We start from the raw sequence: 57,671 nt of genomic DNA, 5'->3' as shown, positions 1-57,671 counted from the left end.
GGACCGTCTCAAGACCTCGGCCGCCGAGCTCAGCCACGGCCAGAAGCAGTGGCTCGAGATCGGCATGCTGCTGATCCAGAACCCGGACCTGCTGATGCTCGACGAGCCCGTGGCCGGCATGAGCGTCAGCGAGCGCGCCAAGACCGCCGAGTTGCTCAACCGCATCATCAAGGATCGGTCGGTGCTCGTCATCGAGCACGACATGAAGTTCGTCGAGGACATCGCGCACAAGGTCACCGTGCTGCACCAGGGTCAGATCCTCTCTGAAGGCACGATGGAGCGGGTCAAGAACGATCCCAAGGTCGTCGAAGTCTATCTGGGGCATTGAGCGATGATCGCGATCCTGTTCGCTCCGAATGACGCCGCGTTCCCCTCCCCCTTGTGGGGAGGGGTTAGGGGAGGGGGCCCACGGCGGCAGTCTCGCTTGGGGCCACCCCCCTCCCCAACCCTCCCCCACAAGGGGGGAGGGAGCGCTCTGCCGATGTTGCTGCAGCCTCATTCAAGTTCATCACTTTGCAGGAGCCATTGATGCTCGCAATCTCCGATCTCCATGTCGCCTACGGTCAGAGCGAGGTGCTGCATGGCCTGAACGTCAAGGTCGCGCCCAACGAGATCGTTGCGATCATGGGCCGCAACGGCATGGGCAAGACCACCTTAATGAAGTCGCTGATGGGCATTCTGCCATCCAAGAGCGGCTCCATCGACATGAACGGCACTGAGCTGTCTGGCATGAAGAGCTACGAACGCGTCGCCAAGGGCCTCGCTTATGTGCCGCAGGGCCGCATGATCTTCTCGACCATGACGGTGAAGGAGAACATCGAGACCGGCCTCGTCGTCTCCGGCGAGTCCGAGGTGCCCGCCGACATCTACGAGCTGTTTCCGGTGCTGCTGGAGATGAAGGGCCGCCGCGGCGGCAATCTCTCCGGCGGCCAGCAGCAGCAGCTCGCGATTGCCCGTGCGCTCGCGACCAAGCCGAAGGTGCTGCTGCTCGACGAGCCGACCGAGGGCATCCAGCCGTCGATCATCAAGGACATGGCGCGCACCCTGAAGCGCATCCGCGACGAGAAGGGGCTGTCGATCGTCGTCTCCGAGCAGGTGCTGAGCTTCGCGCTCGACATCGCCGACCGCGTGCTGGTGATCGAGAACGGCGAGATCGTCCGCGACGATCCGCGCGATCAGGTCGATGCCGCACAGGTCTCGAAATATCTGTCCGTCTAACCACTCCGTCCAAGCAAGGAAAATGGGGAGCTTCTGATGCCAGACACATTGATCAAGGTCGATCTGACCAAGTCGGCCTACGAGAACGACAAGGTCCATAACCGCTGGCACCCGGATATTCCGATGGTGGAGTGGGTCAATCCCGGCGACGATTTCATCATCGAGACCTACGACTGGACCGGCGGCTTCATCAAGAACAACGACTCCGCCGACGACGTGCGCGACATCGATCTGTCGATCGTGCACTTCCTGTCGGGGCCGATCGGCGTCAAGGGCGCCGAGCCGGGCGACCTCCTGGTCGTCGACCTGCTCGACGTCGGTCCGTTGAAGGAGAGCCTGTGGGGCTTCAACGGCTTCTTCTCCAAGCAGAACGGTGGCGGCTTCCTGACCGATCACTTCCCGCTGGCGCAGAAGTCGATCTGGGACATCAAGGGCCTCTACACCTCGTCGCGTCACGTGCCGGGCGTGAACTTCGCCGGCCTGATCCATCCCGGCCTGATCGGCTGTCTGCCCGATCCGAAGCTGCTCGCGACCTGGAACGAGCGCGAGACCGCGCTGATCGCCACCAACCCGACCCGCGTGCCCGGTCTCGCCAACCCGCCGTTCGCGCCGACCGCGCATGCCGGACAGGCCAAGGGCGACGCCAAGGCCAAGATCGGTGCCGAGGGCGCCCGCACCGTGCCGCCGCGCGAGCATGGCGGCAATTGCGACATCAAGGACCTGTCGCGCGGCTCGAAGATCTACTTCCCGGTCTACGTGCCCGGCGGCGGCCTCTCGATGGGCGATCTGCATTTCAGCCAGGGCGACGGCGAGATCACCTTCTGCGGCGCCATCGAGATGGCCGGCTGGCTGCACATCAAGGTCGACATCATCAAGGACGGCGTGGCGAAATACGGCATCAAGAATCCCATCTTCAAGCCGTCGCCGATCACGCCGAACTATCGCGATTACCTCATCTTCGAGGGCATCTCGGTCGACGAGGCCGGCAAGCAGCACTATCTCGACGTCCACATCGCCTATCGCCAGGCCTGCCTCAACGCCATCGAGTATCTGAAGAAGTTCGGCTACTCCGGCGCCCAGGCCTATTCGATCCTCGGCACCGCGCCGGTGCAGGGCCACATCTCCGGCGTGGTCGACGTGCCCAACGCCTGCGCCACTCTGTGGCTGCCGACCGAGATCTTCGACTTCGACGTGATGCCGTCGTCGGCGGGGCCGATCAAGCACATCACGGGCGATATCCAGATGCCGATCTCGCCGGACAAATAGCGGTCTCCCTGCGCGATGGGTGTGGGACGGCAGCGTATCGGCCGCCCCGCATCCGCCGCGTGAGATGGAGATGATTGTTGCGCAGGAGACGAAACGATGCCGGTCTATGAATATCTCTGTGATGCATGCGGTCCGTTCACCGACATGCGCCCGATGGCTGAATGTGATGAGCCGCAGGTCTGTCCGCAATGCCAGGACATGGCGCCGCGCGTGATCCTCACCGCACCCGCCTTCGCCTGCATGCCCGCGGAGCGGCGAACGGCGCATGCCACCAATGAGCGCAGCCGCCACGCGCCGCAGACGGTCGCGGAATACAAGGCGAAGCACGGGCCGGGCTGCGGCTGCTGCTCGCCGAAGAAGTCGCCGCGGTTGATGACCAAGACCAGGAGCGGCGCCAAGGGCTTTCCGACGGCGCGGCCGTGGATGATCAGCCACTGAACGCGAGGGGCGGCGCGATCCGCCGTCCCTCAGCGTGACGCCGGCACGCGGCGCGGACCCGGACCCGTCGGCTGGCCGCCGAACTTGACAGTCATCGCATTGGCGCCGTCGCTGATGTCGAGCAGCGTCTTGCGGCTCTCGTCGATCACCTTGGCCGATTTGCGCTTGAAGCTGTCGACGAGCTCGCGCATCGACTTGATCTGATCGAACAGCTGTCCGGGATTGCCGTCCGCGAAGCCGGGAATGGCGCCGTCGATCCTGGTCACGAGTGTGTCGAAGCCCTTGAACACGTCCTCGGCCTTGTCGATCGCGGCGTCGATCGCTGCGGTCTTCTCCTGCAGCGACGCCGTCTCGGACTCGAAGGTCTGCAGCGCCTCCTTGATGGCCGGTGCATTGCTGACGATGAATTTGTCGACGTTGTGCACCGTCTCGACCATCGTCTCCTGGTCCTTGAGGTCGGCCGTCAGCACCGGCACCCCGTCGCGATCGAACGGCACCGGCGGCGCCGTCGGCGCGCCACCGACCAGCGAGATCGCGGCGATGCCGGTCAGGCCCTGAAATTCGATGCCGGCCGTGGTGTCCTTGCGGATCGGCGCCGAATTGTCGAGCGTGATCATGGCAACGATCTTGCGCGGGCTTTCGAGGTTGATCGAGAGGATCTGCCCGGCCTGCACGCCGTCGAAATTCACCGGGCCGCCCTTGCGCAGGCCCGCCGCCGAGCCGCCGTCGAACACGACGCGCATGACGCTGCGCTGCTGGGCGATCCGCGCCTTCTGCTTGATCAGGACGCCGCTGATCCCGGCCGCAACGGCCGCGATCGTCAGGGTTCCGACGATGAGATTGATCGCGCGCATTCCGTGTCCGTCGCTGCCTCTGCTCGATTTTAGCCGTTAAGTCTCCCGGTTGGAAGCTCAGCGCGCGAGCCCGGGCCGGGACGGGGCGGCGAGGCCCGCGAGCAGCACCGCGAGAATCCCGGTCAGGAAGATACCATCGAAGGTTCCGGCGCCGCCGATCGAGGCCACGGGCGCGCCGAGGCTGCCGATCTTGTCGAGGTTCATCAGGTCGGCGCCGACCAGCGTCCCCATCGAGCCGCCGATATAGGCCAGCGGCGCGGCATATTCGCGCGACAGCAGGAACGCCAGGATCGCGGTCACGACGACCGGCGCGAACACTGGCACGGCGATGCCGACGCCCTGCACCGGCGTTGCCATCGCGTGGATGATCACGGCGATCACCAGCACCGCGATCGCCGCGCGCAGCCAGAGCTGGTAGCGCAGCACGAGATAGGTCGACATGATCGTCGGGATCACGGCGCCGCCGACATTTACGGCGAGGAGGGTGCCGGGCCATTGATGCACCAGCGGCACGACATACTGCATGCCGAAAAAGTCGATGATCTCGCCGGAGCGCGCGACCTGCCCGGGCAGCATGGTGATCGGAATGTTGAAATAGCTGCCGATCAGCGATCCGAACAGCAGCAGCATCGCGGTGCCCGAGCTGACGCCGAGCTTCATGTAGGCGTAGCGCAGGATGCCGAGCTGGATCAGGACGATCAGGACGCCGAACGCCAGCACCAGGATGGCGAAGAAGGCCGGCGTGATCGGCAGATATTGGACCTGGGAATGCATGTCGAAAGCGTTTGAGATGTGGGCCTTGCCGTCCCCGTAGGATCATTCCACGGGGACGGCAGGGTGACAAATGGGCATTCGTCGCCTGGTTCCCAAGAGCGGCCATGCTCCCGTTCATTTGCCCGCAGCGATCATCGTGGCGTGCAGAACATAGCGCTCCGCCCCCTGTGTCAGGGCATCGAATGGCCAGCAGGTCGACAGCACCAGTTCGGCGCTGTCGGTCCCTGGATCGATGCCCGAGGCATCGAAGCGGACGACATGGGCGGCGTCGGCGCGGTAGCGGAAGGTGTTGCCGTCGCGCCTGACGATGTCGATCTCGTCGCCGATCCTGATGTCGCGCAGGAAGCGGAAATGCGTGTCGCGGTGCGCGGAGTACACCGCGATGCCCGGCTGGCCCGGCTCGGCGCTGCCTTCGACATGGCCGGCGCCGAAGGCGAGCGCCTGGCCGCTGGAGCCGGTCAGCGCGATGGTGGAGACGCCGAGGCGCTTCACCTCGATCCGCGCCACCGGGACCGTGTCGGCCCAGGACCACGGCTTGACCGGATGGCCGGTGGCGACGGTCTCAGTGAAGGCGCGGTCGAGCAGCACCTGCGCGACGACGGCCTTGGCGTGGATGAGGGCGCCGTGGCCGAACAGGGCGAGGCCGACCAGGGCAATCGCGAGCGGGATGAGGAAGCGGGGCATCATGTCTCCTCCCGTCATTGCGAGGAGCGAAGCGACGAAGCAATCCAGAGTCGCGAACCTGGCCCTGGATTGCTTCGCTTCGCTCGCAATGACGGCGCGTATCAGTTGGTCGCCCGCCGCCGGATGGCGACGAGCCAGATCAGCTCGAGCAGCAGCACGCCCAGTCCCAGCAGCATGCTGAGCTCGGCATCGGTCGCCGTCTTCGGTAGTGTGATCGTCGCAGGCGCCGCCGGAACGACCGGTCGCTTCAGCGCAGCGAGCTGGACGTCGCCGTCAGCTTCAGCGCGGCGCTCGTTCTGCATCGTCGGCATCCGGCTGCGCTCGCCGAACACCTTTTCGAAGTCCCATCCAGCGGGCAGGTTGATCGGCAGCTCGGAAAGCCTCAGCGGCTCGCCATCGGTCCGCCGCGGCGTCTTGTCGACGGCGACGAGGCTGGTCAGGCGCGTCACCAGCTGATGCTCCAGCGCGAGCTTCAGAATCGCGCCGTCGGCTTCCTCTGATGTCATCTGCCGCATCGTCTGTGCCACCTCGGCATCGCCGATCTTGCGCCGGGCCCACAGCTTGGAGAGGCCCTTGCCTTCGGCGGCGCCTGACAGCGGCAGCGTGATGGTCCAGGGCTGGTCGCCGATGCGGCCCTTGAGCTGCAGCGATCCAGCGAGACGGTCGATCTTCGCGGCGAGCACCAGCGGCTCGTCGCGATAGACGTCCGGCAGCACCGCGGGCGTGAGATCCGCTGAGGCTTCCGAAAACGTCGCGGTCAGAGCGGTCACGGCCGGGTTCTCGAGTTTGGCGAACAGGCCGCGCATGCGCTCCTCGACCTGCTCGACCGAGCCGATATGCGTGAAGGCGCCGCGGCCGAGCTCGGCGGCGCGCGTCATCAGATAGGTGTTCGGTGCCGAGCCGATACCGACCATGAAGATGCGCGAGCGGCCGCGCATTGCGGTGATGGTCTCGAATAGCTGCTGCTCGTTGCCGATGGCGCCGTCGGTGAGGAATACCACCTGCCGCACGCGCGCGCTGTCGCTGCCGTCGTCGGTCAGCGCCGCGCGCATCGCAGGGACCATCTCGGTGCCGCCGCGCGCATCCAGCGAACTAACGAAGCTGGTGGCGCTGCCGACATGCTCGGCATCGGCCGGCACCGAGGACGGAAACAGCACGGTCATCGTGTCGTCGAAGCGGATCACGTTGAACCGGTCGCCCGGCTGTAGCCGGCCCAGCGCATAGAGCAGGCTGGCCTTGGCCTGGCGGATCGAGGTGCCGCCCATCGAGCCGGAATTGTCGATCACGAAGATGACGTCGCGCGGCTGCGGCCGCTGCGCCGGCGCTGCCACGGCAGGCGGCGTGACGAAGGCGAGCAGATAATCGGCGTCGCCGACCTGCTCGTGAAACAGCCCGACCGACGGCATCGCCGCAGCGGCCGGCTTCCAGGTCAGCTCGAAGTCGCGGTCGGCCGGCACCACGCCCTCGGCCAGGGTGACGACTCGCGTCTTCGCATCGGGGCTGTCGATCGTCACCTGGTGATGGTGGCTCTTGACCTCGCCGAGCGCAAAGCCGGCCTGCAGCCGCACCGCGATCCTGGTTGGATTGACCGGGTCATTCTTGGCCGGATCGAGCACCTCCGGGGAGATGCGGTTGCGGTCCGGTACCGGATCGTTCGCAGCGGCGCCCCAGCCGTTGCCGCCCGGGCGCAAATCGACGCTCTGCACGATCGGCGCCGGATTGTAGCGCGGCGCCACGACCAGCGGCACCCGCAGCGAGAATTCGCCGGCCGCCTGCGCCACCGGCTGCTGATATTCGATCTGCACCAGCACGGTTTCGCCGGGGCCGATATTGGCGAGCGAGTTGGTGAAGATGTTCGGCCGCTCCTGCTCGGTCAGCGCCGCGGTCTTGCCGTCGCGCTTGGCCTGCTCGTAGATCACCTTGGCCTGTTCGCGCGGCTTGATGTCGCCGACCACGACGCGGTCGCCGACGATCATCTTCAGCGTGTCCACCGCGCTGTCGGGCGGCAGCGGATAGACATAGACCGCCTCCATCCATTGCGAGCTCGTGTTCTTGAACAGCTGCGTCACGCGCGCCCGCGCCGTCGGGCCTGAAACGACGATGTCGACGTCGATGCCGAGCCGCGGCGCCTCGGCATAGCTGCCGTCGGATTTGAACAGCAGCGCGCCGGAGCGGGCATCGCCCGGCCTGGTCAGCGGCGCCAGCGACCCTTCGGCGGACCAGCCAGGGGTGACGCTGAGAAACAGCGCCGTGAAGCCGACCAGCAGCACGGCGGCGGCCTGCAGCAGCAGGAATAGCAGCATGGTCACGATCCACGACCGGACCGGATGGGTGCTGCTTCTGATATCGTGGTCGATCGTCTCGCTCATCATTGGCTCCGCAACGAACAATTTCGGCATGCCGACACTGAGCGCAGCGCGCCGGCGCCGCGAGCGGAATGGTCGGTCTTGTTTGGCCGCGGCCCGCCCGCGTCTGTCCGGTGGTGGTCGAGAGCGCGGCTGATCTGTCCGGGTTTGTGCTGATTTGTCCGTCTGCTAGAAGAGGTGGGCGTCACGCGGCAGGGGACAGGATGTCGATACCGGACAACAGCGAGCTTTCCGACGAGCAGAGCCGGCAGGTCGCGGAGACCATCCGCGAGGAGATCGCGCGGCGCCGGATGTCGCGGCAGGCGCTGGCGGAGCAGGCCAGGCTGAGCCTGTCGACCCTGGAGAAGGCGCTCGGCGGCCGCCGCCCGTTCACGCTGGCCACCATCGTCCGGCTGGAGCAGGCGCTCGGGATGTCCCTGCGCAAGGCGCCGAGCGCGCCTCTCGCGGCGCCTGCCACGAGCGGCGGCATCGCGCCGGACAGTCTCGGCTCCTATTCGCGGCGGGCTGTGGAGTGGATCGAGGGCACCTACGTCACCTTGCGGCCGTCATTCGGCGACAAGGACGCGATCTACGCCTACCGCACCGACATCGTCTGGGACGATGCGGCGTCGTCGCTGGTGTTTCGCGAGGGCGCGCGGCTCGATGCGGCGTTCACGCAGTTCGGCGAGGTCGCCGTGCCCAACCAGTCCGGCTTCGTCTACCTCGTCACCAACCGCCACGGCCAGCACCGCCTGATCACCGTGTCGCGTCCCACCATTACCGGCGAGATGTACGGCATCATCACGACGCTGTTGGCGGGCCGCGGCTCGCTGCTGACGCCGATCGCGGCGCCAATCGCGCTGCTTCCGCTGCGCAATGTGGTGGAGCCGAGCTTCGGCCGACTCGGGACTGACGATCCGCACTATGCCTTCTATCGCGAGCATCTGCGCAAGACGATCGAGGAGCCGTTCGCGCTGTTCGTGCAAGGCGTGGCGTGAGTTGTTAGGTGTAGGGTGGGCAAAGGCGCGCCCCGGTGCGTGTTGCATGCTGCGCTCCACCGCACGCCGTGCCCACCATTCGCTCCGAATGCGCCGACGGACGGTGGGCACGCAACCGCCCTGCGGGCGTCCGCTTTGCCCACCCTACGGCAGCTGACTCCGTCGCCGCGTTCGCTAGGACGGTGCGTGTGGGAGACGCGGTGCTCCTACAAATACGCTGTCGTCCCGGCGAACGCCGGGACCCATACCCCCAGGGAGGGGTTTGAGGCTGGCTGGTCATTGGCATTTTGCCCAACACAACCGCCGCGGAGTATGGGTCCCGGCGTTCGCCGGGACGACAGCGGTGGGTGGGCGGATTCACGGCTCAAACAGCAGAAGGCCTAAACAGCAGAACGGATCGAACAGCAGACGACGGACATGTCGACGCATTCCCGCGGCACATCATGCCCGAGGTCTGCGATCAGTTCGTCCCTCCTCAAATGCAGAGGGCGCAGGGAATGCCGGGTGAAGGCCTCACCCATGGCCCGCCTGCTCAAAAAATGCAGGCGGCAGGTACCACAGGCAAAGCCGATTCAACCGGCATTCCCTGCGCGACGGTCTTCACGCTTATACGCAGTCTCCCTGGTGCGCCGGGCTTGTTGGCCACCATTCGCGACAATGCTTGCGCATTGCGCGGGACACCAGCATCGGGGTGTCAGGACGCTGCGACTTCACGTCCGCAAGCGATCGTTCGTCCGCATCCTCGTTGAGGAGAATGCTGTGATCTCTCGCGGCCATCGCATCCCCACCTCGCGTGTCGTGACGATCGCGCGCAACGCCCCTCTGCGGTGAGGCGGGATGCAGGGATACAATCATGAATTCCGAAAAATCGCAAGTAAATTATTTTTATCAGAATCCGGAGGCAAGCCGAACATCGGTTTTCTTCGTGAAGAGCAGGCTCTTGCCGCGATGTCGGTCAGCTCCCCTCCCCCTTGCGGGGAGGGGGTGGGGGTCCAACGAGTCGTGCTCGATGTGATGAGGGAGGATCTCTGAGAGACGCGAGCACAGCTTCGCGGCAGGGGCGAGGGGGGGCTGAGGTCCAGAGCAGCTGATATCGAGCGACGACGTCGATAGGCGCGGGGGCCTTCATGCGGGTCGGTGCGCGGGGACCCCCACCCCCAACCCCTCCCCGCAAGGGGGAGGGGAGCACACTGCCGTCGTTGCGAGAGCGAGGCCAATGCCAAGCCCGTGTGCTCAGACCAGCGAAACGGGTTGGCTGAAGCACACGGGACGATCTTGTCCGCCTATCCCCCCACGTCCGCGCTGATGATGTCGCCGAACAGGTCCCATTTGCCGCCCTTGAACTGCATCATCTTGAGCTGCTCGATCGGGGCGAAATCATTGGGGCCGGTATTGACCTTGATGCCGGGGATCAGGGTGTCGGGCGCAAAATCCTTCAGGCTGGCGGCCTGCTTCATGACGTTGTCGCGGGTGAGAGTGTCGCCGCACTGCTTCAGGGTCTGCACCATGGTCTGGGCCGCGGCATAGCCATAGGCGAGGTTGGCGTCGGAGATGTTGGCGCCCGGCATGTACTTGTCGATGAAGGCCATGAACTTCTTCATGCCCTCGTCGTCCTTCCACTGGGGGTCCGACGGATCCTTGAGATAGCCGGCGGACAGCACGCCTTCGGACGCGTCGAGGCCGGCGGGCTTCATCACCGCGCCGATCGAGATCGAGACGTCGGTCATGACATGCATCGGCTTCCATTCCAGCTCGGCGATCTTCTTGATCGCCTGGGCTGCGAATTTCGGCGTGGAGATGTTGACGAACACGTCAGCGCCGGTTCCCTTCAGCTTGACGATATGGGAATCGATCGAGGGCTCGGTGGTCTCGTAGCTCTCCTCGGCGACGATCATGGTCTTGGCCTTATCGCCGAGCACCTCCTTGATGCCGAGGACGTAGTCCTTGCCGAAATCGTCATTGGCATAAAAGATCGCGATCTTCGCGTTCGGCTTCTCCTTGAGGATGTACTTGGCGAAGATCCGCGCCTCGACGCGGTAGCTCGGCTGGAAGCCCATGGTCCAGGGGAATTCCTTCGGGTCGTTCCATTTGCTGGCGCCGGTGGCCAGGAACAGCTGCGGCACCTTCTTGGCATTGTGATATTTCTGCACGGCGGTCTGGGTCGGCGTGCCCAGCGCATTGAACACCAGGAACACCTCGTCGCTCTCGATCAGCTTGCGCACCTGCTCGACCGTCTTCGGCGGGCTGTAGCCGTCGTCATAGGAGATGAAGTTGATCCGGCGGCCGTTGATGCCGCCCTGATCGTTGATCATCTTGAAATAGGCTTCCTCGGTCTTGCCGATGATGCCGTAGGCCGAGGCCGGGCCGCTATACGCCTCGACGTTGCCGATCCTGATTTCGGTGTCGGTGGCGCCGGTGTCGTATTTCTTCTGCGCAAGCGCGCTCTGGCTCGCCAGTACGGAAAAGGCGGCCGCGGCCGCGAATGAGAGCAGAGTCCTGGTCGTCATCGGCAACATCCCTGGGCTTCTTCGATTGAATTTCCGTGATTGTCGTTTTTGCTCTTGGCCTGCGGCGATGGTGGCCATGGGAGGCCGCTCACCGCAATCGAGTGGGCAGATGTGTGCAATGCACTGTCTTGCGTCCAGGCGCTGGCCTTGGGAACCTGGCGGGGGCCGATCGGGCGCGCCGCAGTTGATTTTGCCGGCCAGCCACTCCACGCAAGTTGATACGGGCGTTTCCGGCGCATCTTCTCCCGCGCACGAAGCAGGATCCTCCCGGCGCCGCCATGACCAAGAGCCCGTTCTACACGGCCGAGCACGAGGCCTTCCGCGACGTCATCAGGCGCTTCGTCGACAAGGAGATCGCGCCGTTCGCGAGCACGTGGGACGAGGCCGGCGAATTTCCGCGCGCGCTGTATCTGAAGGCGGCGGAGATCGGCCTGCTTGGGCTCGGCTTCCCGGAGGAATTCGGCGGCGTGCCGGCCGACCAGTTCATGAAGATCGTGTCGTCGCAGGAATTGGCGCGTGCGGGTGCCGGCGGCATCAGCGCCAGCCTGATGAGCCATACGATCGGCGCGCCGCCGATCGCGCGCGCCGCGCAGCCGCAGGTGAGGGCGCGCGTGCTGCCGGAGATTCTTGCGGGGCGCAAGATCTCGGCGCTGGCGATCACCGAGCCAAGCGGCGGCTCCGACGTTGCCAATCTCAGGACCAAGGCGGTCCGCGACGGCGATCACTACGTCGTCAGCGGCGAAAAGACGTTCATCACCTCCGGGATGCGCGCTGATTACATCACTGTCGCCGTGCGCACCGGCGGACCTGGGCCGGCGGGCGTCAGCCTGCTGCTGGTTCCCGGCGACACACCGGGCCTGACGCGCACCAAGCTCGACAAGATGGGCTGGTGGGCGTCGGACACCGCGACCCTGCATTTCGACGGCTGCCGCGTGCCCGTCGAGAACCTGATCGGCGAGGAGGGGCAGGGCTTCAAGCTGATCATGCACAATTTCAACAGCGAGCGGATGGGCATGGCGGCGAGCTGCACGGCCTACGCCCGTGTCTGCCTCGACGATGCGATTGCCTACGCCAAGGAGCGCCAGACCTTTGGCAAGCCGCTCGCGCAGCACCAGGTCATCCGCCACAAGCTGGTCGACATGGCGCAGCGCGTGGCGGCATCGCAGGCGATGCTGGAAATGCTGGCGTGGCGGCTCGAACAGGGCGACAATCCGGTCGCCGAGATCTGCATGATGAAGAACCAGGCGACGCAGACGATGGCCTACTGCGCTTCCGAAGCGGTGCAGATCTTCGGCGGCGCCGGCTTCATGCGCGGCATCCGGGTCGAGCGGATCTATCGCGAGGTGAAGGTCAACGCGATCGGCGGCGGCACCGAGGAGATCATGAAGGATCTGGCCAGCCGGCAGATGGGATTGTGACGCGCACTCTGTCCGCTCGTCATGGCCGGGCTTGACCCGGGCATCCACGCTGTACGCCATATAAGAACAACGACGTGGATGGCCGGGACAAGCCCGGCCATGACGTCAAGAAAAGAGACGACAGGAGCTCGACGAAGAATGCTCTTCACCGCCGACCACGACGAACCGCGCCGCATCCTGCAGAAATTCATCGCTGCCGAGATCAATCCCCATGTCGACGAATGGGAGGAGGCCGGCATCTTTCCGGCGCATGAGCTGTTCAAGAAGCTCGGTGACCTCGGCTTTCTCGGCCTCAACAAGCCGGTCGAGTTCGGCGGCCAGGGGCTGGACTATTCCTACGCGCTGATGATGGCGGAAGAGCTCGGCGCCATCAATTGTGGCGCCATCCCGATGGCGATCGGCGTGCAGACCGACATGGCGACGCCAGCGCTGGCGCGGTTCGGCTCCGACGAGGTGCGCAAGGAGTTTCTGGCGCCCGCGATCTCAGGCGACTATGTCGCCTGCATCGGCGTCTCCGAGCCCGGCGCGGGCTCCGACGTTGCCTCGATCAAGACCCAGGCGCGCGGCGATGGCGACGACTACGTCATCAATGGCGGCAAGATGTGGATCACCAACGGCACCCAGGCCGATTTCATCTGCCTGCTCGCCAACACCAGCGACGGACCTGTCCATCGCAACAAGTCGCTGATCTGCGTGCCGATGAAGAGCAAGGGCGTGCAGGTCGCGCGCAAGCTCGACAAGATGGGCATGCGCTCGTCGGACACGGCGCAGATCTTCTTCGACAACGTTCGCGTCCCCAAGCGCAACCGCATCGGCGAGGAGGGGCAGGGTTTTACCTATCAGATGATGCAGTTCCAGGAGGAGCGGCTGTGGGCCGGCGCCGCCTGCCTGAAGGCGCATGAAGCGATCATCAATGCGACCATCGAGTACACGCGCAACCGCAAGGCGTTCGGCCGCTCGATCCTCGACAACCAGGTCGTCCACTTCAAGCTCGCGGAAATGCAGACCGAGGTCGAGCTGCTGCGCGCGCTGACCTATCAGGCCGCAGAGGCGCTGATCGCCGGCGAGGACGTGACGCGGCTCGCGACCATGGTGAAGCTCAAGACCGGCCGGTTGGGGCGCGAACTCACCGACGCCTGCCTGCAATATTGGGGCGGCATGGGCTTCATGAACGAGACACCGGTCAGCCGCGCCTACCGCGATTCGCGCCTGAGCTCGATCGGCGGCGGCGCCGACGAGGTGATGCTGACCATCCTGTGCAAGATGATGGGGACCTTGCCAGGCAGCGGCAAAGCGGGGAACGCCTGATGATCACGCTGTATCATTGCGACGGCGCCCGCTCGTTTCGCCCGTTGTGGATGCTGGAAGAGCTTCGATTTAACTACGAGTTGAAGATGCTGCCGTTCCCGCCGCGGGTGCTGGCGAAGGAGTATCTGGCGATCAATCCGCTCGGCACGATCCCGTTTCTGATCGACGGCGAGACGAAGATGACGGAGTCCTCGGGCATCTGCCATTACCTCGGCGTCAAGCACGGACCCACGCCGCTGATGGTCGGGCCTGAGGAAAAGGACTACGGCGCGTTCCTGAACTGGATGTATTTCTCCGACGCCACGCTGACGTTCCCGCAGACGCTGGTATTGCGATACACTCAGCTCGAGCCGGAGGAGCGGCGCTCGCCGCAGGTCGCCACCGATTATGCCAAGTGGTTCCTGGGACGGCTGCGCGCCGTGGAGGCAGCGACGGCGAATGCCGAGTTCTTGTGCGCGGGTCGTTTCACCGCGGCCGACATCGTGATCGGCTATGCATTGCGTCTCGCAGACACGCTTGGGCTCGCCAAGGATTTTGGGCCGAATGTGGCTGCTTACTGGGCGCGCCTGCAGCAGCGTGAAGGCTACAGCCGCGCGCGTGCGGCCGAGCAGCGCGCCGGGATCGAGCAGGGCATCAAGCCGCGGGTCAGGCCGTAGCTTTGGGCACGTCATTCCGGGTTCGCGCTCGCGCGCGCCCCGGAACGACGATCATCTCGAATCGGTGAGTTAACCGCGACAAAAATCGGCAATCGTCGCCGATGACAGGGGCGCGAATTGCGCTATGGTTCTTCTCCAAAGAAGCGGCCGCCAGAGCCGCGCCTCAGGAGGAAGACCATGGATGTGACCCGCCGGGACTCCGGCCATCTCATGCTGATCACGCCCGAGCGCGTCTTCTACGCCGGGCTGCTCGGTCGTCCGCGCCAGCGCTGCTCGGGCGCGTGCCATATCTACGTCGCGCTCACCGGCAGCCTGCGGCTGCTGGCCGAAGGAGCCGAAGAGCGCAGCGGCGAGCTGCTGGTCGTGCCGCCGAACCGGCCGCACACCATCGAGAGCGATTATCGCACCGTCATCGTCGTCACCATCGAGCCGGAGAGCGTGCCGATCGGCACGCTGGACCGCTTCGCCAGCCGCGTCGCCCGCGAGGCCGAGGCGTTCGCCTGCCGCATTCGCGCCGCCTATGAGGAGCTGGTGCAGCGGCCGCTGAGCGGCGACGTCACCAGCGCGATCTTCGACCGCCTCTGCTTCGGCGAGGTGCTGCCGCAGCGGACGCTCGACCCGCGCGTTGTCAAGGCGATCGGCCTGATCAACCGCTTCTCCGGCGAGCCGGCGACCGCCGAGAGCTGCGCCGCCGCGGTGGGGCTGTCGACGTCGCGCTTCCTGCATCTGTTCAAGGAGGAGACCGACATCTCCTTCCGTTCGTTCCGGGCCTGGAAGCGCGCGCGGCATCTGCTCAACTACGCCAACCAGGACCTCAACCTCGCGCATCTCGCGCAGGACATCGGCTATCCGGATTCCACGCATTTCAGCCATTCGATCCGTCGCTTCTACGGGCTGAAGCCGCGCGCGATCTTCTCCGGCTCGCGCGATCTCGCGATCTACCGCGCCGGCGAGGTCGCCTTGACCTGATCTTTCCTGGCTGCGTGCCGCGCGAGCGCGGCGCGCAGCGGGAACTTCGACAGTTCGAGCATGATCAGCGTGGTCAGCGCGGCTGCCGCGGTCAGCGCGAGATCGTCGACATGCAGCGGTCCGAACCGGAACAGCGCCGCGGCGGCGGGCAGCGTCAGGCTGGTCGCGAGCACGGCGACGACGAAGCCGATCACCAGCAGCAGCATGCGGTTCGGCCGCAGCAGCGCCTCGCGCAGCGAGCTCGAGAACGAGCGGTTGACGAAGATCAGGCTGACGATCACCGACACCAGGGTGAAGAACACCAGCGCGCGGAGCTCGTCGTCCGGCATGCCATTGCGGTGTGCCAGCAGCAGGACGCCGCCCGTGGTGAGCATCGCCAGGATGCCCTGCAGCGCCCCCCACAGCACCAGCGGCCGCGGCAGCAATGGCTCCTGCGGATCGCGCGGCGGCCGCCGCATGATGTCGCTCTCCTCGGTCTCGGCCTCGAACACCAGCGAACAGACGGGATCGATGATCATCTCGAGAAAAGCGATGTGCACGGGCCCGAGCAGCAGCGGCAGACCGGTGACGAGCGGCAGCAGCGCCAGCCCGGCGATCGGAAAGTGCACGGCAAGGATGAAGCTCATCGCCTTGCGCAGATTGTCGTAGATGCGCCGGCCGAGCCGGATCGCCTTGACGATCGAGCCGAAATCATCGTCGAGCAGCACGATCGCCGAGGCCTCGCGCGCGACGTCGGTGCCGCGGCCGCCCATCGCGATGCCGATATGCGCCGCCTTGAGCGACGGCGCATCGTTGACGCCGTCGCCGGTCATCGCGACGATCTCGCCGTCGGCCTTGAGCGCGGTGACGATGCGCAGCTTCTGCTCCGGCATGATGCGCGCGAACGCCGTCGGCGCGCGCGCCGCAAGCGCCAGGGCGTCGTCGTCGAGATCGGCAAGCTCGGGGCCCGCGATGACGCGCTCGGGATCGATCCCGGCCTGCCGCGCAATGGCGGTGGCCGTCGCGGGATAGTCGCCGGTGATCATGATGACGCGGACGCCGGCGGAGCGGCACTCGGCGACGGCATCCTTCACCTCCGGACGCAGCGGGTCGGCGAAGCCGACGAGACCGCGGAACGAGAACGCGAAGTCCTGCTGTATGTCGGGGAGCGCCTCGCCGCTCCAGCTCGCCTGGGCGACGCCGAGCACGCGCAGGCCCTCGGCGGCGAGCGTCTCGACGCGCGCCTGCAGCGCCGCCAGCTCGCCGCCGTCGACGCCGCAGAGCGATGCGATCGCTTCCGGCGCGCCCTTGGCCGCCACGACGCCGGCGCCGTCGCGCGACCAGACGTTGGTCATCGCCAGCAGGTCGGGGCGCAAGCCGTAGCGTCGCTGCAACGTGGCGCCTGCGGTGGCGTCGGCGCCGAGCGCGTGCAGCGCCTTCTCCATCGGATCATGCGACTGCGGGTCGCAGGCAAGCACGGCGGTGGCGACGAGATCGCGGAAGGGCGGCGTGATGGCATCCGGCGTCGCCGTCGCAGGCTGCAGCGCGCCGCCGTCCGGCAGCACCAGCCGGGCCACCATCATGCGGTTCTGCGTCAGGGTGCCGGTCTTGTCGGTGCACAGCACGGTGGCGGCGCCGAGCGATTCGATCGCCGAAGCGCGCCGCGTCAGCACGCGCGCCTGCGAGATGCGCCAGGCGCCCATCGCCAGGAACACCGTCAGCACCACCGGGAATTCCTCGGGGAGCATCGACATGCCCAGCGCGATGCCGGCGAGGATTCCCTCCAGCCAGCCGCCGCGGTACACCGCATAGAGCACGACCGTGATCGCAACCACGATGCCGCCGCCGATGGCGAACGCCAGCACCAGGCGCCGGGTCTGCTGCCGCAACCGCGGCGTCTCGGTCTCCAGGGCGGTCACCGACTGGCCGATCCTGCCGATCGCCGTGTGCGGCCCGGTCGCCGTCACCTCGGCAATGCCGCCGCCGCGAACGACGAGACTGCTGGAGAACACGAATGGCTGGTCGTCGCCGCCGGCCGCCGCGGCGGGCGTGTCGATCGGCTCGGCCGGGGCGGGGCGCTTGCGCACCGGCACGGATTCGCCTGTCAGCAGCGATTCATCCGTCAGCAGATCGTCGCACTCCCGCAGCACCGCATCGGCCGCGACGCGATCGCCCTCGGCGAGCACGATGAGATCGCCGCGCACCACCTCGCGGCCGGCGATGCGGATGCGCTCGCCGTCGCGGATCACCAGGGCGCGCGGGCTGGAGAGGTCGCGCAGCGATTCCAGCACGCGCTCGGTCCGCGCCTCCTGCACGATGGTGATGAAGACGGAGGCCGAGGCGAACACGCCGAGCAGCATCGCTTCCGCCGCGTCGCCCAGCGCGAGATAGATGCCCCCGCCGGCGAGCAGCAGAAGCAGCATCGGCTCCTTCAGCACGTCGGCGACGAGGCGCAGGATCGAGCGTTTGCCGGTCTGCGGCAGCTCGTTGAATCCCTCCGCCGTCAGACGCCGTGCCGCCTCGGCTGCGCTCAGGCCGTTCGGAATTGTCGGCGCCGGTTGTGTGTCGATCGGCATTGCACGCCCCGTGACGAGAAACATGGGAACCAGTTAGCGCCGATCCCGTCCGGGCGCTTGATGCAGAGCAATAGCGGGTTGCGCGGCCTCCAACCAGCGAGTCAACGCAAGCAGATCAGGCGGAGACACCGTCATATACGGGCCGGATCAGCACAGCGCCGCTTGCGCGAAGCCATCGAACGAGTGCCATGAGCGACAAAGCCGTCATCACCTGCGCGCTGAACGGCGTGCTCACCGATCCCAGGCAGCATCATGTGCCGGTCACGCCCGAGGAGATGGCGCGCGAGGCGCGGCGCGCCTATGACGCCGGTGCTGCGATCATGCACATCCATCTGCGCCAGCAGGCGCCGGGCAAGGGGCATCTGCCGTCCTGGGACGTCGACGTCTCCCGCGAGATCCAGCAGGCGATCCGCGAGGCCTGTCCCGGCGTGATCATCAATCACACCTCGGGCGTGTCGGGACCGAACTATCAAGGTGCGCTCGACTGCATCCGGCAGACCCGGCCGGAGATCGCGGCCTGCAATGCCGGCTCGCTGAACTATCTCAAGGTCAAGGCCGACAACAACTGGGCCTGGCCGCCGATGATGTTCGACAACTCGGTCGAGAAGATCCAGGACTATCTCGCCGCGATGAAGGACGCCCACACGATCCCGGAATTCGAATGCTTCGACGTCGGCATCGTGCGCTGTGTCGCGATGTATCGCCAGACCGGCATGTATGGCGGTCCGCTGGAGTACAATTTCGTGATGGGCGTTGCCTCCGGCATGCCGGCTGATCCCGAGCTGCTGCCGATCCTGCTCAAGCTGAAGCTGCCGGAAGCGCACTGGCAGGTCACGGCAATCGGCCGCGCCGAGATCTGGCCGCTGCACCAGCGCTGCGCCGAACTCGGCGGCCATCTCCGCACCGGGCTGGAGGACACGTTCTATCTCGGCGACGGCACCAAGGTGACCTCGAACGGCCAACTGATCGAGGCCATCGCGGCGTGCGCGCGGCGCGCGGGCCGCGAGATCGCAAGTCCCGCCGAGGCCCGGCAGATGTTTGGCACGGTGAATTGACGCGGCATACGCCGTCATTGCGAGCGCAGCGACGCAATCCAGAGTTCTGCACGACGCCCTGGATCGCTTCGTCGCCTTCGGCTCCTCGCAATGACGTGGATGGGGAGGGAACAGACCAATGACCAATCTCGATGCCACCGGCGGCGTGTCCGGTCCCGGCCGCATCGGCCGGGTCGCGATCGGAGATCTCCTGAAGCGCGCGGCGCGCCGCTTTCCCGAGCGGGTGGCGATCACCGATGGCGCCCGTCAGGTGACGTTCACCGAGCTGGAGCGCGATGCCAACCGGTTTGCGAACTATCTCGTCGCCAAGGGGCTGAAGCCGGGCGAAAAGATCTCGACCGTCTGCAACAACTCGATTGAGTTCGTCAAAGCGCTGTTCGGCATCCATCGCGCGGGTCTCGTCTGGGTGCCGATCAATACGATGCTCGGGCCCGCCGACATGGACTACATCCTCGGCCATGCCGAGGTTCGCTTCGCGCTCATCGATGACAATCTGTTTGCTCAGGCGGACCGCCGCGCCGCGCTGGAAAAGCGGGGCGTCGAGCTGATCGCCGTCGATCTCACCGGGACGGCGAAGGCCGCGGGGCTCGCCGGCTTCACCGACCTCATCCAGGGGCATTCGGACGTCGAGCCCGAGATCGAGATCAACGATCGCGATCTTGCGATGATCATCTACACCTCGGGCACGACGTCGCGGCCGAAGGGCGCGATGCATTGTCACCTCGCCGTGGTGATGGCCGTGATGAGCAACTGCATCGAGATGCAGCTCTCGCGCGACGACGGCATCACCGGACAATTTCCGCTGTTCCACTGCGCCGGCCATGTGCTGCTGCTCAGCTATCTCTCGGTCGGCGGCCGCATGGCGCTGATGCGCGGCTTCGACCCGGTCGCCTGCATGGAGGCGATCGTGCGCGACCGCCTCACCGTGTTCGTCGGCCTGCCGCTGATGTACCAGGCGATCCTGGATCATCCGCGCCGCAAGGAGTTCGACCTCTCCCACTTGCGGACTTGCCTCTACACGATGGCGCCGATGGGCCGGCCGCTGTTGGAGCGCGCGATCAAGGAGCTGTGCCCGAACTTCGTGCTGACCAGCGGCCAGACCGAGATGTATCCGGCGACGACGATGTCGCGTCCCGAGGTGCAGCTCAATCGGTTCGGCAATTACTGGGGCGAGTCGCTGTTCGTCAACGAGACCGCGATCATGGATGATGCCGGCAACCTGCTGCCGCCGGGCGAGATCGGCGAGCTCGTGCATCGCGGGCCCAACGTGATGCTGGGCTACTACAAGGATCCGAAATCGACCGAGGACGCCCGCAAGTTCGGCTGGCACCATACCGGCGATCTCGCGGTCATCGACAAGGGCGAGGTGCTGTTCCTCGATCGCAAGAAGGACATGATCAAGTCCGGAGGCGAGAACGTCGCCTCGGTCAAGATCGAGGAGACCCTGCTGGCGCATCCGGCGGTGCAGAATGCCGCCGTCGTCGGCCTGCCGCATCCGCAATGGGGCGAGGCCGTCTCGGCCTTCGTCAAGCTCAAGCCCGGCGCACAGGCCAGCGAGACCGAGCTGCTCGAGCACTGCCGCAAGTCGCTTGGCGGCTTCCAGGTGCCGAAGCTGGTGCGGGTGCTCGAGGAGATGCCGATGACCGCCACCGGCAAGCTGCGCAAGGTCGAGCTGCGCCAGGCCTATGGCGATCATTTCGTGGCGAAGAGCGCGTGAGGGGTGATCCTCGAGATTCCGGGTTCGCTCCCGCGCAGCAAGATGGCCCGTCCATCTCGCTGCGCACTCGCGCCCCGGAATGACGAAAGCATGAACTGATGGCCACCATCGACAACACCATCTCTCCCTCCGGCGCCGCCTTCCAGGCCAATCGTGATGGCATGCTCGGCCTGATCGCGCGGATGCGCGATCTCGAGGCGCGCACGCGCAATGCCTCTGCGGCGGCAAAGGAGCGCTTCCATCAGCGCGGCCAGTTGTTGCCGCGCGAGCGCGTCGCCTTGGTGCTCGATCCCGGCGCGCCGTTCCTGGAGCTGTCGACGCTTGCCGGCTACATGTTCGATACGCCGGACCCGGCCAAGAGCGTGCCGGGCGGCGGCGTCGTCGCCGGCATCGGCTTCGTGTCCGGCGTGCGCTGCATGGTCTCGGCGAATGACGCGGGCATCGATGCCGGAGCGCTGCAGCCTTACGGCCTCGACAAGACCCTGCGCGTGCAGGAGCTGGCGCTGGAGAACAAGCTGCCCTACGTGCAACTGGTCGAGAGTGCCGGCGCCAACCTGCTGCGCTACCGCGTCGAGGACTTCGTGCGGGGCGGCAACATCTTTCGCAATCTCGCGCGGCTGTCGGCAGCCGGGCTGCCGGTCGTCACGGTGACACACGGGTCGTCGACCGCGGGTGGCGCCTATCAGACCGGATTGTCCGACTACATCGTGATGGTCCGCGGCCGCACCCGCGCCTTCCTCGCCGGCCCGCCGCTGCTGAAGGCCGCGACCGGCGAGATCGCCACCGAGGAGGAGCTCGGCGGCGCCGAGATGCACACCTCGATCTCCGGCCTCGGCGACTATCTCGCCGAGGACGACCGCGATGCCCTGCGTATCGCGCGCGAGATCATGGGCAAGCTGAACTGGGATCGGCCATCGCACGAGTCGTCACCGGTGAAGCCGCCGCGCTACGACCAGGAGGAGCTGCTCGGCATCATGCCGCTCGACCACAAGCGCCCCGTCGACATGCGCCAGGTCATCGCGCGGATCGTCGACGACAGCGACTTCGTCGAAATGGCACCAAACTACGGGCCTGCGACGGTGTGCGGCCATGCCCGCATCGAGGGCCAGGCGATCGGCATCGTCACCAACAACGGCCCGCTGGATCCGGCCGGCGCCAACAAGGCGACGCACTTCATCCAGTCCTGCTGCCAGACCCGAACGCCGATTCTCTATCTCAACAACACCACCGGCTACATGGTCGGCCGCGCTTATGAGGAGGCCGGCATGATCAAGCACGGCTCCAAGATGATCCAGGCGGTGACCTCGGCCAGCGTGCCGCAGATCACGATCTATTGCGGGGCCTCGTTCGGGGCGGGCAATTACGGCATGTGCGGCCGTGGATTCCACCCGCGCTTCTGCTTCTCCTGGCCCAACGCCAAGACCGCCGTGATGGGTGGCGAGCAGGCGGCGGAGACGATGGCGATCGTGACTGAAGCGGCGGCGGCGCGCCGCGGCAAGCCGGTGGAGCGCGAGAAGCTCGATGCCATGAAGGCGCAGATCATCGGCGTGTTCGACAGCCAGATGGACGCGTTCGCGACCTCGGCGCGCGTGCTCGACGACGGCGTGATCGATCCGCGTGACACCCGCGCGGTGCTGTCGGAAGTGCTGGCGATCTGCCGCGAGGCGGAGGCGCGCGAGCCGCAGCGGATGCAGTTCTCGGTGGCGCGGCCATGAGCGAAGAGATGGGTGCAATGACGCGCAGGCCTTTCCACAAGGTGCTGATCGCCAATCGCGGTGAGATCAGCTTGCGGATCATGCGCACCGCGCGCCGGCTAGGCCACGGCGTGGTCGCGGTCTATTCGGACGCCGATTCCGATGCGCCGCATGTGCGGCTCGCCGATCTGGCCGTCCGCATCGGCGCGCCGCCGCCCGCACAGTCCTATCTCAACATCGCAGCGATCATCGCCGCCGCAAAGGCGACTGGCGCGGATGCCGTGCATCCCGGTTATGGCTTTCTCGCCGAGAACGAGGATTTTGCGCAAGCGTGCAAGGAGGACGGTCTGGTGTTCATCGGGCCATCGCCCGAGGCGATCAAGGCGATGGGCAACAAGGCCGGCGCCAAGGTGATCATGAGTTGCGCCGGCGTGCCCTGCGTTCCCGGCTATCAGGGCGAGGACCAGGGCGACGACGCGATGCTGCGCGAGGCGCGCCGCATTGGTTTCCCGGTAATGATCAAGGCCGTCGCCGGTGGTGGCGGCCGCGGCATGCGGCTTGTGACGGATGCGGACGCCTTTCCCGACCTGCTGCGCAGCGCCCGCTCGGAAGCGGCGACCGCGTTCGGCGACGGCACCGTCATCCTCGAGAAGGCGATCGCCAATCCGCGCCACATCGAGATCCAGGTATTCGGCGATAGCCACGGCAATGCCGTCCATCTCGGTGAGCGCGACTGCTCGGTACAGCGGCGGCATCAGAAGCTGATCGAGGAGGCGCCGTCGCCGGCGGTCGGGCCGGAGCTGCGCGCGCGCATGGGCGCCGTGGCGGTGCAGGCGGTGAAGGCGCTCGGCTATGAGGGCGCCGGCACGCTGGAGTTCCTGCTCGATGCCGACGGCCAGTTCTACTTCATGGAGATGAACACGCGGCTGCAGGTCGAGCATCCCGTGACGGAGGCGCTGACCGGTCTCGATCTCGTCGAATGGCAATTGCGCGTCGCCGCCGGCGAGCCTCTGCCGTTGCGCCAGGACCAGATCAGCTTCTCGGGTCATGCGATCGAGGTGCGGCTGTGCTCCGAGGATGCCGCGCACGACTTCATGCCGCAATCGGGGCGGATGGCGCTGTGGCAGATGCCGGGGATGATCCGGGTCGAGCATGCGCTGGAGTCCGGCGCGGAGATCCCGCCCCACTACGATTCGATGATCGCCAAGCTGATCAGCCATGCTGCGACTCGTGAGGAGGCGCGCGCAAGGCTGATCGCCGGATTGGAGCAGGCCGTTGCTTTGGGCGTCCCGACCAACCGGGCCTTCCTGATTTCATGCCTGCGGCATCCGGCCTTCGCCGCGGGCAAGGCAACCACCGCATTCATCGCGGCGTATCGTGACGAGTTGCGTGCGCCGGCCGTCGATGCGGCAGACCTCGCGCTGGTCGCGCTGCTGCTCTCCGTCAGCCATCCGCTCGCACATCCCGTCCGCCGCGGCCGCTCGCTCGCGGCCGCCTTCGCGACGCCGCTCCGGTTCGAGATTGCTGGCGAGGTGGCCGAGTGCGAGCTACTGCGCGAGCGTGACGGAAGCTATCGCGTGGCGCGTGGTGATGCAGAGCATCGCTTCGAGATCGTATCGCTCACTGATGACACGATCCGCGTTCATCACGCCGAGATCGTCGAGAGCGCGCGCTTCGTCCGTGACGACGATCGGCTGTTCGTCCAGCATCGCGGTCAGACGCTGGCAGTGCGCGATCTGACGTTGGCGAGGCCGCAATCCTCGGCCGCCACCGGAGGTGATGGCAAGGTCCGTGCGGCCCTGAACGGTCGCGTGGTCGCGGTGCTGGTGAAGCCGGGCGACAGCGTGGTTGTGGGACAGCCGGTGGTGACGCTCGAGGCGATGAAGATGGAGCACGTTCATACTGCCGGCATCGCCGGAACGGTGACCGCGATCGAGGTCGCCGAGGGCGACCAGGTGACGACGGGTCGGATCGTGGTGGAGATTGCGGGCTGATCGTCGCGCAACTGGGCGTGAGTTAGCTCGAGGCATGCTGCACCTCCCTCCCGCTTGCGGGGCGGGGGTCCGCGCGCGCTGAACTCTGTTGTATGCGACTTCGATATTCTCACGGAGTCGTCGCTTCGCGACATGCAGCGTCCCGCCGCTGCATTCTGCAACACTCAAAGGAGGCGGTTCGCCGGTTGCGCAGATCATCGTCGACATCGTCCACGGTGGGAGCGCAGATCACGTGGAGCGCGACACGTGGACCCCCACCCGCGACCCCTCCTCGCAAGGGGGAGGGGAGTGCATTGCTGTCGAGGCGAGGGGGCAATTCTACCATCAAAGACGTGAAATCAACTGCGCTGTTTCAAGGGCGCGGTGCCGACCCCTAATCCCTCAAACGGCAACAATGCCGATCGTGGCTCTGTTGCGCGGCCGACGCGCGCCTCACGGATGCAATTGCCGCCTCAGCGCCGCGACCAGCCGTGACGTCTGGAACGGCTTCGACAGCAGCGGTGCCGTGGCGAATTCTTCCGGGCATTGATCGACGGAATAGCCGGTGACGGCGACGAAGGGCACGCCGGCCGCGGCCAAAGCGCGCGCGATCGGCGCCGATGTTTCCCGCCCGAGATTGACGTCGAGCACGGCAAGATCGCAGTGATTCCGCTCGAGCAGATGGAGGGCTTTGTGCACGGTCGGCGCCACGCCGACCACCGTGAATCCGGCGGCTTCGAGCTCGACCGCGAGGTCGAAGCCGATCAGGGGATCGTCCTCGACGATCAGGAGGTGAGTCTTCTCACTGGCGCGCATGATGATGGTCGCGGCTGAGGCGTTGCAGGGGGCACCTCAGGTGCCAGCGCAGTCCGGCCGGCAGGAACTGGACCTCGACCGATCCATCAAGGCCAGCGCGCACCAGGTCGGAAATCACCCGGCTGCCGAAGCCGGTGTGCTCGGGCGGCGCCACCTCAGGTCCGCCGCTTTCGACCCAGGTCATGTCGAAGCTGTCGTCGATGCGCGTCCAGCGGACCGCGATCCGTCCGTCGTGGTTCGACAGCGCACCATATTTGGCGGCGTTGGTGGCGAGCTCGTGGACCGCCATGCCGATCGACTGCGCGGCCTCTGGCGTCAGCTCGATCGGCGGTCCGTCGATCGCGATGCGGTCGCCGATCAAGTCGCTGAACGCCCCGAGCTGCGAGCGGACCAGGCCGCCGAGTGGAATGAAACGCCAATCGTTCTGAATCAGGAGATCCTGATTGCTCGCGATCGCCTGCAGGCGCTCCAGAAACCGGTTGAGGTCGAGCTGGCGGCCGTGACGGGTCATCTGCCGGGCGATCGCCTGCACCAGCGACAGCAGGTTCTTGCTGCGGTGGTTCACCTCGGCCAGCAGGGTGCGCAACTGCTCCCTTGTCTGGCGCTTGTCGGTGATGTCACGCACGATCTTGGAGGCGCCGATGATCCGGCCGTTCGAATCCCGGACCGGCGAGACTGTGACCGACACGTCGATGAGCGCACCATCCTTGCGCAGGCGGATGGTCTCGAAATTGTCGATGATCGCGCCGGATAGGACGGTGGCGAGGATCCGGTCCTCCTCGGCCTGGCGCTCCTGCGGGATGATCGTGCGGATCGAGCGGTTGATCATCTCGCCTTCCGAGAAGCCGAAGATCCGTTCGGCGCTCTTGTTCCAGCTGGTGATCGTGCCGTCCAGCGTCTTGCTGACGACGCCGTCCGAGGACGAGGCGACGATGGCCGCGAGCATCGCCGCCGCACGCTCGGCCTTCTTCGACAGCGTGACGTCGCGGATGATTCCGGAGATGCCGACGATCACGCCGGTGCTGCTGCGGATCGGTGAAAACGTGATGGAGACCTCGATCGGGCGTCCCTGCTTGGTCAGCCGGACGGTCTCGAAGCTCTCGACCGCTTCGCCCGCGTTGACCCTGGCGCGCAAGGCGCTCGCTTCTTCCGCCAGCTCGGGGGGAACGATCTCGGAGACGGATCTGCCGATCATTTCAGCCGCGGTGAACCCCAGCATCCGCTCGCTGGCCGCGTTCCAACTGCGGATGACGCCGTCGGCGGTGGTGCTGACAATGGCGTCGGCCGAGGACTCCACGATCGCCGCCAGATAGGCCGTGTCGTCGTCGGTCGCGCGTGGGGCGGGGGAGGCGCCGGGCATTCCGTGCACGTCGCAGGCTCCTTGCTAACAGGTCGGTAGAGAAGACGCCGTGCACCAGATTACCAACTTGTTTGTGTGCAAATGCAAGGGCTATCTCGATCGCTGCTTGTTGTTGGTCTTCCCGGCAACGAGGACAGGGCGATTTGCCGTCAGCAGACCCGTTTGGGGCCATGCGACGTGCTCCAGCTCACGACGGCGAACACACAAAACGCAGGCTTGAGCGTTTCGTTCCGGAGGATCTTGCTAAATTGCCGGCGAAGGTGCCGTATCATCGGGCGCCAGGGCCCACTCTTGCGTCCGGACGCCGCCGACCATGGGGCTGAGGCGCAATCCAAAGGCGAATTTGTCCACAACTACTTCCTAAGGCTGAGGATATAGCCTGCCAGGTCGGTCGCATCGTTCGCACTGAGCGGATTGTTGGCCATCGTCGCGTGGGGAAGCAGGAGGAACTTGACCAGCATGTCCTTCGTCACTCCGTCCCTGGCCGCGATGGCGACAAACGGCCGGGCGCGGCGGAACTTGGTCGGCTCGGTGGCCACCGCATGGCAGGCGGCGCACCAGCGCTCGGCGAGCTGGCGGCCGTGGTCGAGATCCTCGGCGGCCGCCGAGGCGGAGAGCAGGACCAGCAGCAGCAGTGATGGTACGGAGGCACGTCGCACGCCCGGCTCTCCTCACAGCGGCTGGTCGTCGTCGGTCGACGGCTGGTCCTGCAGCGAGACGATGTCACCGCCGCCGAACTCGTCCTCCGGCGGCGGATAGACCCACGTGTGGTCGCGCACGTTCCTGACGCCCTGGACGCTCTTGGCCGCCATGATCGCCGTGGCCCGCTCCTTCTCGTTGCGCACCGCGCCCGTGAGATGCGCGATGCCGTTGCGGACGACGACGTTGAAGCGGCAATGCTTGCAGGCGGCCTGGTCGAGCGAATCGAGAATGGCGCTGCGGATCCCGTCATCGTCGGGGGTAGGGCCCGGAACGGCAGTGGCGAGGTCGGCCACGGTTTGCAGGAAATCCGTGTGTGTCACCACGCCGGCCAGCCGGTCGCCACTCATCACAGGGAGACGCTTGATGTTGCGCTTCTCCATGATCTCGGCGATCTCCGCCAAGCTGGCATCGGCGCTGACCGTGACCGGAGGCTGGCTCATGATGTCGCCGACCGTACGGCCGTGGGAATGGACGAAGTCGGCTCCGATGCGGCCGCGGCCGACCAGGAGGTCGAGCCAGCGGCCTTGCCTACGTTCGGTGCCGAGCTCGGTGCGGCGCAGGAAATCACCGTCCGTGACCATGCCGACGAGCGTTCCGGACGCGTCGACCACCGGCAGCCCGCCGATGTGGTTGCGCAGCATGATCCGCGCCGCCTCGGCCACCGGGGTTCCGGGCGTCACCGCGATCACGGATCTGGTCATGATTTGATGAGCGCGCATGTCGTCGTCTCGTGCTGCGATCGCAATCGGCGGAGAATAGCTGCGCGGCATCGCGCGCGCTTGACCAGGATCAATCCGAGGTCGTGCCGCCCTACACGATCCTAGAAGTCTTGTTGCCCCAATAGCGGTCGCGCAGGAGACGCTTGTAGAGCTTGCCGGTCGGCAGCCGCGGCAGCTCCTTCTCGAAATCGATCGAGCGCGGCACCTTCTGTCGCGACAGCGATTGCCGGCAGAACGCGATCAGCTCCTCTTCCAGCTCAGGCCCAGGCATGATGCCCGACATCGGCTGGACCACCGCCTTCACCTCCTCGCCGAGATCGGAATTGGGCACGCCGAACACGGCGGCATCGGCGACCTTCGGATGCGTGATCAGCAGGTTTTCGCATTCCTGCGGATAGATGTTCACGCCGCCGGAGATGATCATGAAGGTGGCGCGATCGGTGAGATAGAGATAGCCGTCGGCATCGACATAGCCGACGTCGCCGACCGTGCTCATCGTGCCGTCGGCCGAGCGTGCCTCCTTGGTGCGCTCGGGGTCGTTGAAATACTCGAACGGCGATCCGGTCTTGAACCACACCGTGCCGGCCGTTCCGATCGGGCACGGCTGCATGTTCTCATCGAAGATGTGCAGGTCGCCGAACAGCACCTTGCCGACGGTGCCGCGATGCGCGAGCCATTCCGCGCTGTCGCAGGCGGTGAAGCCGAGGCCTTCGGTGGCGCCGTAATATTCGTGGATGATCGGCCCCCACCATTTGATCATGTCCTCCTTGACCTGTGCCGGGCACGGCGCGGCGGCATGGATCGCGACTTCGAGCGAGGAGAGGTCATAGCGCGTGCGGATCTTTTCCGGCAGTTTCAGCATGCGCGAGAACATCGTCGGTACCAATTGCGTATGCGTGATGCCCCATTGCTCGACCAGTTGCAGGTAGCGCTCGGGGTCGAACGTCTCCATGATGATGGCGGTGCCGCCGACGCGGATGGTGAGGTTGACCGCGGCCTGCGGCGCGGAGTGATAGAGCGGCGCCGGCGACAGATAGATCATGCCTTCGCGATAGCGCCACAGCTTCTCCAGGAAATCGAAGATCGGCAGCTGCTGCACTGGCGGCTGCTCGGGCAGCGGCCGCAGGATGCCCTTCGGCCGGCCCGTGGTGCCGGAGGAATAGAGCATCGCGGTGCCGACGCATTCGTCGGCAATCGGCGTCGCCGGCAGGCCGGCGGTGGCCTCCGCGAGGCCGACGATCCGCTCGCTCTCGCCGGGGCCGTCGGCGACGATGCAGAGCTCGATGTCGGGCGCCTCCTTCAGCGCCTCGCGCGCGACCTCGAGCTTGGCGAGGGAGGTGATCAGAAGCCGCGACCGGCTGTTGTTGAGGATGTAGGCCAGCTCGCCGGGCGTGAGGTAGGAGTTCACGCAGGTGAAATACAGCCCGGAGCGCTCGCCTGCGCCGCACGCTTCCAGATAGCGGCTGTTGTTCTCCATGAAGATCGAATAGTGGTCGAGCCGCTTCAGGCCGCGCTTGCGGAACAGATGCGCCAGCCGGTTGCTGCGCGCCTCCAGCTCGCGATAGGTCACGGCCTCGCCGGTCGAGGCCATGATGAAGGCGGGCTGCAACGGGCGCAGCCGGGCGTGCTTGCCGGTGTACATGTGTCCTCCCTTCCGACGCCGGCCGGAGGTACGGTGGTGGAGGGCCACAGGGCAAACGTCACGCCGACGATGTTCTCGTCGCGCCCTCGGGCCGTTTCCTTCCGCGCGTACCATCCTTACGGGACGGCATGTCGTTGTTTGCGGCCAATCTAGCGGACAGGTTCCGGGCTCTCAACAGGCCTCTCAGCCCTTTGGCTGAGGAGGGAAGGGATGGGCGCGGCCGGGGTTCTGGCATAACATGGTCAGGCATTCCAACGAATGACGTCTCAAAGCCAAGAAACTCCGGGAGAGATCATATGAAATCGGGCTTGCTGGCTGTTGCTGCCGTCGGTGCGCTGCTTGTGGCGGCGCCGGCGTCGGCACAGGTCAAGATCGGCATCCTCAACGACCAGTCCGGCGTCTACGCGGACTATGGCGGCAAGTACTCCGTCGAGGCCGCCAGGATGGCGATCGAGGATTTCGGCGGCGAGGTGCTGGGGCAGAAGGTCGAGCTGGTCACCGCCGACCACCAGAACAAGCCGGACCTCGCCTCGTCGATCGCGCGGCGCTGGTACGATACCGAGGGGGTCGACATGATCACGGAGCTGACGACCTCGTCGGTCGCGCTCGCCATCCAGGATCTGTCGAAGGAAAAGAAGAAGATCGACATCGTCGTCGGTGCCGCGACCTCGCGCATATCAGGCGATGCCTGCACGCCCTACGGCTTCCACTGGGCCTATGATACCCGCGCGCTCGCGGTCGGCACCGGCGGTGCGCTGGTCGAGTCCGGCGGCGATACCTGGTTCTTCATGACCGCGGACTACGCCTTCGGCTATGCGCTGGAGAAGGACACCAGCGACATCGTGACGTCGAAAGGCGGCAAGGTGCTGGGCTCGGTGCGCATCCCGCTCAACTCGTCGGACTTCTCGTCCTTCCTGCTGCAGGCGCAGAGCTCGAAGGCGAAGATCATCGGGCTCGCCAATGCCGGCCTCGACACCACCAACTCGATCAAGCAGGCGGCCGAGTTCGGCATCGTCAAGGGCGGCCAGAAGCTCGCCGGCCTGCTGATGACCTTGTCGGAGGTGCATGGCCTCGGGCTGGAGGCGGCGCAGGGTCTGATCCTCACCGAAGGCTTCTACTGGGATCGCGACGACAAGTCCCGCGCCTTCAGCGAGCGCTTCATGAAGCGGACCGGCCGGATGCCGAGCATGATCCACGCCGGCACCTATTCCGCGACAGTGTCCTATCTGAAGGCCGTCAAGGCCGCCGGAACCAAGGACTCCGATACGGTCGCGGCCAAGCTGAAGGAGTTGCCGGTCGACGACGCCTTCGCGCAAGGCAAGGTGCTCGCCAACGGCCGCATGGTCCACGACATGTACCTGTTCGAGGTTAAGAAGCCGTCGGAGTCGAAGAAGCCGTGGGACTACTACAAGCAGCTCGCCACGGTGCCCGGCGACAAGGCGTTCTTCACCGCCAAGGAGAGCGGCTGTCCGCTGACGAAGTGATCGCGCGCCAGAACATTGGTGCCGCCCCGGCGAAAGCCGGGGCCCATACCGCGTGATCTCTGAACAGGGCAGGCTGCACGTCGACCCGCCGCGCAACAAACATCCGTCGGTGGCTATGGGTCCCTGCGTTCGCAGGGACGACAGCGGGGGACTGGGCGGTCAGCCGTGCAGCATGCGCCAGAGGATGGCGATGAGCGAACCGACCAGCAGGACCGAGCCTGCCAGGGCCTGCACGCCAAAACCGGGGCCGCGCTTCTCGGCGGCCTTGGCGTAGGACACCATGTACATCGCGCGCCCGGCGATCCAGACCAGGCCGATCAGTGCGGCGATGACATCGCTGACATAGATCGCGAACAGCCACAGTGCCGGCAGGAAGATCGGCAGCCATTCCAGCGTATTCATCTGCACGCGGAAGGTGCGCTCGAAATCGGCATTGCCGGTGGTCGCGGGCGCCTTCACGCCGAACGTGGCGCGCGCCTGCGCGACGCGGACGGCCATGTAGAAGTAGAGCATGAGCGCGAGCACGGTGACGAGTGCGGTGAAGTGATACATGCGCGGTTCCCCCTGATGACGGCTTCTTAATATCCGGTCAGTTCGAGATAGCCCACCCCGGTGTGGCTGCCCTTGAAGCTGATCGGCCCTTCCCAATAGGGCACGCGCGTGCCCATCCAGGCGTTTGGATTGAGCGCTGCGGTGTCGATGGCGATGCCGAGCGCTGATATCTCGACACGCCAGCCGACCGGAAGCCTGCGCTCGCCGATCGCAACTGTCTCTGTCGGCGTCATGACGATGCCCCCGGGGCCGAGCGCATGCGAGGCGCCGTCAGCCGTGATCCAGGTCCCCGATGTGTAGTCGCCACTGCCCTGCCGCATCCGGTACAGCATCAGCTTCTCGCCGCCGGCAAAATGCAGCGCGAACCAGTCCCAGCCGCTCTGGTCGGAGGCCAGCGGCTGGCTGCTCCATTCGCGGTCGAGCCAGGCCTGGCCCGTGACCTCGATTGGTAGATTGTCGAAGCTGATGCGGCCTCGGGCGCGGTAGAACGGCTGGCTGTAGTAGTACGATGCCTGGCCGCGCTCGGATTTGCGGCTGTAGCCGCCGATGCCCTGCAGCACCACCGGCCTGTCCGCCTCCAGATGCAGTGCGTAGGAGAAGTCCGGCCCGACGGCGCTCATGTCCAGAGGCGCCAGCGCTCGATCGTCGGTCGCGGCGGTGCCGCGCAGCTGCCAGTCGTCGATCCAGGCCTGGAACGGCTTGGCCTCGACGCCGGACTGGCCGACGCCGCCGCGTGCGAATTTTTCGGCAGAGCGGTGACTGTCGGCACGCGTCACCGCGGCATGCGCCATCCAGAGCTGCTGATTGTCGAAACCTTCGCCCTGCGGCCCCGGCCGGGCCGCCGAGCGGAACAGGGTCCATTGCAGGCCATAGGCCTTGCCGCTGGAATCGGCGAGGTTGGCTGTGACGTACCACCATTCGATGCGGAAATCGTCGTGCGGCCCGTGATCCGCAGGGAAGCTGAACTCTCGTCCGGGCGTCACCGGCGCAAAGCCGTCGGCGCTATCGCTCAGTCCCGCAAAGCCCTGCGCGCGCGCGAGGCGAGGCAGCGCCAGCAGGCCGAGCCCGCCGATCAGCATGCGTCGCGAAATGGTCGCTCTAGCGCTCAATGATGAAGGTCCTGACGAGATCGGCCGGCTGCATCCGCGCCAGCCGCAGCACCGGCAGCAGCGAGGCGATCAGCGCCGCGATGAGCGTGACGATCAAGAGCCGGATGAGCTGCAGCGGAAACACGTCGAACGGCAGCCGCCAGCCGAATGCCTTGACGTTGACGATCGCGATCAGGCACCACGCCACCACAAGCCCGAGAGGCAGCGCCAGCAGCGCGGTGAGGCCGGCAAGCGACAGCGTCTTCAACAGCTCGACCTCGGCGAGCCGCCGCCGCGTCAGCCCGATTGCCCATAAGGGTGCGAGCTGCGGCAGCCGCGAGTTCGCCAAGGTCAGCAGGCTGGTCAGCAGCGCGATCGCGGCGACGCCGAGCGTGAAGGTGTTGAGCGCGCCGGTCACCGCAAAGGTGCGGTTGAAGATCTGTTTCGATTCCTGCTTCACGGTGGCCTGGTCGACGACGTTGCGACTATCGAGGCCGAACTTGTTGGTGAGCCCCGTGATCAGCCCCGGCACGTCGGCGGCCGCCGCGCGCACGGCCATGCGCGTCATGGGCGTCGCCGGGAAGCGGCGTGTCAGCGCGGCGACGTTGACCGTGATCTGGCCCTTGGGATTGCCGTAGTCGGCATAGATGCCGGCGACGGTGATGCGCCAATCGCCGCCGGGCGCGGGAAGGTCCAGGCTGTCGCCAAGGGATAGATTGAGCCGCCGCGCCAGCTGCTCGCTGACGAAGCCGGCGTCGCCACGCACCAACTGCTTCCACGCGTTGTCGACGGCCTGCAGCAGCGGCCAGTGGTCGCGATAGGTGTCGTGATCGGGCAGGCCGAGAATGTCGACCGACGCGCCCGCAAGCTGCGCCTCGGCGCGGCCGCCCGGCAGCACCGCCTGCACCTCGGGCCGCGCGCGCAGCCAAGCCTGGACGTCGCGCGCCTGCGCTTCGTCCGACGCGCTGATGTAGATGTCGGCCGCGAGGCGGCCGTCGAGCCAGACCAGGAAGGTGCGGCTGAAGGTTTCGACCATCGTGGCGACGCCGACGTTGACGGCGAGCGCCATCAGCAGCGCCATCAGCGCGAGCGACAGGCCCGAGATCTGCTGGCGGCTGTCGGCCCAGAACCATTGTGCCAGCGCCGCCCGCGCGCCGCGCTCACCGAGCCGCAGCACCAGCTCCAGGATCGCGGGCAGCAGCAGCGCCGCGCCGAGCATCATCGCCGCGAGCACGCCGAAGCCGGCGAGCAGCGACTGCCCGAGCCACAGCAGCAGGCCGGCGGTAACGAAGAAGGCGAGCGCGACCGCGCTCTGCAATCGCAGCCAGCGCCGCTGCGCCTCCTGCCACGCATAGGGTTGCGCGGTGGAGAGGATCGGCAGCCGCATCGATTTGATCAGGCTCGTCGTCGCGGCTGCGAGCGCGCCGGCGATGCTGATGACGAGGCCTGCAAACCACCATTCGGGTTGCAGGCTCAGCTCGCCCGGCACCTGCGCGCCATACAGCCCGCGCAGCGACGCTGCCACGTTCGGCAACAGCGCCGCAGCTATGAAATAGCCACACACCAGCCCGATCAGGCCGGTCGCCAATGCGAATGCGATGAGCTCGCCGATCAGCACGCCATTGAGCTGGCGCGCCGACACGCCGCAGGCGCGCAGGGTGCGCAGCACCGGCAGGCGCTGCTCGAAGGCAAGCCCGATGGCGGAGTTGACGATGAACAGGCCGACGACAAAGGACAGCAGGCCGAACGCGGTGAGGTTGAGGTGGAAGCTGTCGGTCAGCCGCTCCAGGTCGGTCTCGGCCTCCGGCTGCACGAGCTGCAGCCGGCCGTCCGCCAACGACTGCAACGGCTGTCGCTGGCCTTGCGTCTTGCCGACCAGCAGCCGCGAAATCTGGCCGGGCTTGCCGAGCAGCCGCTGCGCGTCGCTGATATCGACCACGAGCACGCCGGGCGCGAGCTGCTGCTGCGCCATCAAAGGCGGCAGCATGGCGTCGTTGCTGAGCCGCGGCATCGCGCCGTCTTTGAGTCCGAGATCGGCCAGTGTCACCGGCGAGATCAGCGTGCGATGCGGCGGTGTCAGAAACGCCTCGAGCTCGCTGCGGCCGACCATCGGCGCTTCGCCGACCTCCCTGGGAATGCTGAACGGCTCGATGCCGAGCAGTCTGATCGAGCGGCCGTCGATTTGCACGCGGCCCTCGAGCACCGGCGACACCGGCCAGCCGGCGCGGCGCAATTCCGCGAACACGCTCTGCGGCAGCATCTTGCCGTCGGTCGCGACCAGCATCGGCGTGCGCGCGCCGCCAAAGATCGCCGCGGCGCGGTCATAGGAGCTGCGCGCCTGCTGGTTCAGCGCCTGCACGCCGCTCCACAGCGCCGTCGCCGAGATCAGCCCGATCAGCAAGGTCGCGAGCTGCATCGGATGTCGCCGCCAGTGGCTGAGCAGCACCGCCAGAATCCAGAGCGCGCGTCTCATGCGACGCGTCCGGCATGCAGATGCACATGGCGGTCGAGCATCGCGGCGAGCCGGGTGCTGTGCGTCACCATCAGGAAGCCGCAGCCGGTGCGCGCGACGAGGTCGCGCGTCAGCGCCATCACCTCGTCGGCGGTGTCCTCGTCGAGATTGCCGGTCGGCTCGTCCGCGAGCAGCAGGACCGGCTTGACGGCTAGCGCGCGGCCGATCGCGACGCGCTGCTGCTGTCCGCCCGACAATTGCTCCGGATAGCGCTTGAGCAGCGACTTCAGCCCGAGCCGCTCGACAAGCTCGGTGTGCCACGCCGGATCATGCCGACCGGCCAGCCGCGCCTGGAAACTGAGATTGTCCTGAACCGACAGGCTCGGCACCAGATTGAACTGCTGGAACACGAGGCCGAGCCGCTCGCGCCGGACCGCCGCGCGTCCAGCATCGTCGAGCGTGCCGACCGAAGCGCCGTCGAGCAGGATGTCGCCGCCGTCGGCGGCATCGAGCCCGGCGATGAGATGCAGCAGCGTGCTCTTGCCGGAGCCGGATTCACCGGTCAGCGCGACGCGCTCGCCGGAGGAGACGTCGAGGTCGACGCCACGCAGGACGTGGATCGGCTCGCCGCCGGATCGATAGGACTTGGTGAGATGACGGACGCTGAGCACGAGCATGATCGGGGTTGTTGCGTCACAACATAACAAGGGCCAACGCGAACATCACGCGCTCGTTCTTCATGACGCCCCTGATGTGATGCCGGCCGCGTGCAATCAGGTTGCGAGGGTATCGCGATGCAGCCCAAGGGGGCGGATTCCCGCGTTGCAGCAATAACTTAGCTCGCCAGCCGGTTGCCTGCAAAGCCCCTTCGTGGGTAGCATCGTCAAAACGCCCGGACGACAGGGGCGGATCATGACAGAATGGGGAAGGACCATGGCCGCGCCAACGACGCTGAAGGGCACATCCCGCGCAAGCGCGACGCCGAAAGGCGCCTGGAAGATCACCTTCCTGCTGTTCCTGTTCATGCTGGTGAACTTCGCCGACAAGATCGTGGTCGGGCTCGCCGGCGTGCCGATCATGACCGAGCTCAATCTGAACGCCGAGCAGTTCGGCCTGCTGGGCTCGTCCTTCTTCTTCCTGTTCTCGATCTCGGCGATCGTCGTCGGCTTCGTCGTCAACCGGGTTCCGACGCGCTGGGTGCTGCTGGTGCTGGCGCTGATCTGGGCGCTGGCGCAATTCCCGATGGTCGGCACCGTCGGCTTCACCACGCTGCTGATCTGCCGCATCATTCTCGGCGCCGGCGAAGGTCCCGCGGCGTCCGTCGCCGTTCACGCGGTCTACAAATGGTTCCCGGATGAGAAGCGCGCGATGCCGACCGCGATCCTGTCACAGGGATCCGCCTTCGGCGTCATTCTCGCGGTGCCGGCGCTGAACTGGATCATCGTGAATCACGGCTGGCACTATGCCTTCGGCGCACTCGGCGTGGTCGGGCTGATGTGGAGCGTGGCGTGGCTGTGGCTGGGCAAGGAAGGGCCGCTGGCGGAGGTCGAGCTCGCCGGATTGCGCGAGCGGCGCGTTCCCTATCTGCAACTGCTGACGTCGCGGACCTTCGTCGGCTGCGTCGCCGCGACCTTCGGCGCCTATTGGGCGCTGTCGCTCGGGCTGACCTGGTTCACGCCGTTCCTGGTGAAAGGCCTCGGCTTCTCGCAGCAGCAGGCCGGCTTCATCTCGATCCTGCCCTGGATCTTCGGCGCGTGCGTGGTGCTGACCACGGGCTTTGTGTCGCAGACGCTGATGGCGCGTGGCGTCTCCACGCGCATGGCCCGTGGCGTGCTCGGCGCGACGCCGCTCGTGATCGGCGGCGGGCTGATGGCGATGATGCCGCATGTCGACGCCGCTTCGGCAAAGATCGCACTGCTCGTGGTCGGATCGGGATTGTGCGGCTCGATCTACGTCGTCTGCCCGCCGATGATCGGCGAATTCACCCCGGTCACGCAGCGCGGCGCCGCCATGGCGATCTACGGCGCGCTCTATACGCTCGCCGGCATCGTTGCGCCCCTCGTGATGGGCAAGATGATCCAGGCCTCCGGCAGCCTGCTCGAAGGCTACATGTCCGGCTTCACCATCAACGCGGTGATCATGGTGATCTCCGGCCTCCTCGGCCTGGCCCTGCTCTGGCCGAACAGCGAACGCACCCGCCTGCAGGCGCATCAGGCTGTCGCGCCGGAATTTGCGTGAGCGCTGCCTTAGAACTCGGCCTTAACGCGGCCTTGCGCAACACAGGTTGCTATGATCTCGACTGTCGTCCCCCGGCCTGACCGGGGGACTCAGTATGCAGAGGCGGTTGTGCATGGGCCGATAAGCCGCCGGATGCTGGATGCCCCGCCTATGCGGGGCATGACGGCTGCGAGTGTCGTTTGGCTACGGCAAGGCCGTGCCGATCAATCCTCGCTGTCGTCCCGGACAAGCGCGCGGAACGCGCGCGCAGATCCGGGATCCATAACCCCAGGGAGTTGTTCGAGGCACGATCGTCAATCATTTTCGCCCAGCACGTCCGCCGCGGCGTATGGGTCCCGGGTCGGCGTCCGCCAATGCTGCGCATTGTCGGGACTTGCCCGGGACGACACCGAATGTGAGGCGCGCATCGGGGTCATGCGGCGCAAGTCCAGGTTGGCTTTCTCCTTATTGCACCCCGCTTCGCGCACCCCTGACCAGTCGACCCGGCCGCGCGCCCGTCGCCTCGCCGTGGCGGCGCGTCACCACGCCCGACACGATCGTCGCCTCATAGCCGTCGACATCCTGCATCAGGCGGCGACCGCCGACCGGCAGGTCGTAATGCACCTTGGGCGGATGCAGGTGCAGCCGGTCGTAGTCGATGACGTTGATATCCGCCCTGTAGCCTGGCGCGAGCAGGCCGCGATCGTCGAGGCCGACCGAGAGCGCGGTCTTGCGCGACTGCGCGGCGACGACGAAGGGAATCGACAGTCTGTCGCCGCGCTTGCGGTCGCGGGTCCAGTGCGTCAGCAGATAGGTCGGGAAGCTGGCATCGCAGATGATGCCGCAATGCGCGCCGCCGTCGCTGAGGCCGGGCACGCTGCGCGGGTCGCGCAGCATCTCGTAGGTGGCATCGAGATTGCCGTCGGAATAGTTGAGGAACGGCACGTAGAGCATGCCGCGCCCGCCATCTGTGAGCATCGCGTCATAGGCCAGTTCCTCGGGACGACAGCCGCGCGCGCGGGCCTGGGCGCCGAGTGACCGCTCCGGCGGCTGCTCATAGTCCGGCGGATCGCCGAGCAGATACATCTTGTCGTAGTTCGGCTTGAAGAACAGCGGGTCGTCGGTCGCGCTGGCCTGCTCGCCCAGGATGGCCGCGCGCAGCTCCGGATCGCGCATCCGCGCGACGCGCTCATCCAGCGGCAGATGCGCGATCGCCTGGTAGCTCGGATGCGTCTGCAGCGGGTTGCGCGACAACTCCAGCCCAAGCAGCAGCCCGACCGGGCGCGCCGCGATCTGCGCCGTCACCGACAGGCCGCGCGCGGCGGCGGCGTTGATCTCGGCCAGCGTCTGCCGCCAGCGCTGCGGCGCGCGGTCGTTCTGGGTCACCGAGAACGAGATCGGGCATTTCGTCGCGTCGGCGATGCGCAGCATCATCGGCAGGTCTTCGTGGATCGTGGAGATGTCGAGCACGAATTGCAGCACGCTGCGGCCGGCGCTGTGCATGGCCTGCGCGATCGTCGTCAGCTCGTCCTCGCCGGCCTTCAGGGTCGGCGTGTAGTCGCCGGTCGAGGTCCGATGATTGAGCGTGCGCGAGGTCGAGAAGCCGAGCGCGCCGGCCTTGACCGCATCGCGCGCCAGCGCCGCCATGGCGCGATTGTCCTCGGCGGTGGCAGGATCACGGCGCGCGCCGCGCTCGCCCATCACATAGACACGCAGCGCCGCATGCGGCAGCTGCGCGCCGATGTCGAGATCGAAGGCGCGCTTGCCGAGCCACTCCATGTAGTCCGGAAAGCTCTCCCATTCCCAGGGAATGCCGGCTTCGAGCACCGGCTCGGGAATGTCCTCGACGCCCTCCATCAGCTGGATCAGCCGCTGATGATCGGCTGGCCGGCACGGCGCGAAGCCGACACCGCAATTGCCCATGATCGCGGTGGTGACGCCGTTCTGCGACGACGGCGAGATGTCGTGGCTCCAGGTCACCTGGCCGTCGTAATGGGTGTGAACGTCGACGAAGCCTGGGGTCACAAGTTTGCCGCGTGCGTCGATCTCCTCGCGTCCGGCGCCGCCGACCTTGCCGACCTCGATGATGCGACCGTTCGAAATCGCGACATCGGCGTCGTAGAGATCGCCGCCGGAGCCATCGGCAACGGTTCCGCCGCGGATCACGAGATCTGGCTGCGTCATGGCGTGTCTTCCCCGGTCGTTGTTGTTATGGGCACATCATCGGCGGGAAGGCGATGATGTCAACATACGGGGAAGAGGCAGCAGCCTTGCGTCAGCGACCTGATTGTAGGGTGGGCAAAGCGACGCCATAGGCGGCGCGTGCCCACCACCGCGAGCGGGATGGTGGGCACGGCGCGCGATGCTGTCGTCAATCACGACGAGCGTGCCAGGCGCCTTTGCCCACCCTACAAGAAACCTACGCCTTCGCCTTCCTCGGCTCGGTGAAGAACGCGAGCACGATGGTCAGCAGCATGAACACGACGGAGGCGCCGAAAACCCAGCGCGGCGCGTTCATGTCCATGATCCAGCCGAACAGCAGCGGACTGACCACGCCGGCGAAGTTGAAGCCGGTGGAGACGATGCCGAAGGCGCGGCCGGCGGCACCCGGAGGGGCGGCGTTGCGCACCAGCATGTCGCGCGACGGCGCGATTACGCCGCTCATGAAGCCCGCGACCAGCATGATCGTCGTGAGCAGCACGGTCGGCAGGTTGATGAAAGTGATCATCAGCACCAGCACGGCGTTGATCGCATAGGCGACGGCCGCGACCAGATTGTGATGGCGGATGCGGTCGGCGAGCTGGCCGCCGGCGAGCACGCCGACGGCGCTGGCGCCGAGGAACGCGGTCAGTGCGATGTTGGCGGTCGAGAACGAGATGCCGTAGCCGTTCATGAGCGCGACAACGCCGAAGCTGGCGATGCCGGCGTTGGACAGGCTGAGCAGCATGAAGAACACGGTCAGCAGCGTCAGCATCGGCGTCAGCAGGCTAGGCTGTTTCACCTTGCTGCCGTCGGCGCCGGTGTGATGCGGATGCGGCGGCACCTCGGGCACGTTGCCGACGAGCAGCAGCAGCGCGGCGAGCGGTCCGACCAGGCCGGCCGCGATCAGCGCGCCGGAGCCGCCGACGGTGGTGACCAGCGCCGCCATCACGGCGGGCGCGACCGCGCCGCCGAGATAGCCGGCGAAGGTATGCACACCGAACGCGCGGCCCATGCGCTTCTCTTCCATGTGCGCGGCCAGCAGCGCGTAGTCGGAGGGATGGTAGACCGCGTTGGCGAGGCCGAGCAGCACCGCCGAGACGACAAGACTGGCGTAGCTCAGATAAACGCCGAGCATCGCCAGCGACAGGCCACCGAGCGTCAGGCCGATCAGCAGGATGCGGCGGGCACCGGCGCGGTCGACCAGATAGCCGACGGGCGCCTGGGTCAGGGCCGAGACGACCGCGAACACGGTGAGCGGAAAGCCGAGCTCGATGTAGCCGACGCCGAGCTTCTCCTTCAGGTAGGGAAACAGCATCGGCAGCACCAGCATGTGCAGATGGCTGACCCAGTGCGCCAGCGAGATCAGCGCCAATGTGCGCAGCGGCGAGGCGGTTCGGACCGGAGCACCGGCATGTTGCGATGCGGCAAGAACGTCAGCCATGGTCGATCCGTTTGGCTCCCGGCGTCAGTGATGGTCCTGAAGGGCGCGTTGCCGGCAAATCACCAAGGGCTGCCGAATAATGGGCGCGCGACACAACGCCACACTATCGGATTACGGTTCATTGTCCACGAACGCGCGCGCATGGCACCTGCGCGCGCCGGCCGGCATTTTCGGTGCACGGCGACGATTCGGCCAGCCATTCTGGCGCAATGCATGCTCCACGCCGCTCAGGACAGCGATGCAAAGCCAGGATTGCCGTCGACGCCCGAGAGCGTGACCTTGTTAGTTCCGACCAGCACCAGCTGACCGTTGCGCAGGTGGCTCGCGACCACATCCCAAACCGGCTTGCCGTCCTGTGCGTTCATCGAGGCCCAGCCGGCGACCTTGTAGCTCTTGCGGGCCTCCAGCGGACGGCCATCGTCGAGCGTGAGATCGGAGATGCGGCGGCCGATCGGCTCGGCGGGCGCGCAACGGTAGGACAGCCCGCCCGTGCGCACCATGTCGCCGCCCTGCTGCAGATAGGGATCGGCGTTGAACAGGTTGTCGCAGACGTCCTCGAGCACGTCCTTGATCTCTGCGCCGGTCATTCGCTGCACATAAGTCTCGGGATAGGTGATCGCGGTCTGCGCCAGCACGTCCTCCAGCAGGATGGACTGGTTCGCGAGCAGCGTCGGACCCCAGCGGAATCCGGGCGACAGCGCGATCTCGGCATCGAGCTCGCGGCGCAGCGCCGCGCAGATCAGGTCGTCGGTCGCGCCTTCGAAATTGCCGCGCCGGTACAGCAGCCGGTCCGACGTCGCGAGCTTCTCGCTCCAGGCCGCGACCTGCGGCTGCTGGGTCTGGTCGATCAGCGCCTGCATCGCAGGATCCGGCTTCAATAGCTCCGAGTAGATGGGCAGCAGCCGGTAGCGCGCGTCGGCGACGCGCCCCTTGCCGACGTCGAGATCGAGCACGGCGAGGAATTTGCCGTTGGAGCCGGCACTGGTGACGAGCGTCGCGCCCTTGGCATTGCTGACCGCGACCGGTTGCGGAACCGCGTCATGGGTATGGCCGCCGAGGATGACGTCGATGCCGGTGACGCGGCTCGCGAGCTTGAGGTCGACATCCATGCCGTTATGCGACAGCAGGATCACGGCATCGACCTTGTCGGCGCCGCGCAGGCCATCGACCAGCTTCTGCAGCTCCTCCTCGCGGATGCCGAACGTCCAGTCCGGCGTGAAGCGGCGCGGATGCGCGATCGGCACGTAGGGGAAGGCCTGGCCGATCACGGCAATGCGGGCGCCGCCGATCTCCTTGATGGTGGCCGGCTTGAATACGCGGCCGGAGCCGTGATCGAACGCCTTGGCGTCGTTGAACGCGGCCTCCTCGGTCAGGAACACGTTCTGCGCCAGGAACTCGCCCTTGAAGCGGGCGAGGTTGGCGCGCAGCGCCTCCTCGCCATAGGTGAACTCCCAGTGCCCGGTCATGGCGTCGATGCCGAGCAGGTTGGCGGCGCTCACCATGTCGGCGCCCCGCATCGCATTGGCAAGTCCGGTGCCCTGCCAGAGATCGCCGCCATCGAGCAGCACCGAGCGATGGTCTCCGGCATCGGCGCGCAGCTTGTCGACCAGGGTTTTCAGATGCGCGAAGCCGCCCATCCGGCCGAAGCGCCCGGCGTACTTCTCGAACTCGAACGAGGTGAACGCGTAAGCCTCGGCGCTGTCGGGCCGGATGCCGTAGCGGTCGAGGAAGGCGCGCTCGACCAGATGCGGCGGCCGTCCCCACATCTCGCCAATGCCGAGATTGACGCTGGGCTCGCGGAACAACAGCGGTCGAAGCTGCGCATGCGTGTCCGTGATGTGCAGGATGCGGGCGTTGCCGAACTTCTCGATGTCGTAGAGGCTGACGGTGTCGGCGGCGCGGGCGTTGCGCAGCAGCGCCGGCGCGGCGAGCGCGGCGGCAACTGATGCTTGCAGAAAGTCCCGGCGCCGAATCATGGCTCGCGTCCTAGATCACGATGCGATTCCATGGAATCGCGTCGTGAGCTATCCCTTTGCTTGAACATGATCTCCGCACAAACGCCTTCGGCGTTTGTGCGAGGGAAAGCCGGTTTCCACTTTTCCGGATCATGCTCTACCTGATCTCCATGTCCTTCCAGCGCTGCTTCTCGCTGGTGGCCTGGACGATCGATGCCTTGGCGAGCGCCTCGGCCTCCTGCGCCGATTTCAGCGCAGAATCGAAATTGCCGGAATCGGCTGCCTTCTTCGCGGCATTGAGTGCGGCCTGGGTCACGGTCCATTGGTTGCGCAGACGTCCGGCTTCCTTGTTGGCGCTCTCGGCCGCCGCGACAGCCGCGAGATAGTCGGCCTCCGACGCGGCCCGCGCGGAGCCGGCGCCGACCGCTGATACCATCATGGCGAACACGATCTTTTTCATGACGCTTGCTGTCTTGACATTTGTCATGGCCGCGCTCCCGGTCCTGAAACCGGTAGGCCGTTCGACACGTAGGACAGATAGTATTCGAGGTTGCGGTATTCGTCCGATTGCGGCTCCAGCGGCACGGCGCGCGTCTGGCTGTTGCAGGTGACGAAGCGCCGGCTGATCGTGCCCATGCCGCTCCATTCCGAGCGGTAGATCGGCATCGCGTTGAGGATGCCGAGCGCCGGCGCCAGGATCTCTGCGCGGATCCGCTCGCCCGGGCTCTGCACATGGCAGCTCGCGCAGGAGAAGTTCAGCTGGCCGCGGCGGGTGTAGAAATATTCCTTGCCCTTCTCGAACGCCTCGAGCGCACGCGGATCGTCGGGGATCTTGATGTCGAAGCGCTTGCCGCGCGACGTGTACGCCATGTAGGCGGTCAGCGATGCCATCTCGTCCCTGACGTAGGAGTAGGGCTGCTCGCCATTGGCCTCGCGGCAGCGATTCAGCGCCAGCTCGAGGGTGATGACCTTGCCTTCCTTGTCGTCGAAATAGGGATAATTCTGGCGGATGCCGATGCCGCCGTTCGGGAAGCAGTCGGCATAGGTCTTGCCGTTCTTGAACGGCTTGGCGAACATCTCCTTGCCGGCATCGAGCGCGAACTCGTAAGGCGGAAACTGCTCCTTCTCCTCCCACTGCTTGCGCATGTCGGCGTTCATTGAATACGGCCCGTTGACGAAATCGTCGAACGCCACCTTCGGAAACTTCTTGATGAAGTAATCCTGGAACGCCTTGGCGTCGGCAGCCGGGTTCGGCTTGTCCGCGGCCGCAGCGCCGGAGGCGCCGAGAGCGAGCGCGGCCGCGACAGTCAGCGCGAGGCGCAGCGCCCTCATTGGATCGTCGCCGTCAGGCTGTCGGTCGCGCCCTTGCTGTCGACCCAGCTCACCTTGAGCTCGTCGCCCTTGGCCGCGCCCTTGAAGGCGAACTTGACATAGGGGTCCTTCGACACCGCGGTGCCCCAATCGGCCAGGAACACCGTCTTGTCCTTGTGCACGAAGGTGAGCTGCTGGATGTAGTGCGCCGGGATCAACTCGCCCTTGGCGTCCTTGACCAGGCCCGTATCCATCGGGTGCTGGATCAGGGTCTGGACCTCGGCGATGTCGCCGTTCAGGACGGCGCGGACGCGGATGCTCGATGCCATGATGATCTCCTGACCTTAGCCGCCGCAGCCGCCGACGGTGACCTTGACCTCCTTGGTCGCGCTGTAGAGCTTGCCGCCGGATTCGACGAGCGCGATCACGTTGGAGGTCTTGGCCATCTTGAGCCGGTTCGCCACGGCGGGCACGGTGCCCTCGGGGATGTGGTACGACGCCGCCAGCGCGAATGGATTTTCGCTGACGATGAAGGCGATCGAGGTCACGTTCGGCAGCGACGTCGTCACCGCGATCGGCACCACGCCGCCGTTCTCGGCGATCTCCGGTGCGTCCAGCTTGATCTTGTCGGAGGCCTCGTGGTCGCGGCCGTACAGCGTCTTGACCGCGTCAGACGCATTCTTCTGCTTGAAGGCATCTTCCGGATATTTGTTGTCGTTGGTCGCGGCGAAGGCGGGCGCGGCGTGCAGCACGGCGTTGCCGAGGCCGATCAGCGCGACGAGGCCGGCGCCCTTCAGGAACAGGCGGCGGTGGGCCAACGGGCCGAACGAGGCAGTCATGGCGGTCTCCAAACGGAATCAGAGGGTCTGCAGGAAGTCGACGATGGCGCTGATTTCCTGCTCGGTCAGGATGCGGTTGCGGCCGAACGGCGGCATCACCGTCAGCGGATTGCGCCTGGTCTCGTCGTTGAGAATCGCGATCAGCTCGGCGCGGTCGTATCTTGCCTTGAGGTTCTCCAGCTTCGGGCCGATCGAGCCCGGCAGGTCGCCGCCCTTGATCTCGTGGCAGGTCAGGCAGTTGCCCTTGCCGCGGTCGAAGGCGAGCTTCTGGCCGTCGAGGGCACCGGACTGGGCGTGAGCGGCCATGGACATGGCGAGCGAGAGCCCCATCGCCAGGGCGGTACGCAGGACAGGTGTGATCAAGCTGGAGTTCCGACGTCTCGGTGATCTCGGCAATATAGGCGCTGCAAAGCATAAAGACCATCGGCTGACAATGCAGCTATGGTGGCCGCGGCAACGCGGTTAACGAGGCCGTTCATGGGGCGGCCGGGAGAATGGGCATGGCGGAATATGTCGTGGAGTTCGGCCGGGACGGCCGGCCGGTGGAACCGGACGGACGACTGGACGCGGCTGCCTTCCACCGCAATCACCAGCCGATCTGGGCGGTGCTGGGACGGCTGCTTGCGGGCAAGACCGGCGACGTGCTGGAGGCCGGCAGCGGCACCGGCCAGCATGTCGTGCATTTCGCCTCCCAGCGGCCGGATCTGACGTGGTGGCCGAGCGATCTCAACGCCAACCACCTCGCCAGCATCGCGGCGTGGCGCAGGCATGCCGGGCTGTCGAACATCCGTGATGCCCAGCGCATCGACTTGTCAGATCCCGGCTGGCCTGCGGCGTTCCGCGCCGCGGGCGGGCCTTCGCAGCTCACCGCGATCTTTTGTGCCAATGTGATTCACATCGCGCCGTGGTCGGTGGCGGAGGGATTGTTCGCCGGCGCCGGGCAGGCGCTGTCAGCGGACGGCGTGCTCGTGCTCTACGGCCCGTTCAAGCGCGCCGGCAAGCACACTGCGGTCAGCAATGCCGTGTTCGATACCTCCCTGCGCGAGCACAATCCGGACTGGGGGGTGCGCGACATCACCGACCTCGAAGCGCTTGCCGCGCGCCACGGGCTCGCCTTGCGCGAGACGATAGAGATGCCGGCCAACAACATGATCTTGGTGTTCGCGCGAGGTGCGTGACGCGTTCTCCGTCATTGCGAGCGGAGCGGCGGAGCGAAGCAATCCAGCCTTCCGTCGCGGCCCTGATTGCGTCGTCGTCTTCGGCTCCTCGCAATGACGACGGAGGGAGCCGCTCACTCCATCTCCAGCCCGACATGTCGCGCCAGAAACCGCGTGCCCAAGGTGATGAAGCCGGCGCGCTCGCGGTTGTCGGTGCCGTAGCCATGGCCGCCGGCGGCGGGTTCGTAGAACCAGGCATCGTAGCCCATGGCCTGCAGCTTGGCGGTCATCTTGCGCGCGTGGCCCGGATGGACGCGGTCGTCGCGCCGCGTGGTCGCGATCAGGATCGGCGGATAGGGCTGGCCGGGCATTGCGGTGTGATAGGCCGAGTAGGTCGACAACCAGCTCCAATCCTCGTCGCTGTCGGGATCGCCATATTCGGCGATCCAGCTCGCGCCGGCGAGCAGCTTGCTGTAGCGGCGCATGTCGATCAGCGGGATGGTGCAGAACAATGCGCCAAAGCGCTCGGGGTAGCGCACCAGCATGTTGGTGATCAGGATGCCGCCATTGGAGCCGCCTTGCGCCGCGATGCGCTTCGGCACCGTGACGCCGCGGCGGACGAGATCGGCCGCAACGGCGGCGAAATCATCATGCGCGAGCCGCTTGCCGGCATAACGGCCGGCGTCGTGCCAGGCGGTGCCGAACTCGCCGCCGCCGCGGATGTTGGCCTCGACCAGGGTGCCGCCACGCTCGAGCCACAGCTTGCCCAGCGCCGCATTGTAGGCCGGACGGAGCGTGTGACCGAAGCCGCCATAGGCGCTCATGTGCACCGGCGCGTCGCCTGTCAGCTCGGCCGGCCCGGTCTGGGTGTAGGGAATACGCTCGCCATCCACCGAGATCGCCTCGTGTCGCGTGACGACGTGCCCCTCGGCGCTGAAGGTGCGAGGCGCCTGCTTCAGCACGATCGGCGCGGCCAAGCCCTCGATCAGTAGCAGCGACGGCGGCGTCAGCGGATCCTGGATGTTGGCGAGCAGGTCGCCATTGCTTTCCGCCTCGTCGGTGTCGAGCCGCCAGACGTCGACCGTCGCGATCTCCGGCAGGCCGGGGAGCCGCTCGCAGCTCCACGCTTCCGGTGACGGCGTCCACACCTCGAACCTTGCCCTGAGCTCGTCGAGGATCGACAGCACCAGCCGGTCGCCGGCCCAGGACAGGCCCTGCAGCGCGCGTCGCTGCGCCGGCTCGAACACCCGGGTGAAATCGCGGCGCCCGGCAAGGAATGCCGACAGCCGGAGGCCGAGCACCACATCTGCGGGATGGGTGACCTCGCCGACGGTCCAGGGCTGGCGCAGCTTGACCGCCATCCAATCGCCATGCGCTGACATCCAGCAGTCGGTCGGCAGGTCGAGCTTGGTCCGCGCGCCGCTGCCGTCGCCGAGCCATAGATGCTGGTTGAAGAAGTCGATGCCCTCGGCGAACCACACCCGCGCCGGCGCGACGCTGCGATCGACACCGACATGCACCCATGTCGACTGGCTGCCTTCGGCGGCGAAGATCACCTCCGCCTGCTCGACCGGCTGGCCGCGCCGCCAGCGCCGCACCGTCCGTGCGTAGCCCGACGGCGTCGCCATGCCCGGGCCGAACGCGCTCGCCAGCAGTAGCGTGTCGGCATCGAGCCAGGCGGCGCTGCCCTTGGCTTCCGAGAGCGTGAAGCCGTCCGTGACGAAGCGCTTCGTCGCGAGGTCGAACTCGCGCAGCACCACGGCGTCGCTGCCGCCGCGCGACAGGCTCAGCATGGCGCGCTCATGCGCCGGCGGCAGGCTCGAGACGCCGTTCAGCGCCCAGTCCTCGCCTTCGTCGGCAGCGAGTCGGTCGATGTCGAGCAGGTCATCCCATTGCGGTTGCGCCTCGCGGAACTCCGCCATCGTCGTGCGCCGCCACACGCCGCGCGGATGCGCCGCGTCCTTCCATTGATTGTACAGCAGCCCGCCGCGGCGGCTCACGAATGGGATGTTGTCCGGCCGGTCCAGGATGGCGGCCAGCGCGTCGCGGTCGCGTTCGAAGGCCGCATCGCCGAACGCGGCGAGCGTGCGCTGGTTCTGCGCCGCGACGAACGCGAGCGCGCGCTCGCCGTCGATCTCCTCGAGCCACAGATACGGATCGTCATCGGGCGCCGCGATGGTCGGACGATCGTCGATTGACATGGCTCAAGCTCCGCGGGCGCCGTTGACGCGAGAATACCATTTGATTAGCCGGGCCGGCCGGGAGTGTCGAATCACGCTCCGTGGCGCGTTCGCCGCCCGCATGGCTTGTCTCCGTTCGCGCCCGTTGCCTCGGGCGCGCGCTTCCCGCAATAGTGCGGCCAAACCAGCAAAGCAGGAGCGTGCGCGCCACGCCTCCGGATACCTGAGATGATCGATCTGACCGTGAGCGAAGACACCTCCGATGATGCCCGCGCTCGCCGTAACGTGGCGCGGCTCGCGGCCGCCCAGGCGCTGACTGGCGCCAACTCGGCCGTGATCTTCGCCACCGGCGCGATCGTCGGCGTCACCATCGCGCCGAGCATCGGGCTCGCGACCGTGCCGATCTCGATGTATGTCGTCGGCCTCGCCGCCGGCACCCTGCCGACCGGCGCGATTTCGCGCCGCTATGGCCGCCGGGCGGCCTTCCTGATCGGCACCGGTTGCGGCGCCGTCACCGGCGTGCTCGGCTGCCTCGCCATTCTCCGCGGCTCGTTCGCACTGTTCTGCCTGGCGACGTTCCTCGGCGGTTTTTACGGCGCGGTCGCGCAATCCTATCGCTTCGCGGCGGCCGATGGCGCCAGCGCGACGTTCCGGCCCAAGGCGGTGTCGTGGGTGATGGCGGGCGGCATCTTCGCCGGTCTGCTCGGTCCGCAGCTCGTGCAGTGGACCATGGACGTCTGGCAGCCCTATCTGTTCGCGTTCAGCTATCTGGTCCAGGCGGCGGTCGCGCTGGTCGCGATGGGGATCGTCGCCGGCGTCGATCTGCCGAAGCCTGAAGCTGCCGATCTCCATGGCGGCCGGCCGCTGTCCGAGATCGTGCGCCAGCCGCGCTTCATCGCAGCCGCCCTGTGCGGCACCATCGCCTATCCGGTGATGAACCTGGTGATGACTTCGGCGCCGCTGGCGATGCAGATGTGCGGGCTCACGGTGTCGGATTCCAATTTCGGCCTGCAATGGCACATCGTCGCGATGTACGGCCCGAGCTTCTTCACGGGATCGCTGATCGCGCGCTTTGGTGCGCCCGTCATCGTCGCGGTCGGCCTCGCGCTGGAAGCGGGCGCAGCGGTGATCGGTCTGTCCGGCCTCACCGCGATGCATTTCTGGGCCACGCTGGTGGCGCTCGGGGTGGGGTGGAATTTCGGCTTCGTCGGCGCCTCCGCGCTGGTGCTGGAGACGCATACGCAAGCCGAGCGCAACAAGGTGCAGGCGTTCAACGATTTCCTGATCTTCGGCCTGATGGCGCTGGGCTCGTTCTCGTCGGGCCAACTGCTCGCGAATTTCGGCTGGTCGGCGGTGAACCTCGTGGTGTTCCCACCGGTGCTGCTGGGCTTGTGCGTGCTGGCACTGGTGTGGTCGTCGAAGCGCCGTGATGCGCGGCTCGCGGCAGTGGACGCGGCGGAGCGGGGGTAGAGGCGGTGCGAGCTCGCACGGCGTACACAGTATGCTCCCCTCCCCGCAAGGGGGAGGGGAGTTCACCGTGGTCGCGGCAAAATGGCGACTCCAATGAGCGAGGATGTGTACTCAGTCGCTCTCCTACAAGGAGAGGCGCACTTATCAGCACCGCTCTTCAGCACATTCAGGCCTCACCTCAACTCCGACACCTCGCCCTCCGGTAGGTTGAAGTCGAACGCGTTCAGCGTCATCGAGACCATCGTGTAGTAGCCGCACAGGCCGATGATCTCGACCAGGCCGCGCTCGCCGAGCAGCGCGATCGCGTCCTTGTACAGCGCATCGGTCAGCCCGTGGCCCTCATGCAATGACTTGGCAACGTCGTAGATCATCTTCGCCTTGAGATCGGAAAACGCCGGCGTGCGGCGGTCGCGAATGGCGTCGATGATCTTTATGTCGAGGCCACCCGCCAGCGCCAGGCGCTTGTGCGCGTACCATTCGTAATGCGCGGTCCAGTGCCGCGCCGTCACCAGGATCGCGATCTCCGACAATGCTGCGGGAAACACCGTGTCGTAGCGCAGGAAGGCGCCGAGCCGTGTCGCATGCCGCGCCATTTCCGGGCTGTTGAGCCAGGCCATCATCGGCGGCGGCGGCGAGCCGCGCTTGCTGGCGATCGACTCGTCATAGGTCTGGCGCTGGTCGGCGCTCATTTCGCCGGGCGAAAGAAGTTTCAGGCGCATGTCGGTGTCCTCATATTTCGGGCGGCGGCATCATGACCATAGAACGCCATGCAAGGCGAGGGCGTACCGCCCTTGCGGCGACATCGATGTTGAAATCCAGGAAGCGCTGAGGTTAGGTCGTTGCCAACGACAGCAATCATGGAAACGCGCGAGGACCAGACATGGCCGATCTCGACACATTCCGCCGCGAAACGCGCTCCTGGCTGGAGGCCAATTGTCCGCCAGAGATGCGCCGCCCGATGACCTCCGAGGAGGACACGTTCTGGGGCGGCCGCAACGCAAAATTCTCCTCCGAGCCGCAGCGCGTCTGGTTCGAGCGCATGCGCGATAAGGGCTGGACGGTACCGCACTGGCCGAAGGAATATGGCGGCGGCGGTCTCGATGGCGAGGAGGCCAAGATCGTGCGCCAGGAGATGGCGGCGATCGGCGCGCGCGCCCCGATCACCTCGTTCGGCATCTCGATGCTCGGGCCGGCGCTGCTGAAATACGGCACCGACGCGCAGAAGCGTGAGCATCTGCCGAAAATCACCGCCGGCCTCATCCGCTGGTGCCAGGGCTATTCCGAGCCGAATGCCGGCTCCGATCTCGCCTCCTTGCAGACGCGCGCTGAAAGCGACGGCGACGACTACATCATCAACGGCCAGAAGATCTGGACGTCCTACGCCAACTACGCCGACTGGATCTTCTGCCTGGTGCGCACCGATCCCGCGGCGAAGAAGCATGACGGCATCAGCTTCATCCTGTTCGACATGACGTCGAAGGGCGTCTCGACCAAGCCGATCCTCCTGATCTCCGGCCGCTCGCCATTCTGCGAGACCTTCTTCGACAATGTCCGCGTGCCCAAGGCCAATGTCGTGGGTCAGGTCAATCGCGGCTGGGACGTCGCCAAATATCTGCTGCAGCATGAGCGTGCGATGATCTCCGGCATGGGCGAGCGCGGCGGCAGCCGGCCGCTCGGCCAGGTCGCGGCGGACTCCGTCGGCAGCGACGGGCAGGGCCGGCTCGACGATGCGCTGCTGCGCGCCGAGATCGCGACCTTCGACGTCGACGAGGCTGCGCTCGCGGCCGCCGCCGAGCGCATGGTCGATCTCGCCAAGGCGGGGCAGGGCCATCCGGCGTTCTCGTCGGCGATGAAGTACTACGGCACCGAGCTCAACAAGCGCCGGCACGAGCTGCTGATGTCGGCTGGCGGCATCGACGCGCTGGAATGGGAAAGCGAGCGCTCCAGCGAGGGCGCCCGCCCGCGCGCCTGGCTGCGCACCAAGGCCAACTCGATCGAAGGCGGCACGTCCGAAGTCATGCTCGGCATCATCGCCAAGCGCATCCTCGATCTGCCGGGGGCGTGAACTATTTCCCCTCATCCTGAGGAGCGCGCCTCTCGGCGCGCGTCTCGAAGGATGAGGCCCCGACGTTGGCCTCATGGTTCGAGACGGCGCTTGCGCGCCTCCTCACCATGAGGGTTGAGAGCGAACCGGTCAGACGCAGTTTTCAAGGGATTCGTGTCATGCCTCTCCTCCTCACCGAAGAACAATCGATGCTCCGCGACAGCGCGCGCGGCCTGATCTCAGATCACGCGCCGGTGTCTCACCTGCGCAAGCTGCGCGACACGCGCGACGAGACTGGCTTCTCGCGCGAGCTGTGGGCCACCTTCGCCGAGATGGGCTTCGCCGGCCTGCTGGTGCCGGAGGAGCATGGCGGCTCCGCCCTCGGTGCGGTCGAGGCCGGTGTCGTGATGGAGGAGATCGGCCGCACCTTGATGCCGTCGCCGTTTCTCGCCACTGCCGTGCTGTCAGCCTCGGCGCTGGCCCGCGCCGGCTCGGCGGCGCAGAAGTCGGAGTATCTGCCGAAGATCGCCAGCGGCGCGCTGCTCGCCGCGCTGGCGCTCGACGAAGGCGCCAAGCATCGTCCTCTGCGCACCGCCCTGCAGGCCGTGCGCTCAGGCAATGGCTTCGAACTGAACGGCGCCAAGGCGATGGTGGTCGACGGCCACGTCGCTGATCTCCTGCTTGTCGTCGCGCGCAGCGCGGGCGCGCCGGGCGAGCGCGAGGGCCTGACCTTGTTCCTGGTCGATCCCAAGGCCAAGGGCGTTGCCATCGAGCGCACCATCATGGTCGACGCGCACAACGCGGCGCGCATCGGCTTCGATGATGTCGAGGTCACCGCGGATCATGTGCTCGGCGAGGTCGATGGTGGCGCGGCCGTGCTGAGCGGCGTGCTCGATCTCGGCCGCGGCGCGGTCGCGTCCGAGATGGTGGGTCTCAGCGAGGAGGTGTTCGGACGCGCCGTCGCGTATCTCAAGGAGCGCAAGCAGTTCGGCAAGGCGATCGGCGAATTCCAGGCGCTGCAGCACCGTGCCGCGCAGCTCTACATCGAGATCGAGATCACCCGCGCCGCGGTGCTCAAAGCGCTGCAGGCGCTTGATGCCGATCCGGCTGGCGCAACAGCCGCAGTTGCGGTCGCCAAGGCCCGCGCCGGCGCCACCGCGACGCGCGCGGTGCAGGAGGGCGTGCAGATGCATGGCGGCATGGGCATGACCGACCAGTTCGACATCGGCTTCTTCATGAAGCGCGCGCGGGTGTGCGAGGAGCTGCTGGGCGATGCCAACTACCACGCGGCGCAGCTGGCGCAGCTCAGGGGGTATTGAAGGCAGCTCAGCGATCAGGGCACGTTACGCACCACAGACCCGACGTCTTCGTCCGCGAAGGCGGACGATCCAGTATGCCGAGACAGCAGAAGTTCATCGAGAGGCCGCAGCGTAACGGGTCCCCTGGAGAGGATATTTCAAACGATCGATGTACGGCTCACGAGGCACAATCTGCGACCCTGTCGGTGATTTCTGCTTGACAGCCGCGCGGTGCGGGGGCATTCGGGCCGTATGACCTCGGAGTTCCGAGCTCATTTCAAACCGACCGAAACGAGAGATGGACAGCTACCCTAGTCGCTGTCCGATTGAGCCGAAGCGGCTCTGTCGGACACCAAACAAGTCAACTGGGACTGCTCCCGGCGTTGCCCGCCGGGCGAGCACGCGCTGGGCTTAGCGTCCTGTCTGCTCGCCTTCCGGGCCCGTCGGGCTGGTCCGGAGGTGAGCCATGAGCATCAACAACATCGTCTTTCTTCGCGGCAATGTTGCCGCGCCCGCACTCCGCGAGGGGCGGGCGAACATCATCACACAGGATCGCCAGGCTGAACTTCGCCGCGACGCTCGGTCGCCGCGGGCGACAAGTCGCGTTGTGCCGATCATGGTTTGGCGCACGAACCCGGTGAGCAATCGTCTGGAATGTCGCTGGGTGCTCGAACGCGGCGCCGCAGCCGACGAGGGTGTCAGTTGCAGCGGCTCCTTGCGTCAGGCCGCTTAGCCCGCCTCCTTCCCAATATTTCGATCCCGAAACCTGCCGCAGCGCCAAGCCGCATGCGACGGGGACGTCTTGCTGCGTCCGCGAGTCAGGATCCGGACCGTCGCTCCGACCTACGAGTGATCTGCCATGAATATCGAACCAAAGCGTGCCCTGAATGGCCGAGAATCGCGCCGGAATTCGCCCAGCCTCCTGGCCGAGCTGGCTGAGTGGGCGCCCGAGGACGCGCTCAAGCGGCTGGACACCACACGCAGCGGCCTCCGCGAAGACCAGGTCCGGGAGCGACAGGAGCAGTACGGCCTCAACGTAGTTACGCATGAGAAGCCGCCGACCTGGTATCGGCAGCTCTTTCACGCGTTCCTGACCCCATTCAATGGCGTGCTGTTCACGGTCAGCATCGTATCGCTGTTTTCCGACGTGATCTTTGCTGCGCCGGAAGATCGCTCGTTCAGAACGATCATCGTCCTGATCTCCATGGTTCTGCTCAGCACGCTTTTGCGCTTCTGGCAGGAATTCCGATCGAACAAGGCCGCGGAAGAGCTCAAGGCGATGGTGAGCTCCACGACGGCAGTGCTGCGTGCCGGCATGTCGCGCCCGCAGGAGGTGCCGATTTCCGAATTGGTTCCCGGTGATATCGTCTACCTGTCAGCAGGCGACATGGTGCCGGCGGATGTACGGCTGCTGACCGCGAAGGACCTGTTCGTCAGCCAGGCGATGCTAACTGGAGAATCTCTTCCGCTGGAGAAATATTCTGTTCCGCCAGCCACCAAACCCGTCAGCCCGGCACGTGGCGCAATGGAGCTGGAAACCGCCTGCTTCATGGGCACGAACGTCGTCAGTGGCACGGCTACGGCGGTTGCCGCGGCAACGGGCGATGCGACCTACTTCGGGGCGATGGCACGGGACATCGTCGGCGGGCGCCCGCTCACCAGCTTCGATATTGGCATCAACCGGGTCTCATGGATGCTGATCCGCTTTCTGCTGGTGATGACCCCGCTGGTGTTTCTTATCAACGGGCTCGGCAAGGGCGCGTGGTTGGAATCACTGCTGTTTGCGGTCTCCGTTGCAGTCGGCTTGACCCCGGAAATGCTCCCGATGATCGTGACCGCCAACCTCGCCAAGGGCGCTGTCATGATGGCGCAGCGCAAGAGCATCGTGAAGAAGCTCAACGCCATCCAGAACTTCGGCGCGATGGACATTCTGTGCACGGACAAGACGGGCACGCTGACGCAAAACAAAGTGATCCTCGAGCGGCACCTCGACATTCACGGCAACGAGGACAGCCAGGTGCTGGAGCTCGCCTGGTTGAACAGCTTCCATCAGACCGGACTGAAGAACCTGCTCGACGTGGCCGTCCTCGAATATGCCGAGCAAGACGAACTGGTCGGCAAGCTCGAGCACTATCGGAAGGTCGACGAAATTCCGTTCGATTTCGTGCGTCGCCGCATGTCGGTTATCGTTCGCAACGGGAACAAGAATCTTCTGGTGTGCAAGGGCGCGATCGAGGAGGTGCTCGCGCTGTGCACCTCCGCTGACGACAACGCGGCTGCGCCTGGCGGACAGGTGCCGTTCTCCAGCGAGATGCGGCGAAAAGTGCGCGCCATCACCAGGGATTTGAACGAAGACGGCTTGCGCGCCTTGGCGGTGGCCTACAAAGCGTTGCCGCCCGAAGATCGTGCTTACACCGTCTCTGACGAGCAGGACTTGGTCCTTGCGGGCTACGTGGCGTTTCTCGATCCTCCCAAGGAGACGGCGCGCGAAGCGATCGCCGCGCTCAGGGAGCACGGTGTCGATACCAAGATCATTACCGGCGACAACGAGGTGGTGACACGCAAGATCTGCAAGGAGGTCGGCCTTGCTGTTGACCAGGCCATGACGGGCAAGGACGTGGCCGCACTGTCCGACGCCGAGCTCGCCGATACCGCGGAGCGAACCACTATCTTCACCAAGATGTCTCCCATGGAGAAGTCGCGCGTCATTCGCGCTCTTCAGAGCAAGGGCCACACCGTCGGTTACCTCGGCGACGGCATCAACGACGCCGCGGCCCTGAAGGATGCGGACGTCGGAATTTCGGTCGATACCGCCGTCGACATAGCAAAGGAATCGGCGGACATCATCTTGCTCGAAAAGAGTCTCCTCGTCCTTGAGGAGGCCGTGATCGAGGGACGCAAGACGTTCGCCAACATCATCAAGTACATCAAGATGACGGCAAGCTCGAACTTCGGTAACGTGTTCAGCGTGCTGGTTGCGAGCATCTTCCTGCCGTTCCTGCCGATGCTGCCGATTCAGCTATTGATCCAGAATCTGCTCTACGACATCTCGCAGGTCTCGATTCCGTGGGACGACGTAGACGAGGACTATCTCAAGCAGCCTCGGAAGTGGGACGCCAGCGGCATTGCGCGCTTCATGATGTTCATCGGTCCTATCAGCTCTATCTTCGATATCGTGACCTTCATCGTCATGTGGCATGTGTTCGGAGCCGATTCCGTCGAGAAGCAATCTCTGTTTCAATCCGGCTGGTTCGTGGTTGGTCTGCTGACGCAGACGCTGATCGTGCACATGATCCGGACCCAACACATCCCTTTCATCCAGAGCCGGGCCGCCACGCCGGTGATCCTGCTCACCGCCAGCATCATGGCGATCGGCATCTACCTGCCGTTCTCGCCGCTCGGTGCGCACGTCGGCATGGTACCGTTGCCGGAGGCATATTTCCCGATCCTGATCGCAATCCTGCTGAGCTACTGCCTGCTCACGCAAGTGATCAAGCGCCTCTACATCCGCCGCTTTGGTCAATGGCTCTGAGGAACATGCGCACCGGCGACGCCTGGGAGCGCATTGGAGATCACATCAGGCGTTACGCCGCGAGCGTAGCGGTCCGCATGGCTCGCGGCATACTGCTTGGTTCTCGGCAATTGCATCGCGCCGGGCTGATCAACCTAGCCACTGCCAAGCGCGCCTATGCTCTAAGCGGCGTGGTATGGCGGCTCGGCTGGCGTGTGATCAGGAACTGAACTGATGAGTTGGCTGATGCGCAAACAGGATTTACGGCCCTTGTTTGCCCTGTGATCCAGGGTCGCATCACCCCGAACGGATTGGTCATGCGCGTTACGATCGGTGCGCCCGGATGGATTTTCAGGGGTGGTCACGAACTCGTGAGCCTGCGCATCTGCGCGGTATATGGAGGCCGCGATCCGGATGAATCCGCTGAACTAATTGCGTGATCTGCGCCGGCGAGCTGCCCGTCGTGCCAATTTGTCGCAACCCGACGGGCGTTGTGTCGTCGGGCAAATCACCGGCACAGTCGCTGCCGTCTTGGCCCACAAGAGGGACGCTTCGCGGTCGTCACGAGTGTCGGGCTGATGATGCGATGGCCGCATCGGATCGCAGCGTGAGCTGATCGCGCCGACGAACGATTGCGATGCGGACGGGAAGACGTGTGGTCCTGGCGCCCCGATGCTGGCGCCAAGTCGGCGGGTGATGATGATCCTGCCGGCGACGGTGGCTAACTGTGGTCTTCCAGGAGGTTGTCCATCCGGTCTGAACCGAGGAAGCTGAGGTTGCGAAGCTTCAGTGTTCCAAGGAG

The 57,671-nt window shown here is 66.1% G+C and carries 46 protein-coding genes (1 of these 46 running past the window's edge); 21 read left to right on the top strand and 25 right to left on the bottom strand.

What is annotated here, in order from left to right; genetic code table 11:
* The 4 genes from urtD to QX126_RS12970 form a co-directional block, all read left to right on the top strand.
* Positions 1-328 carry the end of an urea ABC transporter ATP-binding protein UrtD gene (urtD, locus tag QX126_RS12985; RefSeq protein WP_315759547.1) on the top strand. 428 nt of this gene lie to the left of the window's left edge, so 328 of the gene's 756 nt are visible here — the last part of the coding sequence; the start codon falls outside the window, past its left edge; the stop codon is at positions 326-328.
* 200 nt (positions 329-528) lie between these two features.
* Positions 529-1,218, top strand: a complete 690-nt coding sequence (gene urtE, locus QX126_RS12980; RefSeq protein WP_315781382.1) for an urea ABC transporter ATP-binding subunit UrtE — start codon at positions 529-531, stop codon at positions 1,216-1,218.
* Between the two features lie 36 nt (positions 1,219-1,254).
* Complete coding sequence (gene fmdA, locus QX126_RS12975) at positions 1,255-2,484, top strand: formamidase (protein WP_315778493.1); 1,230 nt, start codon at positions 1,255-1,257, stop codon at positions 2,482-2,484.
* 96 nt (positions 2,485-2,580) lie between these two features.
* Positions 2,581-2,922, top strand: a complete 342-nt coding sequence (locus QX126_RS12970; protein ID WP_315781380.1) for a zinc ribbon domain-containing protein — start codon at positions 2,581-2,583, stop codon at positions 2,920-2,922.
* A gap of 29 nt (positions 2,923-2,951) precedes the next feature.
* Here QX126_RS12970 and QX126_RS12965 read toward each other — a convergent pair whose 3' ends face one another.
* The 4 genes from QX126_RS12965 to QX126_RS12950 form a co-directional block, all read right to left on the bottom strand.
* Positions 2,952-3,776 carry an MlaD family protein gene (locus QX126_RS12965; RefSeq protein ID WP_315774212.1) on the bottom strand — a complete coding sequence of 275 codons (825 nt, stop codon included), beginning with the start codon at positions 3,774-3,776 and terminating at the stop codon, positions 2,952-2,954.
* A 57-nt stretch (positions 3,777-3,833) separates the two neighbouring features.
* A complete protein-coding gene (locus tag QX126_RS12960) occupies positions 3,834-4,550 on the bottom strand; it encodes a DUF1614 domain-containing protein (protein WP_315774210.1) in 717 nt (238 codons plus the stop codon).
* 114 nt (positions 4,551-4,664) lie between these two features.
* Complete coding sequence (locus QX126_RS12955) at positions 4,665-5,234, bottom strand: class GN sortase (protein WP_315781377.1); 570 nt, start codon at positions 5,232-5,234, stop codon at positions 4,665-4,667.
* A gap of 101 nt (positions 5,235-5,335) precedes the next feature.
* Positions 5,336-7,603, bottom strand: a complete 2,268-nt coding sequence (locus QX126_RS12950; protein WP_315781342.1) for a marine proteobacterial sortase target protein — start codon at positions 7,601-7,603, stop codon at positions 5,336-5,338.
* Between the two features lie 200 nt (positions 7,604-7,803).
* Here QX126_RS12950 and QX126_RS12945 point away from each other — a divergent pair, with 200 nt between their 5' ends.
* Positions 7,804-8,577 (top strand): helix-turn-helix transcriptional regulator, encoded by a 774-nt coding sequence (locus QX126_RS12945; protein ID WP_315781340.1) that lies wholly within the window; start codon positions 7,804-7,806, stop codon positions 8,575-8,577.
* A 1,283-nt stretch (positions 8,578-9,860) separates the two neighbouring features.
* On the opposite strand, the gene QX126_RS12940 is transcribed toward QX126_RS12945, so the two are convergent.
* Positions 9,861-11,093, bottom strand: a complete 1,233-nt coding sequence (locus QX126_RS12940; protein ID WP_315781338.1) for an ABC transporter substrate-binding protein — start codon at positions 11,091-11,093, stop codon at positions 9,861-9,863.
* 269 nt (positions 11,094-11,362) lie between these two features.
* Between QX126_RS12940 and QX126_RS12935 the strand changes: the two genes are divergently transcribed.
* The 4 genes from QX126_RS12935 to QX126_RS12920 all read left to right on the top strand — a co-directional run bounded on the left by QX126_RS12935 (position 11,363) and on the right by QX126_RS12920 (position 15,435).
* Positions 11,363-12,502 carry an acyl-CoA dehydrogenase family protein gene (locus tag QX126_RS12935; protein WP_315781335.1) on the top strand — a complete coding sequence of 380 codons (1,140 nt, stop codon included), beginning with the start codon at positions 11,363-11,365 and terminating at the stop codon, positions 12,500-12,502.
* Positions 12,503-12,640: 138 nt separating this feature from the next.
* Positions 12,641-13,810, top strand: a complete 1,170-nt coding sequence (locus tag QX126_RS12930) for an acyl-CoA dehydrogenase family protein (protein WP_315740590.1) — start codon at positions 12,641-12,643, stop codon at positions 13,808-13,810.
* Positions 13,810-14,466: a glutathione S-transferase family protein gene (locus QX126_RS12925; protein ID WP_315740589.1), complete on the top strand. Its 657-nt coding sequence runs from the start codon at positions 13,810-13,812 to the stop codon at positions 14,464-14,466. The genes QX126_RS12930 and QX126_RS12925 overlap by 1 nt, the downstream gene beginning before the upstream one ends.
* Before the next feature lie 177 nt (positions 14,467-14,643).
* Entirely contained in the window at positions 14,644-15,435 is a 792-nt protein-coding gene (locus QX126_RS12920; protein ID WP_315781332.1) for a helix-turn-helix domain-containing protein, read from the top strand.
* Here the strand turns inward: QX126_RS12920 and QX126_RS12915 are convergent.
* Entirely contained in the window at positions 15,405-17,990 is a 2,586-nt protein-coding gene (locus tag QX126_RS12915; protein ID WP_315781329.1) for a cation-translocating P-type ATPase, read from the bottom strand. The two genes, QX126_RS12920 and QX126_RS12915, sit on opposite strands and share 31 nt — an antisense overlap.
* A gap of 188 nt (positions 17,991-18,178) precedes the next feature.
* Here QX126_RS12915 and QX126_RS12910 point away from each other — a divergent pair, with 188 nt between their 5' ends.
* The 4 genes from QX126_RS12910 (at position 18,179) to QX126_RS12895 (ending at position 24,450) form a co-directional block, all read left to right on the top strand.
* A complete protein-coding gene (locus tag QX126_RS12910; RefSeq protein WP_315740586.1) occupies positions 18,179-19,045 on the top strand; it encodes a 3-keto-5-aminohexanoate cleavage protein in 867 nt (288 codons plus the stop codon).
* A gap of 118 nt (positions 19,046-19,163) precedes the next feature.
* Positions 19,164-20,762, top strand: coding sequence for an AMP-binding protein (locus tag QX126_RS12905; RefSeq protein ID WP_315781326.1), 1,599 nt, complete (start codon positions 19,164-19,166; stop codon positions 20,760-20,762).
* A 98-nt stretch (positions 20,763-20,860) separates the two neighbouring features.
* Positions 20,861-22,477, top strand: coding sequence for an acyl-CoA carboxylase subunit beta (locus QX126_RS12900; protein WP_315781323.1), 1,617 nt, complete (start codon positions 20,861-20,863; stop codon positions 22,475-22,477).
* A gap of 17 nt (positions 22,478-22,494) precedes the next feature.
* Positions 22,495-24,450 carry an acetyl-CoA carboxylase biotin carboxylase subunit gene (locus tag QX126_RS12895; protein WP_315781321.1) on the top strand — a complete coding sequence of 652 codons (1,956 nt, stop codon included), beginning with the start codon at positions 22,495-22,497 and terminating at the stop codon, positions 24,448-24,450.
* A 432-nt stretch (positions 24,451-24,882) separates the two neighbouring features.
* On the opposite strand, the gene QX126_RS12890 is transcribed toward QX126_RS12895, so the two are convergent.
* From QX126_RS12890 to QX126_RS12870, 5 genes are all read right to left on the bottom strand, one after another.
* Positions 24,883-25,245, bottom strand: coding sequence for a response regulator (locus QX126_RS12890; protein WP_315740582.1), 363 nt, complete (start codon positions 25,243-25,245; stop codon positions 24,883-24,885).
* Positions 25,232-26,614, bottom strand: a complete 1,383-nt coding sequence (locus tag QX126_RS12885) for a PAS domain S-box protein (protein ID WP_315781318.1) — start codon at positions 26,612-26,614, stop codon at positions 25,232-25,234. Before QX126_RS12885 ends, QX126_RS12890 begins: the two co-directional genes overlap by 14 nt.
* A 344-nt stretch (positions 26,615-26,958) precedes the next feature.
* The gene (locus QX126_RS12880) at positions 26,959-27,264 is read right to left on the bottom strand and encodes a cytochrome c (RefSeq protein WP_315740580.1); all 306 of its coding nucleotides are present in this window, start codon (positions 27,262-27,264) and stop codon (positions 26,959-26,961) included.
* Positions 27,265-27,276: 12 nt separating this feature from the next.
* A complete protein-coding gene (locus tag QX126_RS12875; protein ID WP_315781316.1) occupies positions 27,277-28,026 on the bottom strand; it encodes a CBS domain-containing protein in 750 nt (249 codons plus the stop codon).
* A 91-nt stretch (positions 28,027-28,117) separates the two neighbouring features.
* Entirely contained in the window at positions 28,118-29,668 is a 1,551-nt protein-coding gene (locus QX126_RS12870; protein WP_315781314.1) for an AMP-binding protein, read from the bottom strand.
* 296 nt (positions 29,669-29,964) lie between these two features.
* Between QX126_RS12870 and QX126_RS12865 the strand changes: the two genes are divergently transcribed.
* Positions 29,965-31,152, top strand: coding sequence for an ABC transporter substrate-binding protein (locus QX126_RS12865; protein WP_315781311.1), 1,188 nt, complete (start codon positions 29,965-29,967; stop codon positions 31,150-31,152).
* A 159-nt stretch (positions 31,153-31,311) separates the two neighbouring features.
* On the opposite strand, the gene QX126_RS12860 is transcribed toward QX126_RS12865, so the two are convergent.
* The 4 genes from QX126_RS12860 to QX126_RS12845 are packed head-to-tail and all read right to left on the bottom strand — an operon-like array spanning position 31,312 to position 35,921.
* Positions 31,312-31,704 (bottom strand): MAPEG family protein, encoded by a 393-nt coding sequence (locus tag QX126_RS12860; RefSeq protein ID WP_315778228.1) that lies wholly within the window; start codon positions 31,702-31,704, stop codon positions 31,312-31,314.
* A gap of 26 nt (positions 31,705-31,730) precedes the next feature.
* Positions 31,731-32,813, bottom strand: coding sequence for a lipocalin-like domain-containing protein (locus QX126_RS12855; RefSeq protein ID WP_315781308.1), 1,083 nt, complete (start codon positions 32,811-32,813; stop codon positions 31,731-31,733).
* Positions 32,803-35,265, bottom strand: a complete 2,463-nt coding sequence (locus tag QX126_RS12850) for an FtsX-like permease family protein (protein ID WP_315781306.1) — start codon at positions 35,263-35,265, stop codon at positions 32,803-32,805. The genes QX126_RS12855 and QX126_RS12850 overlap by 11 nt, the downstream gene beginning before the upstream one ends.
* A complete protein-coding gene (locus QX126_RS12845) occupies positions 35,262-35,921 on the bottom strand; it encodes an ABC transporter ATP-binding protein (RefSeq protein ID WP_315740573.1) in 660 nt (219 codons plus the stop codon). Before QX126_RS12845 ends, QX126_RS12850 begins: the two co-directional genes overlap by 4 nt.
* Positions 35,922-36,177: 256 nt before the next feature.
* On the opposite strand from QX126_RS12845, the gene QX126_RS12840 reads away from it, so the two are divergent.
* Entirely contained in the window at positions 36,178-37,482 is a 1,305-nt protein-coding gene (locus QX126_RS12840; protein ID WP_315781303.1) for an MFS transporter, read from the top strand.
* 444 nt (positions 37,483-37,926) lie between these two features.
* Here QX126_RS12840 and QX126_RS12835 read toward each other — a convergent pair whose 3' ends face one another.
* From QX126_RS12835 to soxX, 8 genes are all read right to left on the bottom strand, one after another.
* Positions 37,927-39,645, bottom strand: coding sequence for an N-acyl-D-amino-acid deacylase family protein (locus QX126_RS12835; RefSeq protein WP_315781300.1), 1,719 nt, complete (start codon positions 39,643-39,645; stop codon positions 37,927-37,929).
* Between the two features lie 235 nt (positions 39,646-39,880).
* Positions 39,881-41,104 carry an MFS transporter gene (locus QX126_RS12830; protein WP_315781297.1) on the bottom strand — a complete coding sequence of 408 codons (1,224 nt, stop codon included), beginning with the start codon at positions 41,102-41,104 and terminating at the stop codon, positions 39,881-39,883.
* Positions 41,105-41,331: 227 nt separating this feature from the next.
* Positions 41,332-43,080 carry a thiosulfohydrolase SoxB gene (soxB, locus tag QX126_RS12825; RefSeq protein ID WP_315778234.1) on the bottom strand — a complete coding sequence of 583 codons (1,749 nt, stop codon included), beginning with the start codon at positions 43,078-43,080 and terminating at the stop codon, positions 41,332-41,334.
* A 136-nt stretch (positions 43,081-43,216) separates the two neighbouring features.
* Positions 43,217-43,519 (bottom strand): hypothetical protein, encoded by a 303-nt coding sequence (locus QX126_RS12820; protein WP_315740631.1) that lies wholly within the window; start codon positions 43,517-43,519, stop codon positions 43,217-43,219.
* A gap of 23 nt (positions 43,520-43,542) precedes the next feature.
* A complete protein-coding gene (gene soxA / locus QX126_RS12815; RefSeq protein ID WP_315781294.1) occupies positions 43,543-44,391 on the bottom strand; it encodes a sulfur oxidation c-type cytochrome SoxA in 849 nt (282 codons plus the stop codon).
* Positions 44,388-44,699: a thiosulfate oxidation carrier complex protein SoxZ gene (soxZ, locus tag QX126_RS12810; RefSeq protein ID WP_315740567.1), complete on the bottom strand. Its 312-nt coding sequence runs from the start codon at positions 44,697-44,699 to the stop codon at positions 44,388-44,390. The genes soxA and soxZ overlap by 4 nt, the downstream gene beginning before the upstream one ends.
* Positions 44,700-44,714: 15 nt before the next feature.
* Positions 44,715-45,209 (bottom strand): thiosulfate oxidation carrier protein SoxY, encoded by a 495-nt coding sequence (soxY, locus tag QX126_RS12805; RefSeq protein WP_315781291.1) that lies wholly within the window; start codon positions 45,207-45,209, stop codon positions 44,715-44,717.
* An 18-nt stretch (positions 45,210-45,227) separates the two neighbouring features.
* Positions 45,228-45,521 (bottom strand): sulfur oxidation c-type cytochrome SoxX, encoded by a 294-nt coding sequence (soxX, locus tag QX126_RS12800; RefSeq protein WP_315781743.1) that lies wholly within the window; start codon positions 45,519-45,521, stop codon positions 45,228-45,230.
* A 188-nt stretch (positions 45,522-45,709) separates the two neighbouring features.
* On the opposite strand from soxX, the gene QX126_RS12795 reads away from it, so the two are divergent.
* On the top strand, positions 45,710-46,387 hold the full coding sequence (locus tag QX126_RS12795) for a DUF938 domain-containing protein (protein WP_315781289.1): 678 nt from the start codon (positions 45,710-45,712) through the stop codon (positions 46,385-46,387).
* Between the two features lie 113 nt (positions 46,388-46,500).
* Here QX126_RS12795 and QX126_RS12790 read toward each other — a convergent pair whose 3' ends face one another.
* Positions 46,501-48,567: a prolyl oligopeptidase family serine peptidase gene (locus tag QX126_RS12790; RefSeq protein ID WP_315781287.1), complete on the bottom strand. Its 2,067-nt coding sequence runs from the start codon at positions 48,565-48,567 to the stop codon at positions 46,501-46,503.
* A gap of 207 nt (positions 48,568-48,774) precedes the next feature.
* On the opposite strand from QX126_RS12790, the gene QX126_RS12785 reads away from it, so the two are divergent.
* On the top strand, positions 48,775-50,016 hold the full coding sequence (locus QX126_RS12785) for an MFS transporter (RefSeq protein ID WP_315781286.1): 1,242 nt from the start codon (positions 48,775-48,777) through the stop codon (positions 50,014-50,016).
* 173 nt (positions 50,017-50,189) lie between these two features.
* Here QX126_RS12785 and QX126_RS12780 read toward each other — a convergent pair whose 3' ends face one another.
* Complete coding sequence (locus QX126_RS12780) at positions 50,190-50,735, bottom strand: carboxymuconolactone decarboxylase family protein (protein ID WP_315781284.1); 546 nt, start codon at positions 50,733-50,735, stop codon at positions 50,190-50,192.
* A 161-nt stretch (positions 50,736-50,896) separates the two neighbouring features.
* Here QX126_RS12780 and QX126_RS12775 point away from each other — a divergent pair, with 161 nt between their 5' ends.
* The 4 genes from QX126_RS12775 to mgtA all read left to right on the top strand — a co-directional run bounded on the left by QX126_RS12775 (position 50,897) and on the right by mgtA (position 56,890).
* Positions 50,897-52,081 (top strand): acyl-CoA dehydrogenase family protein, encoded by a 1,185-nt coding sequence (locus QX126_RS12775; protein WP_315781282.1) that lies wholly within the window; start codon positions 50,897-50,899, stop codon positions 52,079-52,081.
* 158 nt (positions 52,082-52,239) lie between these two features.
* Complete coding sequence (locus QX126_RS12770) at positions 52,240-53,379, top strand: acyl-CoA dehydrogenase family protein (RefSeq protein WP_315781280.1); 1,140 nt, start codon at positions 52,240-52,242, stop codon at positions 53,377-53,379.
* Positions 53,380-53,824: 445 nt separating this feature from the next.
* Positions 53,825-54,091 carry a hypothetical protein gene (locus QX126_RS12765; RefSeq protein WP_315781278.1) on the top strand — a complete coding sequence of 89 codons (267 nt, stop codon included), beginning with the start codon at positions 53,825-53,827 and terminating at the stop codon, positions 54,089-54,091.
* Positions 54,092-54,217: 126 nt separating this feature from the next.
* Complete coding sequence (mgtA, locus tag QX126_RS12760) at positions 54,218-56,890, top strand: magnesium-translocating P-type ATPase (protein WP_315781277.1); 2,673 nt, start codon at positions 54,218-54,220, stop codon at positions 56,888-56,890.
* Positions 56,891-57,671 lie beyond the last annotated feature (781 nt).

The sequence above is a fragment of the Bradyrhizobium sp. SZCCHNPS1003 genome, assembly GCF_032381555.1.
Classification (GTDB): Bacteria; Pseudomonadota; Alphaproteobacteria; order Rhizobiales; family Xanthobacteraceae; genus Bradyrhizobium.
Note: the sequence above shows the minus strand (reverse complement) of the source record. Positions and strands in the feature narration are given on the sequence as shown.

Bases quoted from the DNA above. Each gene is read 5' to 3' on its own strand.
- QX126_RS12770 (WP_315781280.1), top strand. From the start codon at position 52,240: ATGCCTCTCCTCCTCACCGAAGAACAATCGATGCTCCGCGACAGCGCG.
- QX126_RS12870 (WP_315781314.1), bottom strand. From the start codon at position 29,668: ATGTACACCGGCAAGCACGCCCGGCTGCGCCCGTTGCAGCCCGCCTTC.
- soxX (WP_315781743.1), bottom strand. From the start codon at position 45,521: ATGTCCATGGCCGCTCACGCCCAGTCCGGTGCCCTCGACGGCCAGAAG.
- QX126_RS12965 (WP_315774212.1), bottom strand. From the start codon at position 3,776: ATGCGCGCGATCAATCTCATCGTCGGAACCCTGACGATCGCGGCCGTT.
- soxZ (WP_315740567.1), bottom strand. From the start codon at position 44,699: ATGGCATCGAGCATCCGCGTCCGCGCCGTCCTGAACGGCGACATCGCC.
- QX126_RS12890 (WP_315740582.1), bottom strand. From the start codon at position 25,245: ATGCGCGCCAGTGAGAAGACTCACCTCCTGATCGTCGAGGACGATCCC.
- QX126_RS12860 (WP_315778228.1), bottom strand. From the start codon at position 31,704: ATGTATCACTTCACCGCACTCGTCACCGTGCTCGCGCTCATGCTCTAC.
- QX126_RS12875 (WP_315781316.1), bottom strand. From the start codon at position 28,026: ATGCGCGCTCATCAAATCATGACCAGATCCGTGATCGCGGTGACGCCC.
- QX126_RS12865 (WP_315781311.1), top strand. From the start codon at position 29,965: ATGAAATCGGGCTTGCTGGCTGTTGCTGCCGTCGGTGCGCTGCTTGTG.
- soxB (WP_315778234.1), bottom strand. From the start codon at position 43,080: ATGATTCGGCGCCGGGACTTTCTGCAAGCATCAGTTGCCGCCGCGCTC.
- QX126_RS12830 (WP_315781297.1), bottom strand. From the start codon at position 41,104: ATGGCTGACGTTCTTGCCGCATCGCAACATGCCGGTGCTCCGGTCCGA.
- QX126_RS12900 (WP_315781323.1), top strand. From the start codon at position 20,861: ATGGCCACCATCGACAACACCATCTCTCCCTCCGGCGCCGCCTTCCAG.
- QX126_RS12910 (WP_315740586.1), top strand. From the start codon at position 18,179: ATGAGCGACAAAGCCGTCATCACCTGCGCGCTGAACGGCGTGCTCACC.
- QX126_RS12915 (WP_315781329.1), bottom strand. From the start codon at position 17,990: ATGCCGATCGACACACAACCGGCGCCGACAATTCCGAACGGCCTGAGC.
- QX126_RS12765 (WP_315781278.1), top strand. From the start codon at position 53,825: ATGAGCATCAACAACATCGTCTTTCTTCGCGGCAATGTTGCCGCGCCC.
- QX126_RS12845 (WP_315740573.1), bottom strand. From the start codon at position 35,921: ATGCTCGTGCTCAGCGTCCGTCATCTCACCAAGTCCTATCGATCCGGC.
- QX126_RS12780 (WP_315781284.1), bottom strand. From the start codon at position 50,735: ATGCGCCTGAAACTTCTTTCGCCCGGCGAAATGAGCGCCGACCAGCGC.
- QX126_RS12840 (WP_315781303.1), top strand. From the start codon at position 36,178: ATGGCCGCGCCAACGACGCTGAAGGGCACATCCCGCGCAAGCGCGACG.
- QX126_RS12950 (WP_315781342.1), bottom strand. From the start codon at position 7,603: ATGAGCGAGACGATCGACCACGATATCAGAAGCAGCACCCATCCGGTC.
- QX126_RS12775 (WP_315781282.1), top strand. From the start codon at position 50,897: ATGGCCGATCTCGACACATTCCGCCGCGAAACGCGCTCCTGGCTGGAG.
- QX126_RS12960 (WP_315774210.1), bottom strand. From the start codon at position 4,550: ATGCATTCCCAGGTCCAATATCTGCCGATCACGCCGGCCTTCTTCGCC.
- QX126_RS12905 (WP_315781326.1), top strand. From the start codon at position 19,164: ATGACCAATCTCGATGCCACCGGCGGCGTGTCCGGTCCCGGCCGCATC.
- QX126_RS12820 (WP_315740631.1), bottom strand. From the start codon at position 43,519: ATGAAAAAGATCGTGTTCGCCATGATGGTATCAGCGGTCGGCGCCGGC.
- QX126_RS12835 (WP_315781300.1), bottom strand. From the start codon at position 39,645: ATGACGCAGCCAGATCTCGTGATCCGCGGCGGAACCGTTGCCGATGGC.
- QX126_RS12850 (WP_315781306.1), bottom strand. From the start codon at position 35,265: ATGAGACGCGCGCTCTGGATTCTGGCGGTGCTGCTCAGCCACTGGCGG.
- soxY (WP_315781291.1), bottom strand. From the start codon at position 45,209: ATGACTGCCTCGTTCGGCCCGTTGGCCCACCGCCGCCTGTTCCTGAAG.
- QX126_RS12785 (WP_315781286.1), top strand. From the start codon at position 48,775: ATGATCGATCTGACCGTGAGCGAAGACACCTCCGATGATGCCCGCGCT.
- QX126_RS12925 (WP_315740589.1), top strand. From the start codon at position 13,810: ATGATCACGCTGTATCATTGCGACGGCGCCCGCTCGTTTCGCCCGTTG.
- QX126_RS12940 (WP_315781338.1), bottom strand. From the start codon at position 11,093: ATGTTGCCGATGACGACCAGGACTCTGCTCTCATTCGCGGCCGCGGCC.
- fmdA (WP_315778493.1), top strand. From the start codon at position 1,255: ATGCCAGACACATTGATCAAGGTCGATCTGACCAAGTCGGCCTACGAG.
- QX126_RS12955 (WP_315781377.1), bottom strand. From the start codon at position 5,234: ATGCCCCGCTTCCTCATCCCGCTCGCGATTGCCCTGGTCGGCCTCGCC.
- QX126_RS12930 (WP_315740590.1), top strand. From the start codon at position 12,641: ATGCTCTTCACCGCCGACCACGACGAACCGCGCCGCATCCTGCAGAAA.
- QX126_RS12920 (WP_315781332.1), top strand. From the start codon at position 14,644: ATGGATGTGACCCGCCGGGACTCCGGCCATCTCATGCTGATCACGCCC.
- mgtA (WP_315781277.1), top strand. From the start codon at position 54,218: ATGAATATCGAACCAAAGCGTGCCCTGAATGGCCGAGAATCGCGCCGG.
- QX126_RS12935 (WP_315781335.1), top strand. From the start codon at position 11,363: ATGACCAAGAGCCCGTTCTACACGGCCGAGCACGAGGCCTTCCGCGAC.
- QX126_RS12790 (WP_315781287.1), bottom strand. From the start codon at position 48,567: ATGTCAATCGACGATCGTCCGACCATCGCGGCGCCCGATGACGATCCG.
- urtE (WP_315781382.1), top strand. From the start codon at position 529: ATGCTCGCAATCTCCGATCTCCATGTCGCCTACGGTCAGAGCGAGGTG.
- QX126_RS12795 (WP_315781289.1), top strand. From the start codon at position 45,710: ATGGCGGAATATGTCGTGGAGTTCGGCCGGGACGGCCGGCCGGTGGAA.
- QX126_RS12970 (WP_315781380.1), top strand. From the start codon at position 2,581: ATGCCGGTCTATGAATATCTCTGTGATGCATGCGGTCCGTTCACCGAC.
- QX126_RS12945 (WP_315781340.1), top strand. From the start codon at position 7,804: ATGTCGATACCGGACAACAGCGAGCTTTCCGACGAGCAGAGCCGGCAG.
- QX126_RS12895 (WP_315781321.1), top strand. From the start codon at position 22,495: ATGACGCGCAGGCCTTTCCACAAGGTGCTGATCGCCAATCGCGGTGAG.
- soxA (WP_315781294.1), bottom strand. From the start codon at position 44,391: ATGAGGGCGCTGCGCCTCGCGCTGACTGTCGCGGCCGCGCTCGCTCTC.